The organism is Marinimicrobium hydrolyticum (genome assembly GCF_030848505.1).
Lineage (GTDB): Bacteria > Pseudomonadota > Gammaproteobacteria > Pseudomonadales > Cellvibrionaceae > JAVDDU01.
On the sequence record NZ_JAVDDU010000001.1, the window covers coordinates 517,470 to 575,140 of the forward strand.

The 57,671-nt window shown below is 55.8% G+C and carries 54 protein-coding genes and 4 tRNA genes (2 of these 58 cut by a window edge); 38 read left to right on the forward strand and 20 right to left on the reverse strand.

The features are described from left to right. From RBH33_RS02270 to RBH33_RS02280, 3 genes are all read left to right on the forward strand, one after another. Positions 1-170 carry the 3' portion of a lipopolysaccharide kinase InaA family protein gene (locus RBH33_RS02270; protein ID WP_306730499.1) on the forward strand. 2,011 nt of this gene lie to the left of the window's left edge, so only the last 170 of its 2,181 coding nucleotides appear in the window; its start codon lies off the left edge, out of view; it ends in the stop codon at positions 168-170. A 221-nt stretch (positions 171-391) separates the two neighbouring features. Beyond that, positions 392-1,966: a putative bifunctional diguanylate cyclase/phosphodiesterase gene (locus tag RBH33_RS02275; RefSeq protein ID WP_306730500.1), complete on the forward strand. Its 1,575-nt coding sequence runs from the start codon at positions 392-394 to the stop codon at positions 1,964-1,966. A gap of 7 nt (positions 1,967-1,973) precedes the next feature. Continuing rightward, a complete protein-coding gene (locus tag RBH33_RS02280; RefSeq protein WP_306730501.1) occupies positions 1,974-3,485 on the forward strand; it encodes an alpha/beta hydrolase in 1,512 nt (503 codons plus the stop codon). Positions 3,486-4,280: 795 nt separating this feature from the next. On the opposite strand, the gene RBH33_RS02285 is transcribed toward RBH33_RS02280, so the two are convergent. Further along, positions 4,281-4,356, reverse strand: a tRNA-Asn gene (locus RBH33_RS02285). A 222-nt stretch (positions 4,357-4,578) separates the two neighbouring features. On the opposite strand from RBH33_RS02285, the gene RBH33_RS02290 reads away from it, so the two are divergent. Beyond that, on the forward strand, positions 4,579-5,166 hold the full coding sequence (locus RBH33_RS02290) for a DNA-J related domain-containing protein (protein ID WP_306730502.1): 588 nt from the start codon (positions 4,579-4,581) through the stop codon (positions 5,164-5,166). Further along, on the forward strand, positions 5,166-5,921 hold the full coding sequence (locus RBH33_RS02295; RefSeq protein ID WP_306730503.1) for a spermidine synthase: 756 nt from the start codon (positions 5,166-5,168) through the stop codon (positions 5,919-5,921). The genes RBH33_RS02290 and RBH33_RS02295 overlap by 1 nt, the downstream gene beginning before the upstream one ends. Positions 5,922-5,926: 5 nt before the next feature. Here the strand turns inward: RBH33_RS02295 and RBH33_RS02300 are convergent, their stop codons facing one another. The 7 genes from RBH33_RS02300 to RBH33_RS02330 all read right to left on the reverse strand — a co-directional run bounded on the left by RBH33_RS02300 (position 5,927) and on the right by RBH33_RS02330 (position 9,410). Then, positions 5,927-6,973 (reverse strand): methyltransferase, encoded by a 1,047-nt coding sequence (locus RBH33_RS02300; protein ID WP_306730504.1) that lies wholly within the window; start codon positions 6,971-6,973, stop codon positions 5,927-5,929. Next, positions 6,973-7,662: a pseudouridine synthase gene (locus RBH33_RS02305; RefSeq protein ID WP_306730505.1), complete on the reverse strand. Its 690-nt coding sequence runs from the start codon at positions 7,660-7,662 to the stop codon at positions 6,973-6,975. Before RBH33_RS02305 ends, RBH33_RS02300 begins: the two co-directional genes overlap by 1 nt. Positions 7,663-7,689: 27 nt before the next feature. Then, positions 7,690-8,031, reverse strand: a complete 342-nt coding sequence (locus RBH33_RS02310) for a hypothetical protein (RefSeq protein ID WP_306730506.1) — start codon at positions 8,029-8,031, stop codon at positions 7,690-7,692. Between the two features lie 29 nt (positions 8,032-8,060). Next, positions 8,061-8,915 (reverse strand): bifunctional methylenetetrahydrofolate dehydrogenase/methenyltetrahydrofolate cyclohydrolase FolD, encoded by an 855-nt coding sequence (folD, locus tag RBH33_RS02315; protein ID WP_306730507.1) that lies wholly within the window; start codon positions 8,913-8,915, stop codon positions 8,061-8,063. Between the two features lie 130 nt (positions 8,916-9,045). Continuing rightward, a tRNA-His gene (locus RBH33_RS02320) sits at positions 9,046-9,121 on the reverse strand. A 105-nt stretch (positions 9,122-9,226) separates the two neighbouring features. After that, positions 9,227-9,303 (reverse strand) — tRNA-Arg (locus RBH33_RS02325). Between the two features lie 30 nt (positions 9,304-9,333). Next, positions 9,334-9,410 (reverse strand) — tRNA-Pro (locus tag RBH33_RS02330). 194 nt (positions 9,411-9,604) lie between these two features. Here RBH33_RS02330 and RBH33_RS02335 point away from each other — a divergent pair. From RBH33_RS02335 to RBH33_RS02360, 6 genes are all read left to right on the forward strand, one after another. Continuing rightward, positions 9,605-10,105, forward strand: a complete 501-nt coding sequence (locus tag RBH33_RS02335; protein ID WP_306730508.1) for a flavin reductase family protein — start codon at positions 9,605-9,607, stop codon at positions 10,103-10,105. A gap of 508 nt (positions 10,106-10,613) precedes the next feature. Further along, complete coding sequence (locus RBH33_RS02340) at positions 10,614-11,633, forward strand: NAD(P)H-dependent glycerol-3-phosphate dehydrogenase (RefSeq protein WP_306730509.1); 1,020 nt, start codon at positions 10,614-10,616, stop codon at positions 11,631-11,633. After that, positions 11,633-12,103 (forward strand): DUF4389 domain-containing protein, encoded by a 471-nt coding sequence (locus RBH33_RS02345; protein WP_306730510.1) that lies wholly within the window; start codon positions 11,633-11,635, stop codon positions 12,101-12,103. The genes RBH33_RS02340 and RBH33_RS02345 overlap by 1 nt, the downstream gene beginning before the upstream one ends. A 14-nt stretch (positions 12,104-12,117) precedes the next feature. Beyond that, positions 12,118-12,582 carry a phosphohistidine phosphatase SixA gene (gene sixA / locus RBH33_RS02350; protein ID WP_306730511.1) on the forward strand — a complete coding sequence of 155 codons (465 nt, stop codon included), beginning with the start codon at positions 12,118-12,120 and terminating at the stop codon, positions 12,580-12,582. An 87-nt stretch (positions 12,583-12,669) separates the two neighbouring features. Further along, positions 12,670-13,542: an alpha/beta fold hydrolase gene (locus RBH33_RS02355; protein ID WP_306730512.1), complete on the forward strand. Its 873-nt coding sequence runs from the start codon at positions 12,670-12,672 to the stop codon at positions 13,540-13,542. A gap of 17 nt (positions 13,543-13,559) precedes the next feature. After that, complete coding sequence (locus RBH33_RS02360; protein WP_306730513.1) at positions 13,560-14,477, forward strand: DUF4892 domain-containing protein; 918 nt, start codon at positions 13,560-13,562, stop codon at positions 14,475-14,477. Between the two features lie 49 nt (positions 14,478-14,526). Here the strand turns inward: RBH33_RS02360 and folE are convergent, their stop codons facing one another. Continuing rightward, positions 14,527-15,066 (reverse strand): GTP cyclohydrolase I FolE, encoded by a 540-nt coding sequence (gene folE, locus RBH33_RS02365; RefSeq protein ID WP_306730514.1) that lies wholly within the window; start codon positions 15,064-15,066, stop codon positions 14,527-14,529. A gap of 387 nt (positions 15,067-15,453) precedes the next feature. On the opposite strand from folE, the gene prmB reads away from it, so the two are divergent. From prmB to RBH33_RS02385, 4 genes are read left to right on the forward strand one after another with little or no spacing between them, the layout of a single operon-like run. Beyond that, the gene (prmB, locus tag RBH33_RS02370) at positions 15,454-16,377 is read left to right on the forward strand and encodes a 50S ribosomal protein L3 N(5)-glutamine methyltransferase (protein WP_306730515.1); all 924 of its coding nucleotides are present in this window, start codon (positions 15,454-15,456) and stop codon (positions 16,375-16,377) included. A 36-nt stretch (positions 16,378-16,413) separates the two neighbouring features. Beyond that, positions 16,414-17,517, forward strand: a complete 1,104-nt coding sequence (gene aroC, locus RBH33_RS02375) for a chorismate synthase (protein WP_306730516.1) — start codon at positions 16,414-16,416, stop codon at positions 17,515-17,517. A gap of 11 nt (positions 17,518-17,528) precedes the next feature. After that, a complete protein-coding gene (locus tag RBH33_RS02380) occupies positions 17,529-18,701 on the forward strand; it encodes an MFS transporter (protein ID WP_306730517.1) in 1,173 nt (390 codons plus the stop codon). Further along, positions 18,698-19,474 (forward strand): amidohydrolase, encoded by a 777-nt coding sequence (locus RBH33_RS02385; protein WP_306730518.1) that lies wholly within the window; start codon positions 18,698-18,700, stop codon positions 19,472-19,474. The genes RBH33_RS02380 and RBH33_RS02385 overlap by 4 nt, the downstream gene beginning before the upstream one ends. Positions 19,475-19,603: 129 nt before the next feature. Here RBH33_RS02385 and RBH33_RS02390 read toward each other — a convergent pair whose 3' ends face one another. Further along, on the reverse strand, positions 19,604-20,335 hold the full coding sequence (locus RBH33_RS02390) for a TIGR04219 family outer membrane beta-barrel protein (protein WP_306730519.1): 732 nt from the start codon (positions 20,333-20,335) through the stop codon (positions 19,604-19,606). A gap of 300 nt (positions 20,336-20,635) precedes the next feature. Here RBH33_RS02390 and RBH33_RS02395 point away from each other — a divergent pair, with 300 nt between their 5' ends. Next, a complete protein-coding gene (locus RBH33_RS02395) occupies positions 20,636-21,547 on the forward strand; it encodes a sugar phosphate isomerase/epimerase family protein (protein ID WP_306730520.1) in 912 nt (303 codons plus the stop codon). A gap of 165 nt (positions 21,548-21,712) precedes the next feature. Here RBH33_RS02395 and RBH33_RS02400 read toward each other — a convergent pair whose 3' ends face one another. Then, the gene (locus RBH33_RS02400; RefSeq protein ID WP_306730521.1) at positions 21,713-22,582 is read right to left on the reverse strand and encodes a LysR family transcriptional regulator; all 870 of its coding nucleotides are present in this window, start codon (positions 22,580-22,582) and stop codon (positions 21,713-21,715) included. A 205-nt stretch (positions 22,583-22,787) separates the two neighbouring features. Between RBH33_RS02400 and leuC the strand changes: the two genes are divergently transcribed. The 16 genes from leuC to RBH33_RS02480 all read left to right on the forward strand — a co-directional run bounded on the left by leuC (position 22,788) and on the right by RBH33_RS02480 (position 41,688). Further along, the gene (leuC, locus tag RBH33_RS02405) at positions 22,788-24,224 is read left to right on the forward strand and encodes a 3-isopropylmalate dehydratase large subunit (RefSeq protein WP_306730522.1); all 1,437 of its coding nucleotides are present in this window, start codon (positions 22,788-22,790) and stop codon (positions 24,222-24,224) included. After that, complete coding sequence (leuD, locus tag RBH33_RS02410; protein ID WP_306730523.1) at positions 24,221-24,886, forward strand: 3-isopropylmalate dehydratase small subunit; 666 nt, start codon at positions 24,221-24,223, stop codon at positions 24,884-24,886. The genes leuC and leuD overlap by 4 nt, the downstream gene beginning before the upstream one ends. A gap of 55 nt (positions 24,887-24,941) precedes the next feature. Beyond that, entirely contained in the window at positions 24,942-26,021 is a 1,080-nt protein-coding gene (leuB, locus tag RBH33_RS02415) for a 3-isopropylmalate dehydrogenase (protein WP_306730524.1), read from the forward strand. Between the two features lie 233 nt (positions 26,022-26,254). After that, entirely contained in the window at positions 26,255-27,364 is a 1,110-nt protein-coding gene (gene asd / locus RBH33_RS02420) for an aspartate-semialdehyde dehydrogenase (protein ID WP_373568211.1), read from the forward strand. A gap of 368 nt (positions 27,365-27,732) precedes the next feature. Continuing rightward, positions 27,733-30,804 (forward strand): FimV/HubP family polar landmark protein, encoded by a 3,072-nt coding sequence (locus RBH33_RS02425; RefSeq protein ID WP_306730525.1) that lies wholly within the window; start codon positions 27,733-27,735, stop codon positions 30,802-30,804. 86 nt (positions 30,805-30,890) lie between these two features. Next, entirely contained in the window at positions 30,891-31,769 is an 879-nt protein-coding gene (truA, locus tag RBH33_RS02430) for a tRNA pseudouridine(38-40) synthase TruA (RefSeq protein WP_306730526.1), read from the forward strand. A gap of 81 nt (positions 31,770-31,850) precedes the next feature. Further along, positions 31,851-32,492: a phosphoribosylanthranilate isomerase gene (locus RBH33_RS02435; protein ID WP_306730527.1), complete on the forward strand. Its 642-nt coding sequence runs from the start codon at positions 31,851-31,853 to the stop codon at positions 32,490-32,492. Beyond that, the gene (trpB, locus tag RBH33_RS02440; RefSeq protein WP_373568212.1) at positions 32,485-33,711 is read left to right on the forward strand and encodes a tryptophan synthase subunit beta; all 1,227 of its coding nucleotides are present in this window, start codon (positions 32,485-32,487) and stop codon (positions 33,709-33,711) included. Before RBH33_RS02435 ends, trpB begins: the two co-directional genes overlap by 8 nt. A gap of 49 nt (positions 33,712-33,760) precedes the next feature. Continuing rightward, the gene (trpA, locus tag RBH33_RS02445) at positions 33,761-34,567 is read left to right on the forward strand and encodes a tryptophan synthase subunit alpha (protein WP_306730529.1); all 807 of its coding nucleotides are present in this window, start codon (positions 33,761-33,763) and stop codon (positions 34,565-34,567) included. A gap of 58 nt (positions 34,568-34,625) precedes the next feature. Next, positions 34,626-35,489 (forward strand): acetyl-CoA carboxylase, carboxyltransferase subunit beta, encoded by an 864-nt coding sequence (gene accD, locus RBH33_RS02450; RefSeq protein WP_306730530.1) that lies wholly within the window; start codon positions 34,626-34,628, stop codon positions 35,487-35,489. A gap of 20 nt (positions 35,490-35,509) precedes the next feature. Next, a complete protein-coding gene (gene folC / locus RBH33_RS02455; protein WP_306730531.1) occupies positions 35,510-36,787 on the forward strand; it encodes a bifunctional tetrahydrofolate synthase/dihydrofolate synthase in 1,278 nt (425 codons plus the stop codon). Then, a complete protein-coding gene (locus RBH33_RS02460) occupies positions 36,784-37,374 on the forward strand; it encodes an SPOR domain-containing protein (RefSeq protein ID WP_306730532.1) in 591 nt (196 codons plus the stop codon). Before folC ends, RBH33_RS02460 begins: the two co-directional genes overlap by 4 nt. Before the next feature lie 86 nt (positions 37,375-37,460). Then, complete coding sequence (locus RBH33_RS02465) at positions 37,461-37,958, forward strand: CvpA family protein (protein ID WP_306730533.1); 498 nt, start codon at positions 37,461-37,463, stop codon at positions 37,956-37,958. A 26-nt stretch (positions 37,959-37,984) separates the two neighbouring features. Beyond that, complete coding sequence (gene purF / locus RBH33_RS02470; RefSeq protein WP_306730534.1) at positions 37,985-39,529, forward strand: amidophosphoribosyltransferase; 1,545 nt, start codon at positions 37,985-37,987, stop codon at positions 39,527-39,529. Positions 39,530-39,542: 13 nt separating this feature from the next. After that, positions 39,543-40,736, forward strand: a complete 1,194-nt coding sequence (locus tag RBH33_RS02475; RefSeq protein WP_306730535.1) for an O-succinylhomoserine sulfhydrylase — start codon at positions 39,543-39,545, stop codon at positions 40,734-40,736. Between the two features lie 31 nt (positions 40,737-40,767). Next, positions 40,768-41,688: an AAA family ATPase gene (locus RBH33_RS02480; protein WP_306730536.1), complete on the forward strand. Its 921-nt coding sequence runs from the start codon at positions 40,768-40,770 to the stop codon at positions 41,686-41,688. A 15-nt stretch (positions 41,689-41,703) separates the two neighbouring features. Here RBH33_RS02480 and RBH33_RS02485 read toward each other — a convergent pair whose 3' ends face one another. Both RBH33_RS02485 and RBH33_RS02490 read right to left on the reverse strand, forming a co-directional pair. Beyond that, positions 41,704-42,795 (reverse strand): AI-2E family transporter, encoded by a 1,092-nt coding sequence (locus tag RBH33_RS02485; protein ID WP_306730537.1) that lies wholly within the window; start codon positions 42,793-42,795, stop codon positions 41,704-41,706. Between the two features lie 2 nt (positions 42,796-42,797). Next, a complete protein-coding gene (locus tag RBH33_RS02490; RefSeq protein WP_306730538.1) occupies positions 42,798-46,175 on the reverse strand; it encodes a CPBP family intramembrane glutamic endopeptidase in 3,378 nt (1,125 codons plus the stop codon). Positions 46,176-46,512: 337 nt separating this feature from the next. Between RBH33_RS02490 and RBH33_RS02495 the strand changes: the two genes are divergently transcribed. The 3 genes from RBH33_RS02495 to RBH33_RS02505 all read left to right on the forward strand — a co-directional run bounded on the left by RBH33_RS02495 (position 46,513) and on the right by RBH33_RS02505 (position 50,534). Continuing rightward, positions 46,513-47,472: a hypothetical protein gene (locus RBH33_RS02495; protein WP_306730539.1), complete on the forward strand. Its 960-nt coding sequence runs from the start codon at positions 46,513-46,515 to the stop codon at positions 47,470-47,472. Positions 47,473-47,568: 96 nt separating this feature from the next. Further along, positions 47,569-48,549: a DUF58 domain-containing protein gene (locus tag RBH33_RS02500; RefSeq protein ID WP_306730540.1), complete on the forward strand. Its 981-nt coding sequence runs from the start codon at positions 47,569-47,571 to the stop codon at positions 48,547-48,549. Beyond that, on the forward strand, positions 48,546-50,534 hold the full coding sequence (locus RBH33_RS02505) for a transglutaminase TgpA family protein (RefSeq protein WP_306730541.1): 1,989 nt from the start codon (positions 48,546-48,548) through the stop codon (positions 50,532-50,534). Before RBH33_RS02500 ends, RBH33_RS02505 begins: the two co-directional genes overlap by 4 nt. Before the next feature lie 6 nt (positions 50,535-50,540). Here RBH33_RS02505 and RBH33_RS02510 read toward each other — a convergent pair whose 3' ends face one another. From RBH33_RS02510 to RBH33_RS02540, 7 genes are all read right to left on the reverse strand, one after another. Continuing rightward, complete coding sequence (locus RBH33_RS02510; RefSeq protein ID WP_306730542.1) at positions 50,541-51,335, reverse strand: TrmH family RNA methyltransferase; 795 nt, start codon at positions 51,333-51,335, stop codon at positions 50,541-50,543. 119 nt (positions 51,336-51,454) lie between these two features. Continuing rightward, complete coding sequence (locus RBH33_RS02515; protein WP_306730543.1) at positions 51,455-51,868, reverse strand: CBS domain-containing protein; 414 nt, start codon at positions 51,866-51,868, stop codon at positions 51,455-51,457. A 72-nt stretch (positions 51,869-51,940) separates the two neighbouring features. Then, positions 51,941-52,711, reverse strand: coding sequence for a pyridoxine 5'-phosphate synthase (locus RBH33_RS02520; RefSeq protein WP_306730544.1), 771 nt, complete (start codon positions 52,709-52,711; stop codon positions 51,941-51,943). Beyond that, positions 52,708-53,301 (reverse strand): peptidylprolyl isomerase, encoded by a 594-nt coding sequence (locus tag RBH33_RS02525; protein WP_306730545.1) that lies wholly within the window; start codon positions 53,299-53,301, stop codon positions 52,708-52,710. The genes RBH33_RS02520 and RBH33_RS02525 overlap by 4 nt, the downstream gene beginning before the upstream one ends. Before the next feature lie 2 nt (positions 53,302-53,303). Further along, positions 53,304-53,999, reverse strand: coding sequence for a TIGR04211 family SH3 domain-containing protein (locus tag RBH33_RS02530; RefSeq protein WP_306730546.1), 696 nt, complete (start codon positions 53,997-53,999; stop codon positions 53,304-53,306). 110 nt (positions 54,000-54,109) lie between these two features. Then, entirely contained in the window at positions 54,110-54,409 is a 300-nt protein-coding gene (locus tag RBH33_RS02535) for a YciI family protein (protein WP_306730547.1), read from the reverse strand. Positions 54,410-54,435: 26 nt separating this feature from the next. Beyond that, positions 54,436-55,194, reverse strand: coding sequence for a VC0807 family protein (locus RBH33_RS02540; protein WP_306730548.1), 759 nt, complete (start codon positions 55,192-55,194; stop codon positions 54,436-54,438). 82 nt (positions 55,195-55,276) lie between these two features. On the opposite strand from RBH33_RS02540, the gene RBH33_RS02545 reads away from it, so the two are divergent. The 3 genes from RBH33_RS02545 to RBH33_RS02555 all read left to right on the forward strand — a co-directional run. Beyond that, positions 55,277-56,110 (forward strand): PHP domain-containing protein, encoded by an 834-nt coding sequence (locus RBH33_RS02545; RefSeq protein WP_306730549.1) that lies wholly within the window; start codon positions 55,277-55,279, stop codon positions 56,108-56,110. Between the two features lie 86 nt (positions 56,111-56,196). Next, the gene (locus RBH33_RS02550) at positions 56,197-56,820 is read left to right on the forward strand and encodes an L-threonylcarbamoyladenylate synthase (protein ID WP_306730550.1); all 624 of its coding nucleotides are present in this window, start codon (positions 56,197-56,199) and stop codon (positions 56,818-56,820) included. A 135-nt stretch (positions 56,821-56,955) separates the two neighbouring features. Beyond that, positions 56,956-57,671, forward strand: the 5' portion of a protein-coding gene (locus RBH33_RS02555) for a segregation and condensation protein A (protein ID WP_306730716.1). It continues 118 nt past the right edge of the window; only the first 716 of its 834 coding nucleotides appear in the window; its start codon is at positions 56,956-56,958; the stop codon falls past the right edge of the window.

Below are 57,671 nucleotides of genomic sequence, written 5' to 3' on the forward strand. Positions count from 1 at the left end.
AGTTCGCCCGTGGGAATACTCGGATTCTGATGGCCTGGACTACGGAAGATCACTGCGAATACTGGCCTAGTTTTGAGCACGACCAAGTGTTGGACAGCATGGGGCAGGTCAGTGAGCGCAGGCAATTAAGCGGTTCACCGCTGTATCTGGTGCGCTCAGGGGAAGTTTGAAAAGACGGTGTCCGCAGGGCCGCTGGCTATAGGGGCTCAAAAGCCGCTCTACTAACGGCTTTAGGGAGCGCCGAGCTGGGCGCTCATAGGGTCCGATCCCGTCCGACGCGGATCTCCGTGCGGACACCTAAACACAGTATAGCAACACAACTTTTCCGATTGGGTCGCGGGGCTAGTTTTTTCGGGCGCAAGGAAAGGGTTTTTTATGGCCGATAGTACCTATGGCTGCTATTCTCAATGGACTAAGCCTGAACGGACTGCCCGCTATGACCCCTATCCGCATAGCAATCTTATATTTTGTGATCGGCGCCCTCTGGATTCTGGTGTCCGACACACTTCTTTACCGCCTAGTTGATGATCCGGTTCGCCTGACTTACTGGCAGAGTGTGAAGGGCTGGTTTTTCATTCTCGCCAGTACACTGCTGCTCTACGCGCTGGCCCAGCGTTTGCGCACGGTTCTCTCCCGGGAACTGGACGTCAAGCGCCAGCACTTGGCTGTGGTGCGCCGCAAAGCCTACACTGACCATCTGACCGGCTTGCCCAACCGCCGCTTTGGGCTGCGCGCGATCAGGCGCCTGATTCAGCGGGCCAAGCGCGAGCAAAAGCATTTTTGTGTGATGTGCCTGGACCTGGACAATTTCAAGCAAATTAACGACACCCTGGGCCACTCCGCTGGAGATCAATTGATCCAGGCTGTTGGTAAACGCCTTCATGCGTTCCTCACAGAGGACGAGCAGCTGGTTCGGCACGGCGGTAACGAGTTCCTGCTCTTGTGTGCCGATGTTGAACACGCCGAGGAAATTGATAAACGCGCCGGCGAATTCGTGGCTTTATTCCAAGAGCCATTTCTGATTGGTCCCATGCCCCTGCGGGTGACCGCTAGCATCGGTGTGGCTTGTTACCCTGAAGGTGGTGAAGGTCAAGGGACTCTTATGCGCAACGCTGACCTGGCTTTGCACCACAGTAAGTTGTACAAGAATTGCTTTAAAGTGTATGAATCCACTATGAGTCGGGCTATGCACTATCGCTTCGATTTGGAGCAGAAGATGCGCGAGGCGCTGGAGGAGAACCTATTCGAGGTGTTCTACCAACCGATTTATGATCCCCATAAATCGTGCTTCACTGGAGCCGAGGCGCTGCTGCGCTGGCCGGATGACGAAGGTTATATTTCCCCGGTAGAGTTTATTCCGGTCGCTGAGCAAAGTGGCCAAATCCGCGCTTTGGGTGCCATGGTCTTAGCCCGTGCCTGCCATGAAACGCAACAACTGAGCGAGCGCGCGGGCCGGCCTTTAAGCATCTCTGTGAATGTTTCCCCCAAACAGTTTGCCAATGATCATATCGTAAGGGATGTGCAGGCGGCGTTGAGCGCAAGTGCCCTTGATCCAGGCTGCCTCATACTGGAGATTACCGAGGGCGTTTTTCTGAGCAACGCCGCTGAAACCGGAGAGATTCTTAATCAACTTATGGAGCTGGGCGTTTCGCTTTCTATGGATGATTTTGGACAAGGTTATTCTTCGCTCAGCTATCTTCGTAAACATCCTTTCCGCTATTTGAAAATTGATAAAGTGTTTGTACAGGGCATGGATAGTTCCGGCCAAGACCGGGCGTTGGTGGAAGCCAGCGTGGCCATGGCTGAGGCATTGAATCTGCAAGTGGTTGGCGAGGGGGTCGAAACGGCCACTCAACAAGAAGCGCTAAAGGAGCTTGGTGTTCATTATCTGCAAGGTTTCCATCTCGCCCGACCTATGCCCATCACCGACTACGAATATTTTTTGTTGTCCGCGCAAGTGAGTTGACATCCCTTTGAAACCTTACGTTCTTGCCATTGCCGCTGTGTTTCTCTTGGCTTTGGGTACTTGGTGGCGGTATGAGCCGAGCCCCGCTTCCCAGGTCATTGAGCCATCTCAAGACAAACTTCAAGCCTACCAGTGGTCGCAGACGCCCTGCTGGTTTTACGTGTATTGGTCGCCAGGCATTGTGTGCGGCGTTCTCAAAACACCCATGGAGGAGGGCAGCTTTGAGTTGCCTGTGGTGATTGTACGCGCCGAGTCCAACGAACCTCAGCCGGAACCGTTGCTGTACCTGCAAGGGGGGCCGGGGGCCAGCGCGGGGCTTGATCGCGCCGGCATTGAATACTGGCTCGACTGGATCATCCACGCCGGTTTGCAACGGGATTTAGTGCTGATGGACCCTCGCGGCGTGGGCCGCAGCAAGCCAGTACTAAAATGCGAGGCGCATGATGATTACAGCCGCGAGATTTTGACTCGGAATGTGCCTTTGGAGAAGGAGTTGGAAGGTGGCCGTGTGCTGTTGGAGCAATGCTTCGCCGAGCTTAAACAAGAGCCGACCAATTTCTCTGCCGAACACTACGGCACTCAGTCCAGCGCACGGGACATTGTGGGACTGATGAACGCTTTGAATTATGAGCAATGGAATCTTCTGGGCGTCTCTTACGGTAGTCGTTTGGCACTGGCGGTGGCCCAATCGCCGGACGTGCAAGAAAACAACCGGCTGCGCAGTCTCATACTGGATTCTGTTTACCCTCCGGAAAGGGGCGGTCTGATGGCTTGGCCGCGCGAAGCCACGGAGGGTTTGGAGCGGTTCTTTGACTGGTGCGAAGCGCGCACGCATTGCCGCGGTGATTTCGACGATGTGGAAGGAAACTTTCAGCGCGCTCTGAAGCATTTAAAAGACAATCCGGTAACCGTCGAGACGGAGCTGTGGCGAGAAGGCTCGACGTTACATGTTGTGATGAACGATCACAGGTTTATTGCGGCTGTGTTTTCCGCCATCTATCAACATCATCTCTGGCCCGAGATTCCAAATGCGATTGAGGCGGCGTTGAAGGAGGAGGCGGAAGGCATGGCGATGCTGGTAGAGTCTTTTGTGAACAACGCTTTGAGCCCGCAATTGTCTCTACCGGTTTTCTTTGCGGTCGACTGTCGGGACAATCCCGTCGGCAGCGCCGAAGAATACAGTCGCGCACTGGATGAGTATCCGCAATATGCGCGTTATCTGCAGTACTTTTGGGAGTATCGAGGTTGCTTGCATTTTTCTCCCGCGCCTGAAACGAATACTGTACCAACGATCGAGTCTGCGCCGGACGTGCCGACATTGCTTTTGGCGGGCGCGCTTGACCCGATTACCCCGCTCCAATGGGCTCAGGAGCTTGCGGAGAAGTGGCCCGAAACGCAGTTGGTCGTATTCCCCTCGACGGGGCACGCAGTCGTTGGCAGCGACGATTGTGTACACACCCACTTTAAGGACTTTCTAGACCAACCGAGTGAGCGTTGGCGTCCAGAGTGTTTGGATTGAAAACAACGATTACATGGCTTTTTTTCCCACCGTTCCCCCCACCGAAGCTCTCTAGTCATTCCCGCGTAGCGTATTACTGACCGGAATAAATACTCGAACTAGCAGCTTCGTAAGAAAGTCTTAGGGCCACGCAGGGTGAGTGTTCAGCAAACGTCGTGACTAATCGGCAGGATAGCCGATTTGCACAGCCGAAGGCTGCCCGCAAGGTGCAGCACATGGATGTGCTGCATGAGCCCATCCGTGGGGACTGCCTCAAAACCGCAAGCGGCCCTGCCCCCAATCACAGATTGGGGTCGTTCGCCTGCGCGCAAAGCAGTGCTTTGCATACTACGCTTGCCTCACCCCTCTTTTGAGGCTTGCTGAACACTCACCCTGCGCGTCCCTGGTAGTCTCAGATACCGAGCTCTTTTCTCCAATCCCTACCCGCTGTCTTCTTTGCAGCAACGGCGGGAAGTCCAAGGTAAGAGGGGCTTAGTCGCGGCGATTCCACTGATATGAGCCCATTAGACGAATGTGGCACAGAGGCGGGTGCGGGGGAGTGAGTTTCGGAACCTTCGCGTCATGGATGACGCGCAGGAGCTACAGGGACGTATTTACTGCGGTTCCGAAACTCACTCCCCCGTAGCCACCGGTCCTGATGGGTGCACTGTTTTGGCAAGTCTCGCATTTAATAACGCTGTCGAGAGAGTCAAATCCAGATATCGAAGAGTGTAGAGAGGCATCACCGAATTCGCCGTATCTTCAAGAGACAGGCATAAAAAAAGCCACCTCAAAGAGATGGCTTTTTCTTTAATTTGGCTCCGCCTGCTGGGCTCGAACCAGCGACCCAATGATTAACAGTCATTTGCTCTACCAACTGAGCTAAGGCGGAATTGTCGCTTCCGTTGCGGAAGTGGTGCGTATCCTATAGTCCGGGTTTGTGTTGGTCAACCCCTTTTGTTAAAAAAAGCGTAGCGGGTCATGGCTGTTGCGATTCGTGCCGGGACCGGCCGCCACTCTGGTTAAGCGGCGCTAAACTCCCCGAGAATCTCGGCTATAATGGAGCCCATGTGGTTACCAGTCCTGACCTGCACCCTCCAATCTTGGAGGGCATATGCCTGAAGAAAATCCGCTCCTCCCCGCCATTGAAGAATTGCTGGGAGAGGGCTTTGCCCTGAGCGAATATCGCCTCATTCAACGGCTCAAGGAGCAGGGGTTGGTGGCGCCGGATTACAGCTTCTCACCGCTTTCGCTTTTCCAAGTGCACTTTTGCGTTTTCAACGCCCTCTACCAAATCCAAGCGCGCTTAATGGACCAGGGGCAGGCCCTGGTGATTTCCCCGCTGAGCATCTACGTTCGACCGCTGGATGAGGAGGGGCGGGGTGCTGCTCTAGCGGAACTGGAAGATCAGCCCCTGCGCACGTTTTATCTGGACTGGAACCATTACCACCAGGCGACGGAGGGCAGCGTTGAGGATTTGCTGCGGGACTTTTGGAGAAGATACGCCCGTTTGGGTGTCGCGGGTCAGGAGGAGCGTCAGCGGGCGCTGGCGGAGCTTGGTTTGGAGGACCCGGTCACCCCGGCAGAGATCAAGCAGCGCTACCGCCGGCTGGCCATGGAGCACCACCCGGATCGGGGCGGCAGTGCGGAGCGGCTGCGTATGATCAACGACGCTCTGGCGGTGTTGGAGTCTAAAGGCTGATGGCGCTGCTTTGGTTCCACCAGGATCAAGACGGTAACCGCTACGAGGTGCGCAGCGCCGGCAGTAGTTTGCGTTTGTACACTAACGGCGTTTTCCATAGCCAATACAACCCCCGACAGCCTATGGGCGGTGGTATTTGGGACCTTCTTTTACTCGCTGCTTTTTTACGCCCGCCCACGGGAAACGAGCGCGTACTGGTGTTGGGCGTGGGTGGTGGCGCTGTGATCAGGCAATGGAATGATTTTTTGAAACCGGCGCTGATTGTTGGGGTGGAGTTGAATCCGGTGCACTTGGATGTGGCGCGTGCGCATTTTCAGGTGGCTGCACCCAACGTTACTCTTCTGGAAGCGGACGCCCGCTTGTGGCTGGAGGCCTACGATGGTCCTGGCTTTGATGTGGTGATTGATGATCTTTTTGGCGATAAGGATGGCGAGCCCGCCCGTGCGGTGGCCGCTGATGCGCCTTGGTGTCACTCGCTGCGTCGCTTGTTAAATCCCGGCGGCAGGCTGGTGATGAATTTTGACAGCGCCGCCGGGCTAACCCGTTCAGCGCCCGTGGTGAATCCCCAAGTCCGCCGCCACTTTGCCACTGGCCTGGACCTGAGTATCCGCCACTACGCCAACCACATTGGGGTTTTTTGTCGGGAAAAACCGGATCTCAACGCGTTTGCTCAGCGGTTGCAAACCGTGCCGGCGCTGGATCGACGCCGCCAGGATTGTCGGCTGGATTTCAGGCTGGAGCGGTTGTTTGGTTGATCGCTTTAGAGGCGCTGCAGTTGAATAACTTTAAAGCGACCGTTATTGCCAAGAGTCTTAACCCTAAAGCGCTCAGCGGCCAAGTTCTCCAGGGGGATAAAGGCGTTGACGACAAATATGGCCACGCCCGAGGGGCTCAGTAGACGCTGTGTGGCCTTTAGGAATCGTTGGGTTAGCTCGCCGCTGACGGAGAAGCCCTGATGGAAAGGCGGGTTACACAGAACTACATCAAAACGCTCTTGTAGGTGATCCCCGCAATCCGCTGCGATAACCTCAGCGTCCAGATGGTTTTCCCGACAGTTAACTTCTGCCAGCGCCACCGCCGCCGCATTGTTGTCGGTTAGCACCCGGCGCGTCATGGGCAGATCGCGGGTCATCAGTGCCAAATACCCGTAGCCACAGCCCAGGTCGAGCAGTGAGCGAGGGGCCTCGGTCAAGGCCGACAAGGCGTCGGGCAGCTTGGAGACTAAGTACTCGCTGCCTTGGTCCACTTTATCCCAGCCAAACAACCCCGGTTTGCTGAACACCCGCAAGTCGTCTTGCTCAATAATTGGGCGCTCGCGGGTATAGTCATTGTCATCCAGCGGCTGACCCTGGTCGGTTTTCCGCTCAAGTATTGCGGCGTAGGCCGGGCCGATTTTTTTGAGGTTTTTTGAGCAGCCGAATAGCTGTGCGGCTTTATCCGCGTAGGTTTTGATGCCTTCGTTTTTTTGCCCGCACAGAAACAATTCACCGCCGGGCACAAGCACCCGCTTGGCCTCATTGATGATGTGATGGACCAGGGGCTTTTCTTTGGATATTCGGTAAAAAACCCGCGGCACCGATTGATCCGCGTGGGCTGAAAAATCGAAATCACTAAACTCGCACGCTAAATTTAGCGCTTGAGCCTGGGCAAACACGTCGTAACGATTGGTAATAACCCGGGGCTTTGCTGTCCAGTCCGCCGTGGCGGGCAGTAGGTCGAACCAGTGCTCATCGCTGCACCATAGGCTGCGTTCACAGCTACGGTTTTGCAATTGTTCAAGTAGCCACTGAGCGGCGGTATCAGCCATTACACACTCGCAATTTCATCGGCAGTCAAATGTCGCCACTGGCCGGGGGCCAGCGCTGGGTCCAGTTCAATGGCGCCTATGGATTGCCGGTGTAAGGTCACCACGCGATTGCCCAGTGCACCGAACAGACGCTTGACCTGATGGTAGCGTCCTTCCTGAATATCCAACAACGCGGTATGGCTGTCCAGAATCTGCAAATGGGCGGGCAGGCAGGGGTGCTTGTCACCGCGCAGGTGCATGCCAGCAGCCAATTGCTCGACAGCTCCCTCAGAAATGGGCTCAGCGGTGGTGACACGATAAACCTTGGAGCAACGGTGCCTGGGTGAGGTGATGCGGTGGTTCCATTGGCCGTCGTCGGTGAGCAACAGCAGACCGGTAGTGTCCTTGTCCAGCCGCCCAACGATTTGCAGGCCGCTTTTATGGTCTGAGTCGATCAGATCCAACACACAGGGTTGATTGGCGTCAGTGCGCGCACAGAGCACATCGGACGGTTTGTGCAGCATGAGGTAACGCTTTCCCGGGGCGGCCAAAAGCCGCCCTTGCAGAGTCACCTGATCCTGTTGGTCGATGTGTTCTCTCGGCAGTTTGGCAACGACGCCATTCACCAAAACCTCGCCACGCCGAATGGCGATGTGGATTTGGCTGCGAGACAGGTCGCTGCTGTGCCCGATGAATTTATCCAGTCGCATAGTACTCGTCGGGCAGGGCAGCCCGCGTTAGTGGTAATGGTGAGTTGTTGACTCGCTCGGTACGGTGTCCGTGTCGTTGGAGGGCTCGCACTCCCAGCCCCACTGTTCCTGATCGGAGGCGAAACGTTCAGCTTGGCTTTCGCAAAAGCCGGGCTCATTCTGCGCTCGCCACAACGTCTCTGACTCGCCGTCCTTGTGGTAGCGAACCTCGCAGGGCAGGGTGCGCTCGGGGTTGCGGTACACCACTTCGATGACGCGTTCACTGTCGCCAGACGTACAGACGAAGCGTGGCGCCTCGTTGGTGTCAGCGGTGACGGTGGTGGCTATAAACAATGAAAGGCTAGCGAGTACAAACATAGCTAAACGCATAGGGAGTTCCTTCTTATGGTTTTCTTCAGTTATTCAGAGGCCAAACTTTTTTCGCCGGATTCCACCGTTTGGTAAATCAGCGTGTTAATGGTCATGGGGCCGACACCGCCAGGCACAGGTGTGTAAGCCGCTACGCGCTCAGTGAGCGGACCCAGCTCGATATCACCAACGCGCTCACTGGGGTGGTAACCCGCATCCACGACTACGGCGCCGTCTTTGATCCACTCGGCTTTAATAAATTCGGGTTTGCCCACCGCGCCCACTACAATGTCCGCCTGTTTAATCAGTGCGGGCAAATCGCGCGTTCTGCTGTGGCAAATGGTGACCGTAGCGTTGGCGTTAAGCAGCATCATGGCCATGGGCTTGCCGAGAATGGGGCTGCGCCCAACCACCACCGCGTGCTGGCCAGCCAGAGGGATTTCATAAGCTTGCAACAAACGCATAATGCCCATGGGCGTGGCGCAACCATACGCGGGCTCGCCCATGCTCATGCGCCCAAAGCCCAGGCAAGTAACGCCATCCACATCTTTCTTGGCGCTAATGGCGTCAAAGCAAAGGCGTTCATCAATTTGTTCGGGGACCGGGTGTTGGAGCAGGATACCGTGAACGTTTGGATCCGTATTGAGCTCTTCAATTTTGGCCAGAAGTTGCTCGGTGGAGGTGGAGCTTGGCAGCTCTACACGCAGTGATTTCATGCCAATGCGCTCGCAGGCATTGCCTTTCATTTTTACATAAGTGGCGGACGCTGGGTCATCACCCACCAGAATGGTGGCCAGGATAGGCGGCTCGCCCTGGTTGCGCTGTTTGAGCGCCTCAACTCGTTGGGCCAGTTCCAGTTCGGTTTTCTGAGCAAGTGTTTTGCCATCAAGCAGAAGTGCGGGCATGGGGCCAAGTACCTTTTGGTCGCGGATAACGAAGCGCGGTATTGTCCCACAAGCCTTTGGATCGAGCCAAGGCATTTATGAAGGGCAAAGTTGCAAAGAAAGTAGCAAAAAGAGGATGGGTAGGGGAAATTGGGGTGGCTGACGGGGCTCGAACCCGCGACCACTGGAATCACAATCCAGGGCTCTACCAACTGAGCTACAGCCACCATTGCGGTGTGACAAACACTAAGGGCCTGAGTGGCCCCAAAATTCTCCTCGAGAGGAGAGTCCGGATCAGTACCGGGCTACCACTGGCATTGTGCGCCAAAAATTGGCGCGCCCGGCAGGACTCGAACCTGCGACCATCCGCTTAGAAGGCGGATGCTCTATCCAGCTGAGCTACGGGCGCGTGGCTGGACCCCTCGCAGGCCCGTGAAAATGGTCGGAGTGGAGGGATTCGAACCCCCGACATTCTGCTCCCAAAGCAGACGCGCTACCAGGCTGCGCTACACTCCGGCAAAAACATGATACGCCATATTTTGCGAGGTGCGCATGATACCCATGCCCATATCGCCCGTCAACGGCCAAAAGAGATATTGGTGCAAATAGGGTCGGCCCAGCGTGCCTCAGTGCGCGCTTTTGGGGTGCGGCTCTTGTTTCCTCTAGCGGGCGTCGTCAGAATAGCGGATTAATTTTTTAGCGGAGGCACTATGCAAGAACACGAGTTGGGCACAGCAATGAAAATGGGTATGCGCCGCCTGGCCTCGGGTGTTTCCGTTCTATCGGCTCGTACTGAACACGGAGACCGCTTTGCTATGACCGTCTCATCGGTCACCTCCGTTTCAGACACTCCGGCCTCACTTCTGGTCTGTGTTAACAAACAAGTGGCCCTGGAGGGGCACGTGTCGACCTTGGGCAGTCACTTCACGGTAAATATACTCGGCACGGACCAGCGGGATATTTCCAACGCCTGTGCCGGTATGGAAGGCTACCAGGATCGCTTTAGCCTGGGGGACTGGCGGGAGGGTTCGGATCAGGTTCCCTATCTGGCGGATGCCCAGGCGGTCTTCTTTTGCGCTTCGGACAAAGTGGTAAGCTACGGCACCCACCACATCGTCATAGGCCGAATCTTTGACGTACTCATTGGCCCTTTGGCGCTCGATCCTCTTGTCTATCTGGACGGTGGTTATGGCTCAGTGCACAAAGACTGAGCACAGTAACCCTGGAAAGCTGTCATCGAATTCAAAACTGACCGTTTGTGGAAGCAAGCGCCGCCAGAAATTGGTTCAAAATAAGATGACAGATACTGTCATCTTATTCTTGCAATATGAAACTTTTGAGGCTACGGGAGTTTTGCGGTTAAGAGACACTAACTCGTTTATGCACACCTCAGGTGCGTGCCGTGTCAATGGCTTGGCGTCGGTGTAAAAAAACGTAATTTAGTCTGCCAAACAAGCGTAACTTATTGATAAATATAGAGAAAATAAATAAGGTTAAATTTTGGACAATTTGTAGAGTGGGCAGGATTGATGCGGCTTTCGGCGGGTTTCCCAAAATGTATCCACTAACTTATCCACAGAAAATGTGGACAATCGTCATGTGAATCCCGTTGGGCAAAAAAGTGACAGTTTTCCTCGAGGTTATTACCTTGCCACCCGGTTCGGGCTACACTAATAACCATTAGGCAGGATCCTCACCGACATGATGGATGTATAAATTATGACTGAAGCTCTGACATGGGCAGTTCTCGGTGGCGGCAGCTTTGGTACCGCCATTGCCAATATCCTCGCCGCGAATGGTCTCCCCACTTATTTGTGGATGCGTGATTCCGAAAAAGCCGAGCGCTGTCAACGCGAACGCGAGAACGCCCAGTACCTCCCCGGTTACCCTTTCGTTGATGCGTTAACGGCAACGGGGGATCTCGAACTGGCGTTAAAGAATAGCCAGGTGGTGTTTCTATCGGTTCCCACCCATGGCTTTCGGGGCATGGCAAAGGAGATACGCCCCTGGTTACGCGCTGATGCCATGGTGATCAGTACCGCCAAGGGTATTGAACCCGAAGGCTTTACGCTCATGAGCCAGATTCTGGAGCAAGAGTTGCCGGATCACCGCTACGGAGTTTTGAGCGGCCCGAACTTTGCTAAAGAGATCGTGGCACGCCAACACACGGGCACCGTGATTGCCAGTGAGCACGCCGAAGTTGTGGAGGCGGTACAAAAAAGTCTGCGTTCGGAAACCTTTCGGGTTTACTCCAACAGTGACCGCTATGGGGTTGAGTTGGGTGGCGCGCTCAAGAATATCTATGCGATCATCTGCGGCATGGCCGCTGCCGTAGGCGCTGGCCATAACACTCAGGCGATGCTTCTAACCCGTAGCCTTGCGGAAATGGGGCGCTTTGCCAGCGCCATGGGGGCGAATCCCATGACCTTTTTGGGCTTGGCCGGAGTGGGGGATTTGATTCTGACTTGCACCTCCAATTTGAGCCGGAACTACCAAGTCGGTTACGCTCTGGGGCAGGGCAAGCCGCTGTCGGAGGTTGTGGCCGGTTTGGGGCAGGTGGCCGAAGGTGTAAATACCTTGAAACAGACCAAACAGAAAGCGGATGAGATGGGAATATACATGCCATTGATGTCCGGGTTATACGGCGTGCTGTTCGAAGGCAAAGCCATACCCGACGTGGTACGACAACTGATGTTGGGTGAACAAAGCCACGACGTGGAATACATGGGAGTACAATAATGAATAGCGAAGAATTAAAAAGTAATTTGACGTCCGGTACACATTGGTTGCGGCTCCTGTTTATGGTGCTGTTTGCCTTTATTTTGTACGTGGCCGTGATTGTCATGGCTGCGGTCGTGGTACTGCAGTTTTTGTTTTCTCTGATTACCGGTCGGGATAATCGCAACTTGCGCGAGTTTGGGCAATCGCTTGCGCAGTACATCTATCAGACACTACGTTTTCTAACGTATAACCGAGAGGACAAGCCGTTCCCGTTTGATGACTGGCCGGCAACGGAGGAAAGTACGGCTCCACCTCCTGCTTCTGCACGTAAGCCGCGCCCACGCGCCTCACGCGCCAAAGGAGCGGTAACCAAACGCGGCACCTCGGCCAAAGCGGCCGCCAAAACCAAGGCGCCGAAGCCGCCTACCGCTGAGGCGCCTCCAGAGGAGCCCACAAACAAGCCGCCTACCGACAAGCCAAACACCTGAGTGTGGGGGAGCTTATGAAGCTTTTTGTACTGCGTCATGGACGAGCCGAGCCCCATGCACTTACCGACGCCCAGCGTCGACTCACGCCGTCGGGCCGAGAGGACCTGGCGCGCTTGCTGTCCAGTTGTCGGGACAAGCTTGAATCGGTGGAGGAGTTGTGGGTGAGCCCCCTGGTGCGCGCACGCCAAAGCGCGGAAGTGGTTTGCGAAGTACTCGGGCGGCAGGTGCCGACTCAAGTGACGGAAACCCTCGTGCCCGAGGCGGATCTGGACGGGCTTTACCAGCAAATGTACAACAGCCATTGCGAAACTTTGATGTTGGTTAGCCATCAACCGTTGGTGGGTGAGCTGGTAAACGACTTGTGTGGAACCGAGCCCGGTTACCACCCATTGGGGACCTCCACATTGGCGTGTATCGAAATGGAGTTTGCCGCGTCCGGCATGGGCGAATTACTGTGGCTGCGTCACCCGCTTATGTAGGCCTCGGAGCTCATAACCGTAAGTCATTCTTGGAATTTAAACCTGTTACACTCCGGGGCTGGTACGAAGGCTAAGAGGTGAGGTTTGATGCCACGGGAGCTCAGGTTAGATGTCGATGGTTTGTCATTCGCGGCCCAGGATTGGGGTGCGGAGGGACAGATGCCCGTTATGGCCTTACACGGTTGGTTGGACAATAGCGCCAGCTTCAATGTTATCGCCCCTCAGCTAACCGGATTGCACCTGGTCGCCCTGGACCTGGCCGGTCACGGCCAAAGTGACCACCGCCCCGGTTCGGCGCCCTACAACATCTGGGAAGACGTGGCTGAAGTATTCGCCATTGCGGATCAGTTGGGGTGGGAGCGTTTTGCCCTTTTGGGCCACTCACGCGGCGCCATGATTGGCATGCTAGCCGCGGGTACCTTTCCCGAGCGAATCTCACATCTGGCCCTGGTCGAAGGGCTGTGGCCAAAACCACCTACTGCTGCTGATGCCCCCGGGCAGCTCGCTCGTTCTATCTCCGAGGGGCGCGCCCTGGCATGCAAACCCCTGCGCGTGTATAAAGATCTGGATCGCGCTGTACGTGCTCGTGAGCGCGGTATGTTCCCGCTCAGTTATCAAGCCGCCAGTGCCCTCACAGAACGAGGAGTCCGGCCGGTCGAAGGGGGGTATACCTGGAGTACCGATCAACGCCTCTTTGCTCCTTCGGCGGTCAAGTTGACCGAGGACCATATCAAAGCATTTATTCAGCGTATTGAGGCCCCCGTTAAACTGATACTGGCGGAGGAGGGGATTCCCGAAATGTTTCCGCATTACCGTGAAGCTTTAGATTTATTCTCACCCTTGAATATGGAATTACTGCCCGGCGGACATCATTTGCATATGGAAGAGCAGGCGGACAAAGTTGCCACTATCTTGCAGCCATTTTTTGACACTGCCACCGCCGTGGCCGTAGACGATTAACTAAAGAGAGGTTTCCCTTGGCGTTTGCACGTTACGCAGTCATTGTTTGGGCGGTTTTTTTGCTAACCAGTCATGCCCAGGCGCGTTCGGTAGAAGACCCCCTGGGATTAGAGGTTTTTCCCGGTGCGCGCACATTGCTTGATCAGCGTCAGGCTAATGCCGACTACACCTTGGCGCTGGGGTTATTTCGTCGCTCAGGAAATCAGTGGCAGATACAAAGGGAGCGGCGCTTGAAAGGCACGGTGATTCGCAGAACACTGGAATTGTCATCGGGTTACAGCGCGCCGGAGGGATTTGATTTTTATCGTGAGCAACTACAGCCTTTTTCACCCCGTCAGTTATTCTCTTGCACAGGTCGGGAATGTGGCAGTAGCAGCCGCTGGGCGAATCAGCATTTCAACGTAATTCAATTGCACGGCCTGGACCAGTATCAACATTATGCCGTGTATGAGTTAACTCGCGCCCAGCGCACGTATTATGTCACCTTGTATTCGGTGCAGCGTGGCAACCGCCGTGTGTATATGCAGGTGGACTTAGTGGTACCGACCGTAAGCGCGGAGGAGGAGATTGCCTCCGATCCGGCCAGTCTAGCGAACCAGCTGCGCTCCCAGGGTTATTTTGTGTTTCCCGGTTTGACCGTTACCGGAACCGTGGATGAGCGTGAAGTCCTGTTGTCAGAGGCTCACGTCGACGTGCTAGTGGAACTGTTAGAGCAGGAATCCGATTGGCGTTTAGCCTTAGTGGGGCATGACTACGGTGGTACGGATTTGGATGGTCAGCGGCGGGCGTCGTTACAATACGCCCAGGCGCTTCAAGCGGCGTTGCAAGAGGAGGGTGTTGAGAGCGGCCGCCTGGAAGCTTTTGGTCTGGGAGGGCTGGCGCCCGCGCGCCGGGGGGAGCGGAGCGCGCGGGTAGAGGTTGTGCTGCTACCTTAGCAGGCTATGGGAATGACACCCTAGTCGTGTGGAATGATGTACGGCGCTGTTAACGCAACAGAGACAAAAACTCGCCACGGGTCGCCTGGTTACTGCGGAAGCTACCCAGCATGGCGGAGGTTTTCATGGTGGAATTCTGTTTCTCTACACCGCGCATCATCATGCACATATGCTTAGCTTCGATAATAACGCCCACGCCTGACGCGCCGGTTATGTCCAGAATGGAATTGGCGATTTGCAGCGTTAACTGTTCCTGAATCTGTAGCCGGCGGGCGAACATATCGACAATCCGCGCAATCTTGGACAGTCCCAATACGTGACCGGTAGGAATGTAGGCCACGTGCGCCTTGCCAATAAATGGCAACATGTGGTGCTCGCACATGGAGTAAAGCTCAATGTCCTTAACGATGATCATTTCGTCAGAGTCGGAAGGAAATAGCGCGCCGTTGACCACATCATCGATGTTCTGATGATAGCCTCGGGTCAAGAATTGAAACGCCTTGGCCGCGCGCTCTGGGGTATCCGCTAGACCGGGGCGATTCAGGTCTTCGCCTACGCTTTTGATGATTTCGGCAAAGTGTTCTTTCATGTTAATTTCCTCGCCCCTGGGGGCATCGTTACGGTCGCGAGTCTCGGCGGGACCCTGAGCGGGCGCTAGACTAAGCGAAAGTGCAATCGGGGTAAAGTGTAGTGTATCCCGCCACTCATTTCATAACTTATAACGGCACCTCTTTCCGCCACTCTGCGTTGCTTTTCTTTGACGTAGGCCCACTATGCCTGCAGAAAAGCGCCTTGATTGGCGAAGAAATCCACTCGCCATAAGTTACAAAATAAGCGGCGGGGTACACTCGCGCTATTCATCAGCTTTGCGTAGCTTTACGGTTATCGCTTGAAAACGGCGTGGCGTGAGCTTACCTGCGCCCAAACAGGTTACAATGCCCCGCCGATCCACCGTTTTTTTTGAGGACCCGAACGCGTGAGCCTTTCTGAGCAGGATATCTGTAGCGAACTCCTTTCCGTACGCGATTACCTCCGCTGGGGAACCAGCCAATTCAATGCCGCTGAGCTGTATTTTGGCCACGGTACCGACAACGCCTGGGACGAAGCGGTGCAATTGGTGCTGCACGCCCTGCATTTGCCGGTACAGGAGGCCAACCCTCTGTGGCTGGACGCCCGCTTGACACTCAGTGAGCGGCGCGCCGTGGTCAATCTGTTGCAGCGGCGAATTCAAGAGCGTGTCCCCGCGGCTTATTTAACGGGTGAGGCTTGGTTTGCCGGCTTGCGATTTCGGGTGGATGAGCGGGTTTTGGTCCCGCGCTCGCCTATCGCCGAATTGATCGAGCAGCGTTTCGAACCCTGGTTGAGTCAGGAACCGGAGCGTATTTTGGATCTGTGTACTGGCAGCGGCTGCATCGGTATTGCGTGTGCCTACGCCTTCCCGGAAGCACGCGTGGACCTGAGCGATATTTCTCCCGACGCGCTGCAAGTCGCGGAACAAAATATTGTGGGCCATCAGTTGGAAGACCGGGTCGAAGCCCGGGAGTCCGACCTGTTTGCAGGGCTAGAAGGCCAGGTGTACGACCTCATTGTCAGCAATCCCCCCTACGTCGATCAGCAGGATCTGGCGGCTATGCCGGCGGAATACCATGCCGAGCCGGCGCTTGGATTGGCCTCCGGCGCCGACGGTCTGGATTTTACCCGCCGGCTGCTTCAGGAGGCCTCAGGCCATCTCAGTGAAGACGGCCTTTTGGTCGTGGAAGTGGGCAATTCACAGGCTGCGTTGGAAGATGCTTTTCCCGAGCTGCCCATGACCTGGGTGGAATTTGAGCGGGGTGGCCATGGGGTTTTTGTGCTCGCCGCGGCGGACCTGCGAGACAGCTTTCCCGCGAGTCACGTATAATCGCCCTCAAACACTCTTTAACTCTTGGATTCCGTTATGTCCGGTAATACCTTTGGCAAACTCTTTACCCTGACCACCTTTGGTGAAAGCCACGGCCCGGCCTTGGGCGCGGTGGTGGACGGCTGCCCGCCCGGATTGAGTCTGTCCGAGGAGGACTTGCAACAGGATCTGGATCGGCGTAAACCCGGTCAATCACGTTATACCACTCAGCGCCGGGAAGCGGATCAGGTGCGCATACTGTCCGGCGTGTTTGAAGGTAAAACCACCGGTACACCCATTGGTTTGTTGATTGAGAACACCGATCAACGCTCCAAAGATTATTCCAATATCAAGGATCAGTTTCGTCCGGCGCACGCGGATTACTCCTATATGCAGAAGTACGGCGTGCGGGATTATCGGGGCGGCGGACGCTCCTCGGCCCGCGAGACTGCCATGCGTGTGGCTGCCGGTGGCATTGCTAAAAAGTATTTGCGTGAACACTTTGGTATTGAAGTGCGCGGTTATTTATCCCAACTGGGTCCCATTGCCATCGAGCAAGTGGACTGGGAACAGATCGATCAAAACCCGTTTTTTTGTCCGGATGCTAGCAAAGTGGCCGCCATGGAAGAGTATATGCAAGCCCTGAACAAAGAGGGCAATTCCGTCGGTGCCAAAATTACCGTAGTGGCAACAGGCGTGAGTCCGGGATTGGGCGAACCGATTTTTGATCGACTCGACGCCGATATCGCTCATGGTCTGATGAGCATCAATGCCGTCAAAGGTGTCGAGATCGGCGCTGGCTTTGCGTCCGTGGCGCAAAAGGGCACTGACCACCGGGACGAGATAACCCCAGAGGGGTTTCTGTCCAACAATGCCGGAGGCATTCTCGGCGGCATCTCCTCCGGCCAGGACATCGTGGCCCACTTGGCCCTCAAGCCCACGTCCAGCTTGCGCATTCCCGGGCGCAGTGTGAACTCACACGGCGAACCCGTGGAGGTGGTTACCACCGGCCGCCATGATCCCTGCGTGGGTATCCGTGCGACGCCCATCGCTGAGGCCATGCTGGCTCTGGTGCTCATGGATCACGCCTTGCGGCAAAGGGCGCAGAACGGTGCGGTGGAACACAGCGTGCCGGTAATTCCCGCCCAGGCAGAGGGTTAGGGCGGCCGCTTATGGTGGCTCGGCGGGACTTGCCGTACTGGCGACTGTCGGGCTTCTATGCGTTTTACTTTGCGGTACTCGGGGCCCTGATTCCCTATTGGGGTCTGTACCTCAAGTCTCTGGGTTATTCCTCGCCACAAATCGGCCTGATCGCCGCCATCATCATGGGCACCAAGGTGGTGGCACCGCTGTTTTGGGGCTGGCTTGCGGAGCATTCAGGCCAGCGCTTGGGGGTAATCCGTCTAGGTAGTTTTCTCGCCTGTCTCACCTTTTTGGGTATCTTTTTTTATCGCTCGGAGTTTGCCTGGCTGGCTCTGGTCGTGGCCTGCTATACCTTCTTTTGGAACGCCGTTTTACCCCAATTCGAAGTTGTCACCTTAGATTATCTGGATCAACATTATGATCGCTATAGCCAAATTAGGCTGTGGGGATCGGTGGGCTTTATTCTGGCCGTGGTCGGTTTGGGCTGGGTGTTCGATGTGGTCGATATTTACCATCTGCCCGTTTTTATCCTCAGTTTTTTGATCATGATTTTGCTGGCCAGCCTCAGTTTGCCGGCCGGCGCCCAACAGAGTTCCGACGAAGTCACGCACAGTCTTCGGCATCTGCTGAGCCAGCCTGCGAGTTTAAGCTTTTTTGCAGTGTGCTTTTTACTGCAGCTAAGTCATGGACCCTACTACACGTTTTACAGTCTGTATTTAGTGGAGCAGTACGGTTATACCCGCTCCGCCACCGGTCTGCTTTGGGCGCTGGGCGTGGTGGCGGAAGTGGGCATTTTTTTGGTGATGCACAAGTTGGTGCGTCGCTGGGGTGTGCGCTATTTGCTCTTGGTTAGCCTGTTACTGACGGCTGTGCGCTGGGTCATGATTGGCTTTGGTGCTGGGAGCTTAGGTGTTCTTTTGCTAGCGCAATTGTTGCACGCGTTCAGTTTTGCGGTGGCGCACGCGATGGCAATTGAGTGGGTTCGGCGGCAGTTTCCAGGGCGGCAGCAGGGGCATGGACAAGCCTTGTACAGCGCCTTGAGTTTTGGCGCAGGCGGTGCCTTGGGCGCCATGTTAAGCGGGTTGGTGTGGGACTTTAGTCCGCAATGGACCTTTGCCGCCGCTGCCGTAGCGGCGTTACTGGCGTATGCTATTGGCTGGTGGGGAATTCGAGACGACAACCCGGGAGCGAGCAAACTATGAACAACTTACGCGTGGCCTTGATCCAAAGCGCAATTGTTGCCCGGGCACCGGAAGCGAACCTGCAGTGGTACGAGGAGCAGATGGCGGGCGCCCAAGGTTGCGATCTGTTGGTACTGCCAGAAGTGTTCACCACCGGTTTTAGCGCCAGTGCCCGGGATTATGCCGAGAGTGTGGACGGCCGTGCCTATCAGTGGATGGCGGACCAGGCACAAAAACTCGGTGCTGTGGTTACCGGCAGTTTGGTGGTGCTGGAAGCCGGTCGATATGTGAACCGGCTGGTGTGGATGCCGCCGGACGGTCGTTATCGGCACTACGATAAGCGGCACCTATTCCGCATGGCCGGGGAGCATCAACGTTTCGCCATGGGGCGGGAGCGGGTGCTCGTGGAGCTGCGTGGCTGGCGAATTCTGCCCCTGGTGTGCTATGACCTGCGCTTCCCGGTGTGGAGTCGCAATCGTAACGATTACGACCTGGCGCTTTACGTGGCGAACTGGCCCGCGGCCCGCGCTTTGCACTGGCAGCGATTATTGCAGGCGCGCGCCATTGAGAATCTCAGTTATGTGGTGGGCGTAAACAGAATTGGCCAGGATGATTCCGGGCAAGCGTACCAGGGAGATACCGGAGTCTACGGACCGGGCGGCGAAGTGTTGCTGGAGGCGGGAGATGAACCGGGTTGCTTTTGTGTCGAGCTGGATGCCAGCCGCTTAAGTGAATACCGGGCGTCGTTTCCCGCTCACTTGGACGCGGATCACTTTGATCTGAAGATGGACTGAGGGCCGGTCCCTGCGAGCTCCCGGCGCTTCGGGATACCTCACGACCCTGTAAGTCGGACCCTACGCGCTCCCGGCGCTTCGGGACACTCCTCACTTCCCTGTGAGTCGTTAATGGCCTTGGGGCGGACCTTAGAATTTAAGCGTAACGGCCGCGTAGGGTCCTTTAAGATCCATGTCTGCGTGAGCACCACCATTGTCCATTTCAACACTCAGCTGACGGTAACCCAGCTCAATGCCGGCATCGATGGCTGAGCGGAAGGTGTAGCCTACATTGGCGCTGACATCGGTGACGCTGTGATCGTTAAAGCTCAAAACATTGCCCTGAGCGCCCACGGACCAGCCGGAGAACGGGAGGCGAAAACGCGCCTGACCGTACACCATGGGAATGGCCTGATCAATGTCCACGGTTTCGGTGAAAGCTTCGCCTTCGGCGCGGATGTAACCGTCGAAGAGACGCAGAGTGAGACCCAGATTCAGAGTTACCCAGTTATCCATGATTTGGTAGTAAAGGGTAAGGTCGGTATGGGTCAAATCCAGATCCGTTGCTACCTCTTCATTGGCAAAGTATGTCTGGTTGTCCAGCGTGAACGTCTGGTCAATTCGGGATGTCTGACTGCTGCTGATGCGAGTATGTTGTACGCGGGCGTTGGGCAGCACGGGCAGAAAGTGCTCGAACGCCAGATAAACGTACATGTTGTCACTTTCTTCCAGCCCCAACTGCTCAGCGCTGATGCTGGGATTACCCACCTGACCACTGTACTCCCCCTGCCAGTAACCGGCGCCAGCATGCAGAGCCAAAAGATCGGCGGAGGCGAAGGGAGAGGCAAGTGCCAGGCCTGTGGCGAGAATAAGCTTTTTCATAGGGTATTTCCTGCAAAGTTGTCATGGGCTGCCGCCAGCGGTGTGTTCTTACTGGCAGAGCAAAAACCGCCCTGTGGTTGATAGTTACGTGCACCTATCTTAGCAGAGGTGGCGGGAAAAAGTGTGATTGGGCTAACTTTGTGATACTCGAATTGTGCCTAAAGCGCGTCTGTGTAGCCGTATGACGTAACTTTGCAGTCGACGCGTTTTCACGTATAAAGGGAGCCTCGCCAGAGGTGGAAGAAGAAAAAACGGCAAGCTTTATACAATTCCAATAAACCCCAAAGAGAGGTCCAATACATGAACACAATCAATCGAAGATCCTTTTTACGGCTGTCCGGTGGTTTGGCATCGGGCACTATGATTGCTGCCAGCATGGGCTCGGCAGCGTTGCTGAGCGCCTGTGGTCGCGAAGAATCCGCCGTTCCAGCCGCCGCTGGTCCGGGCAACAACGGGAATAAGTTTGGCTTGCAGCTGTACACCTTGCGTGATGTGATTCAAGAAGACCCTCGTGCCGTACTGGCTCAAGTGGCGTCCTACGATTATAAGCAGATAGAAAGCTACGAAGGCCCCATGGGGATTTACTGGGGCATGGGCAATACCGGTTTCAAAGAGTATATGGACGAGCTGGGCATGACCATGATCTCCAGCCACGTCAACAATTTTAACGATTTTGATAGCTTCAGCCGCAAGGTGGATGAGGCCGCTGAGATTGGCGTTAAATACCTAATTTGTCCTTACGCCCAACGCAACAGCCTGGACGAGTACCGGACGCTGGCTGAAGAATTCAACCGTGCCGGGGAGATCGCCAAAAACGCGGGTCTGCGCTTTGCCTACCACAACCATGGTTACACGTTTGAGGAGATGGAAGGCCAATATCCCCAAGACCTGCTGATGGAAAACACCGACGCCGACTTGGTGGATTTCGAACTGGATATTTACTGGGTTGCCGCTGTGAATGCCGACCCCGCGCAGTGGTTGCGCAAGTATCCGGGTCGCTTCGCGCTCTCGCACGTTAAAGATATCCGCACAAATGGTCAGCCTCAGTCCACCACTCTGGGTCAGGGTGCCATTGACTGGCCGACCTTGCTGCCGCTGGCGAGAGAGCAGGGCATGGAGTACTTCATCGTGGAGCAGGAAGATTACGAGGGCACAACGCCTTTGCAGGCCGTGGCTGACGGTGCCGAATACATGCGCAGCATCGAGTTCTAACTCGAGTTTCGGAGCTCAGAGGCAATTGTATGGCACGGAGCTGAGCGGGCTGCGCCCTTTGCGGGACCGTCGGAGGCATGGATGCCGACGTCGAGCGTGCAGGGACGCATTCACAGCGTGTCCCGCAAAGGGCGCAGCCCGCTCGGCTTACGGAAATCTTAAGCTCTAAAAGCCCTTAACCAACTGCAAGAACACCCGCGCGGCGTTACTCAGGTTGCGCTGCCGGTGATAGATCATTCCCAAATCGCGGCTCAGCGGCGGGTGCTGAACATTCAATACTCGTAGCTGGCCGTCTCCCAATAGACTCTGCGGTAATACCCCCCAACCGAGCCCAATGGACAGCATCATTTTTATGGTGTCTAGATGGTTGGTTACCATGTTGATTTCCAGTGTTTGGCTCTGCTTGTCGAACAATTCGCGCACCAAGCGCGTGGTATAGGTTTGAGCATCGGGCATGATGGCTTGCCAGGGGCTTAGGTCAGCCAGTTCCAGGGTTTCCCGTTCGGCTAAAGGATGGTTGTGAGCGGCGGTAAAGAGTAATTCATCCACCCAGACTTTTTCACCCGCGATGCGCGTGTCAGGTTCCGGCGCCAAAGTGACGGCTCCAAGTTCATAGCGCCCCTGCAGAACTTCCTCATAGGCTTGCTCCGAGTCCAAAAAGTGCAGATCCAATTTGACTTCCGGGTAGCGCTCAGTGAAATGCCTCAGGGCGGGCGGCAAACGGTGTAAACCGATGTGATGGCTGGTGGCCATGCTCAAGGTGCCCCGAACTTCACCTTGCAGATCCGCCACCGCGCGTTCCGCGTCGGCCACTTCCCGCAAGATGCGCTTGGCGTTGGGCAGCAGGGACTGTCCCGCCTGGGTCAGGGATATCTGGCGGCCGACTCGGTCAAACAGTGGGCTTCCCAGCTGTAGCTCCAAGGTGGCGATACGTTTGCTGATCGCTGGTTGAGTCAGGTGCAAGCGCTGGCCGGCTGCCGAGAAGGAGCCAGTTTCGGCCACGGCCACAAAGGCGTGTAAGTGCTGAGTATCCATAGTAGATCCAGAGGGTGATGGCGTGTGTGGGTCGGCTAGTCCGCGGCGCGACCCAGATGCGGTCAGTTTATGAATTCCACAATGGAATGCAATAGATAAAAATTATGAATTTGTGTTATTGGTGAGGCCGCCGTAAAATACGCTTCTTGATCAGTAACCCTTGACCCATTTACTTCGGATCCATTGACCTCGGACTCATTGACTTATGAGCGCTAGAACTCTTTACGACAAACTCTGGGACAGCCATGTGGTGCAGCAGCGCGACGATGGCTCGGCGTTGATCTATATCGATCGCCACATTATCCATGAAGTGACATCGCCCCAGGCTTTTGAAGGTTTGCGTCTGGCGGGGCGCAAGCCTTGGCGTGTGGACTCCATATTGGCCACACCGGATCACAATGTTCCCACAACTCAAAAGGAGCGCGCTTCCGGGGTTGCCGGTATCGAAGATCCCGTGTCCCTGATCCAGGTGCAAACGCTGGATGACAACTGCGATGCCTACGGCATTGTGGAATTCAAAATCAACGACGCTCGGCAGGGGATCGTGCACATCATTGGGCCCGAAACGGGCGCGTGTTTGCCGGGCATGACCGTGGTGTGTGGCGATTCCCATACTGCCACCAACGGTGCCTTGGGCGCTTTGGCCCACGGCATAGGCACCAGCGAAGTCGAGCACGTGCTGGCCACCCAATGCCTGGTGTCCAAAAAAATGAAAAACATGTTGGTGGAGGTTAATGGCACCTTGGGCGTTGGTGTTACGCCTAAAGACGTGATCTTGGCGATCATCGGCAAAATCGGAACCGCTGGTGCCAACGGCCACGCCTTGGAGTTTGGTGGCGATGTGTTCCGCAATATGTCCATGGAAGGTCGAATGACTGTGTGCAATATGGCCATTGAAGCGGGTGCCCGGGCGGGGATGGTAGCGGTGGACGACACCACGATTGATTACGTCCGTGGCCGGATGTTCGCGCCGAAGGGCGAAGACTGGGAAAAAGCCGTGGCCAGTTGGCAAGACTTGCACAGCGATCCCGGTGCCGTATTCGACAAAGTCGTTACCCTTCGTGCGGAAGATATAGAGCCGCAAGTCAGTTGGGGTACCTCTCCCGAAATGGTTGGCCCGGTGGGGGCTAAGGTGCCTGATCCGGCCGCCGAGTCAGACCCGGCCAAGCGTGAAAGCATGGTGCGTGCGCTGGAGTATATGGGGCTTAAAGCGGGTCAGCCCATTGAGTCCATTAAACTCGATCGGGTCTTTATTGGCTCCTGCACCAATGCGCGCATTGAAGACATGCGTGCGGCGGCGCAAGTGGTCAAAGGCCGCCGCAAAGCGGATTCGGTGAAGGAGGCTATGGTGGTGCCGGGTTCCGGCGCGGTAAAAGCCCAAGCCGAAGCCGAAGGGTTGGACAAAATTTTCCTGGATGCCGGTTTAGAGTGGCGCGAGCCTGGCTGCTCCATGTGCCTGGCCATGAACGCGGACAAGCTCGGTGCCGGTGAGCACTGTGCATCCACCTCCAACCGTAACTTTGAGGGCCGGCAGGGCTATGGCGGCCGAACTCATTTGGTCAGCCCCGCTATGGCGGCTGCGGCGGCTATCGCCGGTCACTTCGTCGATGTGCGCGACTTTGTAGAAGGAGGTCAGGCATGAAAAGTTTTACCCAAGTCACGGGTTTAGTCGCGCCCATGGATCGCGCCAACGTCGATACCGACATGATCATCCCCAAACAGTTTTTGAAATCCATTAAGCGCACGGGTTTTGGTAAAAACTTGTTTGATGAGTTGCGTTACTTGGACGAAGGTCAGCCCGATCAGGACTGCAGTCATCGGCCATTGAATCCCAACTTTCCGCTCAATCAGCGCCGCTATCAGGGCAGCACCGTACTGCTTGCGCGGGCCAACTTTGGTTGCGGCTCCAGTCGCGAGCATGCGCCCTGGGCGCTGGAAGACTTCGGTTTTCGCTGTGTGATCGCGCCCAGCTTTGCCGATATTTTCTACAACAACTGTTTTAAAAATGGGCTTTTGCCCGTGGTGTTGCCCGAGCCGGTAGTGGAGAAACTGTTTCAGCAGTTGTATGCCAATGACGGTTATCAATTGACCGTCGATTTGGAGGCGCAAGCGGTAACCACGCCAGACGGCGAAGTGTTTACTTTTGAGGTGGATGACTTCCGCAAACACTGTTTGCTCAAAGGCTTGGATGATATCGGCTTGACCTTAGAGCAGGCCGATGCCATTAAAGCCTACGAGGCGAAACGTCGTCAGGAAGCGCCCTGGCTGTTTGATGCGGTGAAGGCCGAAACGGCGAAACGCTAACAGTGAATGATTAAAACGCAGGTTGTTCAGCAGTAACCAACATAGGACAAACACAGTGAGTAAAAACATTCTGATTCTGCCGGGCGACGGTATTGGCCCGGAGATCGTTGCCGAAGCACGCAAGGTGCTCGAAGCCACCGACAAAAAAATGGGCTTGGGTTTGAGCTTTGATGAAGATCTTATGGGCGGTTGTTCCATCGACGCCCACGGTGTGCCTTTGGCCGACGGCGCTTTGGAAAAAGCGCGTGCCGCTGATGCTATCCTGCTGGGCGCCGTCGGTGGCCCTCAGTGGGATACGCTGGACCGGTCCATTCGCCCCGAGCAGGGCTTGCTGCAAATTCGCTCCAAGCTGGAGCTGTTCGCCAACCTTCGTCCAGCCTTGTTGTACCCGCAATTGGTGGATGCTTCCAGTCTTAAGCCGGAGGTGGTTTCCGGGTTGGATATCCTCATTGTGCGCGAGCTGACCGGCGGTATTTATTTCGGTAAGCCACGTGGTATTAGAACCTTGGACAACGGCGAGCGCGAAGGCTACAACACCTACGTGTACAAAGAGAGCGAGATTGAGCGTATTGGGCGAATCGCGTTTGAGATGGCACGAAAGCGCCAGGGGCGTGTCTGTTCAGTGGACAAAGCCAACGTACTTGAAGTCACCATGTTGTGGCGGGAAGTGATGGATCGGTTGGCTCCGGAGTATCCGGACGTGGAGTTGTCCCACATGTACGTGGACAACGCCGCCATGCAGTTGGTGCGCGCGCCTAAACAGTTTGACGTGCTGGTAACCGGAAACATGTTCGGCGACATTTTGTCGGACGCCGCCGCGATGCTCACCGGATCCATCGGTATGTTGCCTTCAGCCTCACTGAATAAAGACGGCCGGGGCATGTATGAACCCTGTCACGGTTCAGCACCGGATATCGCCGGACAGGGCTTGGCCAATCCACTCGCCACCATACTGTCCGCCGCTATGATGTTGCGTTATTCTCTTGGAATGGCAGAGGCGGCGGATGCGATAGAGGCCGCTGTGGGCGATGTGCTGGATCAAGGCCTGCGCACCGCGGACATTGTGACGGACGGCAGCAAGAAGGTATCCACCAAAGAAATGGGCGACGCTGTGGTTAACAGTCTGTCCCGGTAAAATTTTGTCTATAACCTTAAGTAAGCACGGAATTGAGAGGGAAAGGATACCCGGTGTTTTGAGACACGCTGTAAATACGTCCCTGTACGCTCCTCGTCGGCTCCCTGCCTCCGAGGGTCTCAAAACACCGGGCATCCTTTCCCTGGTGGTAACAATTTAGTCAACCCAGTTGGACTGAAGCCGGTTAATCCCGGCTGGTACATTCACACACCCAGGACTAAGAGAGAGACATTATGAAAGTAGGTTTTATTGGATGGCGCGGTATGGTCGGCTCCGTATTGATGGAGCGCATGCAGGAAGAAAACGACTTTGCCGGTATCGAGCCGGTATTCTTCTCCACCTCAAACGCCGGTGGCCAAGCTCCCGCTGTAGCGGCCGGTGTACCGCCGCTGCAAGACGCCTTCGACCTGGAGGCACTCAAGCCTCTGGACGCTATCGTGACCTGCCAGGGTGGCGACTACACCAATGAGGTTTTCGGCAAGCTGCGCGAGAGCGGCTGGCAAGGCTACTGGATTGATGCCGCGTCCACCCTGCGCATGAAAGACGATGCGGTACTTGTACTGGACCCGGTGAACCTGGATGTCATTCAGGATGGTATTGCCAAAGGCATCAAGAACTACGTGGGCGGCAACTGCACCGTCAGTTTGATGCTGATGGGCCTGGGCGGTTTGTTCAACGCCGGTGTGGTGGAGTGGGTATCCGCCATGACTTACCAAGCGGCCAGCGGTTCCGGTGCGCAGAATATGCGCGAGCTGCTTACCCAAATGGGTGAGCTCAACAGTGCCGTCAAAGACAAACTGGCCGATCCGCGCTCAGCGATCTTGGAAATTGACCGGCAAGTAGCGGCCACCATGCGCAGCAGCGATTTTTCCACCGAGCATTTCGAGCATCCTCTGGCGGGCAGCTTGTTGCCTTTCATCGACAAGCAGTTGGATAACTGTCAGAGCAAAGAAGAGTGGAAAGGGCAGGTTGAGACCAACAAGATTCTCGGTCGTAGCGATAACCCGATTCCGGTTGATGGGGTGTGTGTACGAGTGGGCTCCATGCGCTGCCACAGTCAGGGCCTGACCATCAAGCTCAATAAGGACGTGCCGTTGTCAGATGTGGAGTCCCTGATTGCCGAATCCAACCAGTGGGCGAAAGTGATACCCAACGAGCGCGAGGCTACTTTGCGGGATCTCACGCCCACTGCCGTGACCGGTAAGCTGGAAATCCCGGTCGGCCGTTTGCGCAAGATGAACATGGGTCCCCAATACCTGTCGGCCTTTACGGTGGGTGATCAGTTGCTGTGGGGTGCCGCTGAGCCTCTACGCCGCATGCTGAAAATCCTAAAGGAAGCGTAAAATGGCGCGAAAAAGCGCATTATGAGTCGAAAACGTCACGACAAGAACTTGTCGTGACGTTTTTTTTGATACTAGACTGTACAAACGACGCCCGACACACCCCAAAATTGTGATTTGCTGCCAAAACTGTATAAAAATGTGCCATAAAGCAAGCTTGGGCGAGGGCTTAGTGTTGATAAAAAGCTACTTATAATGAATACTTACAGCGAATAGTGAATATTCATTCTAGGTTTAAACCGCCTGTAACCATAATTATTCGGGTTCGTCACAATTATATTCGGGTTCATAGTGCCGTAAAAATCGACGGGATGGTCGGTGAAGTCAGTTTGGGCACAAGGGAACCAGGGAGATAATAAAGGAAACATCCTATGCATGTTCTTCGTAAGCTGAGTTTTGCTGTTGGACTCACGGCCGTAATGGCAACGCAGCACGCCATGGCGTTAGGCCTGGGGTCCGCCGAAGTGAAATCGGCTTTGAATCAGCCCCTGCAGGCCGATATTCGCTTGAGCAGTGTCGAGGGCATGAGCCGGGATGATCTTATTATCAGATTGGCCCCTTCATCAGCATTCGAAAACGCCGGTATCACCCGACTGGAGTTTTACAACCAGCTGCGCTTTGAGCTCATCCTGGACCACGAATCCGGACCCATCGTTCGAGTCACCAGCCGCGAGCCGGTGCGCGAACCTTACCTCAACTTTCTAGTGGAAGCGCGTTGGGCCAGTGGCCGCTTGATGCGTGAATACACAATGCTGCTCGATTTGCCGGTGTTCGACGAAGATCGCGCCCAGCAGCCTGTGCAGGCAGCGGCGCGAGAGCGTGAAACGGTCCGCCCCAGCGAGCCTAGTGCAGCGCGTGAGCGTCCGGCCCCAACTCGTCAAGCAGAGACTCCTTCCACCCCAACGCGCAGCACCGCCACTGGTGGTGGTGATGTCTATGGCCCGGTGGGCAGTAATGACACCCTCTGGGACATAGCCCTAAAGTCGCGGCCTGGTCGCGATGTCTCCGTACAACAAACCATGCTGGCCATCCAGCGCGCCAATCCGGACGCTTTCATTAACGGCAACATCAACCTTTTACGCCGAGGCCAGGTTCTGCGGTTACCTAACCGCGAGGAAATCCAGTCGCTCGCGCAAGCCCAGGCAGTCAGCCAGGTGGCTCAGCAGAATCGTGATTGGAACGAGAGCCGCGGTGCCCAACTGGATGCCGGTCGGCGCGTGGCGTCCCAGCCTCGCCAAGCTAGTGAAGCCGCGGGTCAAGTGACTCTGGCGAGTCCCGCCAGTGCTACCGGTGGCGGCGCCGGGCAGAGCGGCGGGGCGAGCGAATCCCGCGGTCAAGAGCTGGAAAACGAATTGGCCGCAACCCTGGAAGAGCTGGATAAAAGTCGCAGAGAAAACCGTGAGCTGGCCTCCCGTGTGCGCGATTTGGAATCACAAATCGAAACTATGGAGAGCCTGATTCAAGCCAGCAACGAACAATTGCGGGCATTGCAGTTGGCGTCGGAGCAAGCCCGTCAGGCTGCTGGCGATGCGGATACAAGAGATTTTGTCCCTGACCTGATGCCGGAGGACGAGCAAACTGACTCCGATATCGAGCAGGTTGCCGGGCAAACAGAACAAACCGAAGTGGAGCAAGAGGTTGCACCCGCTGAGGAAGCTGATGAGGAGCAGACTGAGGTGGCTGCAGCGCCAGCCGCGCGTGATCCCAGCCGAGTCGTGCGCTCAACCCCTCCCCAGCCAACGTTGCTGGACCGTTTGATGGAAAACCTGCTGGCCCTTATCGGTGGCTTGCTGGTGTTGATCCTCGGTGCGGCTTACTTTGTTATGCGCCGTAAACAAGCGGCAGAAGGTGCGGATAACTTTGAGGAAGAGTTTGGCGAGGATGATTTCCTGCCTCCGGAGGCCGATGCGGCGGAGTTTCAGGAAGAGGCAGAAGAAGGGATTGAGTTGGCTGATGATGCCGGCGAAGATTTCGACAATTTCGACACCCTGTCCGACGAAGAAACCAGTGGCACAGAAGCGGAAACCGGCGATGTTGTGGGCGAGGCCGATATTTACATCGCTTACGGCAAACTGGATCAGGCCGAGGAGATGCTACTGAAAGGTCTGGCTAAAGAACCAAATTCGGCACCTATTCTGCTCAAGCTGTTGGAAGTGTATAGCGAGACTCAAGATGCTGAAGCATTTGATCGGCATTATGGAGCTCTGTTAGGCACTGATGACCGGGCAGCGATTCAGCGCGCGGGAGAGTTGCGTGAAAGTATTCCTGGCGCTGGCGACTTCGACATCAGTGCTCACACGGTTGCCGCTCAAGCTGCACCGGCGGAAGCGCCTGTCGAAAAGGCGGCGGCCGAGGATGCTGATGAACTTGATTTAGGATCATTGGATCTTGAGCCCGAAGAGGAAACAGCGGCAGAAAGTGGTGACGATGAGCTGACTTTTGGTGAAGACCTCAGCTTCGACCTGGAAGACGATGAGCCTACCGCGCCAGAGACGGCGGAAGCGGATGTTGATTCCGCATCTAGTCGATATGACCTCTCCTTCGAGGAGACGGCCGACGGTGAGCAGGACGAGGATTTTGCGTTTGACTTGGAGCTGGATGACGAAACGGATAATGCCCAAACTGACACTGGCGCAGATAAAAACCAGCCAGCTCTAGACAGCGGCGACCTGGAATTTGACCTGTCCCTGGAGGACGATACTCCCAGCCTTGAATTGGCGGACGAGGAGTCCAGTCTCGAGTTGGACGATGATGCGCCCAAACTGGAGCTGGAAGAGGCGCCTAGCCTGGAGTTGGACGAAGACGTTTCAGATCTGACCTTAGAAGCGCCCGAAGAGCCTGCCCTAGAAGACGCTCAGGCGAGTACAGAGGCTGACGCGGAAGAAGACGATTTCAGTTTTGATTTCGAGCCTTCTTCGGAGGCCGATGATCTCGGTAAATTGGACGAAGAACTGTCGGGCTTGGATGACGAGCCGTCAGACGCTGCTAAAACCCCCGCCTTAGATTTGCATGACGAGGACGACTTCGATCCCAACCTGGATGTGGGCAGCTTCGACCTGGAAGCTCTAGATAAAGAAATGGGCGAGTTGGATGACGTGGCGCCATCGGCTGACCCGGCGCCCCTGAAGCCAGCACCTGCAGACACAGCGAGTTTGGATGAGGACGGGATGTTCGAAGAAGCCCTATCTGGTTTGGATGATGGGGATACGTTGACCGAAGTGGCACCGGCGAAAACCGCCACCCCCGTTTCGGATGAAGATATGGATGCCGAACTGGATTTCTTGGCAGACGCCGACGAGGCGGCAACCAAGCTGGATCTGGCACGAGCCTACATCGACATGGGCGATACCGAAGGCGCGAAGGACATACTGTCTGAAGTTCGCCAAGAAGGTAACGATGAACAGAAGCGTGAAGCTGAAGAGCTGTTGACCCGCATGGATTAACAGCCAGTTTGGCATCAAGCCTTGCGTCAAGCCTCCGGCTTGCGCAAGGCTTTGTTGTTTCTGGGCCTTATACATTGAGATAACCAATGACCGACCAATCCAAACCTTACCGCCGCAACGCGGAAGTATTCCCTGACACCGAATGGCCCGAGGGTATGGAGCGTGTGGCACTGGCGGTGGAATACCTGGGTACCCACTATCACGGCTTTCAGACTCAGGCCAGCGGCGTGACCACAGTTCAGCAGACGCTCGAGCGCGCTTTGTCCGCCGTGGCCGCAGAGCCCATCACGCTGGTCTGCGCTGGACGTACTGATGCGGGCGTGCATGCCACTACCCAAATTGTGCATTTCGATACCCTCGCCAAGCGACCGGAAAAAGCCTGGGTTCGGGGCACCCGTGCTCAACTTCCACTGGATATCAGTATCCGCTGGGCGCGGCCAGTGGTCCCGTCCTTTCATGCCCGATTCAGCGCTACCGCGAGGACCTATCGTTACCTGATTTCTGACCGCTCCACCTATTCCGGCCTGGTGCACCAACAAGTCACTTGGTCCCGCAAACGCTTGGATGAAGAAGCCATGCGCGCGGCCGCAGAGAGTTTGGTTGGTGAACACGATTTCACCTCGTTTCGGGCCAGTCAGTGTCAGGCCCGCAGCCCGGTTCGGCGCATCGAGCACCTGCATATCGTTCGGCGCGGGGACTTGCTGGTAATTGAAGTTAAAGCCAATGCGTTCTTGCATCACATGGTTCGGAACATCGTCGGCGTACTCATGGCTATTGGTAGTGGAGAGGCACAGCCGGGCTGGATGGCGGAGATATTGGCGGCACGTGACCGCAGTGCGGGCGGAGTCACGGCGCGCCCGTTTGGTCTTTACCTGGTCGCTGTGGATTATCCGGTGGAATTCGGTTTACCGGTCAGTCCTCCGGGCCCTTTGTTTGTGCCGGAGCCGGTCGGGGGGTTGGCCTGAGGCCATGGTGGGGACAGCGGAGCGGAGCATTCCCACGGGATTTCTGTTAATATTTGCCCCACTCATTCAGTGGTAGCCATTGTGACGCAAACACGGGTAAAAATCTGCGGCATCACTCACCCGGACGACGCCAAACAAGCGGTTGCCGACGGGGCCGATGCCCTGGGCGTGGTATTTTACGCAGACAGCCCTCGGGCAGTGAGCGTATCCCAGGCGCGGGCCGTGGCAGAAGCCGCTGGGCCCTTTGTGACCCTGGTGGGGCTCTTTGTTAATGCCGAAGCCGAGCAGGTAGCGGATATTTTGGCTCAGGTCCCCATTCAACTGCTGCAGTTTCACGGTAGCGAGGAAGCCAAGTATTGCGAATCATTCAATCGCCCCTACATCAAGGCGATTCGAATGCGTCCGGAGCTGGATGTGGAGGCTTCCATGGCTCAACACCCTCGCGCCCTGGGATTTCTGCTTGATGCCTACCGCCCCGGCGTCCCTGGCGGTACCGGTGAAACCTTTGACTGGCGACGGGTGCCACGTGAGACTCGACAGCCCATAATTCTGGCCGGCGGATTGACGCCCAACAACGTCGCCCAAGCCATTGAGGCGACCTTAGCCTACGGGGTCGATGTCAGTGGTGGCGTGGAAGCCGCGCCCGGGCGCAAAGACAGACACAAAGTGAAAATGTTTATCCACAATGCCAAGCACACAACAGGTGATAGAGACGGTGACTAAGACTAAGCAGTACTCGGCAACGGACTACAGCGCTTTCCCCAATAGCGATGGCCACTTCGGCCCCTATGGCGGACGCTTTGTTTCCGAGACCCTGATCTATGCGTTGGACGATTTGCAGCGTATATACAACCAGCTGAAAGATGACTCTGATTTTCAGGCCGAATTCGACAAAGATCTCGCCTATTATGTGGGCCGTCCTTCACCTTTGTATCACGCCGAGCGCTGGAGCCGGGAGTTAGGCGGCGCGCAGATTTATCTCAAGCGGGAAGATCTCAATCACACCGGTGCCCACAAGGTGAATAACACCATTGGCCAAGCATTGCTGGCCAAATTTACCGGCAAGCAGCGGGTCATTGCGGAAACTGGCGCTGGTCAGCACGGCGTCGCTACGGCCACCGTTGCGGCGCGCTTGGGTTTGAAATGCTGCGTGTATATGGGCGCTGAAGACGTCCAGCGGCAGTCACTCAACGTCTACCGGATGAAGTTGCTCGGGGCGGAAGTGATTCCAGTTACTTCCGGGTCGCGCACCTTGAAGGATGCCATGAACGAGGCCATGCGCGATTGGGCCACCAATGTCGATGACACGTTCTATATTATCGGCACCGTCGCCGGCCCCCATCCGTATCCGCAGCTGGTGCGGGATTTCCAAGCCGTTATCGGACGCGAGGCCCGAGCCCAGTGCCTGGAACAAACCGGCCGGCTGCCCGATGCTCTCGTTGCCTGTGTAGGTGGCGGCTCCAATGCCATCGGCCTGTTTCACCCCTTTCTCGGGGACGACGGCGTGGAAATGTACGGCGTAGAAGCGGGTGGTGATGGCGTTGAAACCGGTCGCCACGCCGCGCCTCTCAATGCTGGTATTCCCGGCGTGTTGCACGGTAACCGCACCTACCTGATGGAAGACGAGAACGGTCAGATTATTGAAACCCACTCGGTATCGGCGGGCCTGGATTATCCCGGCGTTGGGCCAGAGCACGCCTGGTTGAAAGATCTGGGACGGGTGAACTACGTGGCCATTAACGATGAAGAAGCCCTGACTGCCTTTCGCAAAACCACCTTGACCGAAGGCATTATGCCCGCTTTGGAATCGTCGCATGCCCTGGCATACGCGGAAAAGCTGGCCCCGACCATGAGCCCGGATCAAACCATCGTAGTGAATCTGTCCGGGCGCGGGGACAAAGACATTCTCACCGTCGCCAAAATTGACGGTATCAACGTATAACCAACGCTTGGTGCGTGGCGAACTAAAAAGTACAGCGGGAAAACAAATAATGAGTCGTATTGGAACACGCTTGCAAGACATGAAAGCCCATGGGCGCAAAGCTCTGGTGGCCTACATCGTCAATGGCGACCCCTACCCAGAGGCCACACTGCCGGCGATGCACGCCATGGTGGCACAGGGTGTGGATATTATTGAGCTGGGCGTGCCGTTCTCAGACCCCATGGCCGAAGGGCCGGTGATCCAAAAAGGGCATGAGCGTGCACTCGTTCATGGCACCAGCTTGAAGGGCACTTTTGAATTGGTGCGGGAGTTTCGGAAAACCAATTCCGAAACTCCTGTAGTTTTGATGGGGTATCTCAATCCCATTGAACGCATGGGCTATAAGACAGTGGCTGAAACGGCCGCTGCAGCAGGCGTGGATGGCTTGTTGACGGTCGATTTACCGCCCGAGGAAGCAGCACCACTTAAGAGTGAACTGACCGCCGTAGGATTGGATAACATTTTACTGCTGGCACCTACCACCACCGTCGAACGGGCCCGGCGCGTAACCGCTTTGGCAACGGGTTTTCTCTACTATGTTTCGTTAAAGGGTGTCACCGGCGCTGGTCACCTGGACGTGGACGCGGTAAAAAGCAAGCTGGCCGAATTTGGGCAGTTAACGGAGTTGCCAATGTGTGTGGGCTTTGGTATTAAAGACCCCGCCACGGCGAGGGCCGTTGCTGACTTGGCGGACGGTGTCGTGATTGGTAGCGTTCTGGTCTCCAAAATGGGTGACCTGGCGGACGCCAGCGCGGATGATATCGCCGCCGCGGTGGGGGATATTGTGGGCAGTATTCGTCTGGCACTGGATGCCTAATGGGCGATCGATCTTTGGAAAATTATCAACAGGCAGATCAAAAACAGAGAGTATTCCGATGAGTTGGTTGGAAAGAATAGTTCCCAGTGCCGTCCGTTCCGATGGTGCACGATCCAAGAGCAAAGTCCCCGAGGGACTCTGGAAAAAGTGCGTGAAGTGTTCCGCGGTTTTGTACCGACCGGAGCTGGAACGCAACCTGGACGTCTGTCCCAAGTGCGACCACCACATGCGCATCGGTGCCCGTACCCGCCTTAATATTTTCCTCGATGAGGCCAATCGTGAAGAGCTGGCCGCCGATGTCGAGCCTATTGATCGGCTCAAATTCAAAGACGTCAAAAAATACAAAGAGCGCTTGAACACCGCTCAAAAAACCACTGGCGAGAAAGACGCTTTGGTGGCCATGAAGGGTGAGCTCAAAGGTATGCCGGTAGTCGCGGTCGCGTTTGAGTTTGCGTTTCACGGTGGCTCCATGGGTTACGCCGTGGGCGAGCGTTTTACCCGCGCGGCCACAGTGGCCTTGGAGCAGAACATTCCTTTGGTTTGCTTTTCCGCTACGGGTGGGGCGCGTATGCAGGAAGCGTTGATTTCGCTGATGCAGATGGCCAAAACCAGCGCCGTGATCGAGCGTCTGAAAATGCAGGGCACCCCGTACATTTCCATTATGACCGATCCGGTGTACGGCGGAGTATCCGCCAGCTTGGCTCTTCTGGGCGATATCAATGCCGCTGAACCCAATGCGCGCGCCGGTTTTGCCGGACCGAACATTATCGAACAAACCATTCGACAAAAACTGCCCAAAGGCTTCCAGCGCAGCGAGTTTTTGCTTGAGCACGGGGCCATCGACATGATTGTCCACCGCCGGGATATGCGCGATAAAATGGCCGGTTTACTCTCGAAGTTCACTCACCGCCCTGCGGTGTAAGGGTGCGGTTCTTCTAGCCTATGCGCTATGACACATTGGATGCCTGGTTGGGGTGGCTGGAAAAGCGCCACCCCCGGGAAATTGACTTGGGCCTGGACCGAATCCGGGAAGTGGCTGGGCGGCTCAATTTGCTCGAGCCCCAGGCGCGCCTACTGACGGTAGCGGGCACCAACGGCAAGGGCTCCTGTGTCGCGGCCAGCGCCTACCTGCTGGGTCGGGCGGGGTGCAAAGTCGGCGTCTATACCTCTCCTCACTTCCAACATTATTGCGAGCGTATTGCCATCGATGGCAAGCCTGTGCATGAAGATGAGGTGTGCCGCTCCTTCGCAACCATTGACGCCGCCAGTGAAGGTGTCAGCCTGACCTATTTCGAATTTGGTACCCTGGCTGCGTTGGATATCTTCCGCCAGCGAGGGGTAGATATTATGGTGCTGGAAGTAGGCCTCGGTGGTCGTCTGGACGCGGTGAACATACTGGATGCCGATGTCGCTGTAGTGACCGGAATTGACCTCGATCACCAGGATTGGTTGGGGACGAGCCGCGATAGCATCGGCCGAGAAAAGGCCGGGGTTTTCCGCCCAGGCCAGCCCGCCATCTGTGCTGATCCCACCCCTCCACAAGGCCTGCTGGAAAGTGCTGAAAAAACGGGTGCTCAATTGCAGCTTGTGAACCGGGATTTTGGCTTTTTCGCCGATCCGCACACCTGGCGCTGGTGGGGCAAAGGGCTGCACGAGGAATCGCTATCGTTTGACCAGCTGCCACTGCCCGCGCTGCCTCTGCCGAGCTTGGCGGCAGCAGTACAGGCGGTGAGTTTATTGGGCGTTAAGTTGGAACGCCCGTGGCTTGAAGGCCTGTCCCGTTTGAGCTTGCCCGGCCGCTTTCAACGCTTACATCACGCCGGCCGTGAATTTATCTTGGATGTTGCTCACAATCCCGCCGCCACAAGTTATTTGGCCCGCGGTCTCGCAGCCATGCCGGCTCTCGGGCGGACTCACGCCGTGGTTGGAATGATGGCGGACAAGGATCATCGAGGCAGCCTGGCGGCCCTGACAGGCCAAGTTGATACTTGGTGGCTGGCGGAATTGAGCCATGTGGGGCGGGCGGCGAGCACGGATCAGTTGATGGGCGTGCTGCGAGCTTACCATGCCGAAGTGGCGGGCTGTGGTACAGTAGTTGACTGTATTGAGCAGTGTTTGACGCAGACCGAAGAGGGCGACCGCATCGTGATTCTGGGCTCTTTCTATACCGTGGCCGCGGCTCTGGATTGGCTGGCCGGCCAGTCGGGGGAGGCACCGTGAAAGACGGCCTAAAGCAGAGGTTGGTGGGCGCTTTTGTGCTGGCCGCTGTGGCGGTGATTTTTTTGCCGAGCCTGCTACGCGAACAGCAACCCGAGCCGGTGGACACCCGCACCCAAATCCCCGACCGTCCCGCCATTGAATCAATGAGCTTCTCTGTACCTGAACAGCCCCAGGATATTGAGCCCGCTCCAGCTCCCGAGACCATGTTTGTTCCTGAGGAATCCTCTCAGCCCGTGGCCGAGTCGCTGGACGATCTGAGTGAGTCCCCGTCTGCCCGCGAAACTACTGAGTCAGAAGTTGAGCGAGCGGTCTCCTCAACATCGTCCGCCGCAGGCGAGGCCCCAGAGCGAGCGGCCTGGGTCATCCAGGTGGCCAGTCTTCGTTCTGCGGACAGTGCCAATCAGTTGCGGGATCGATTGCAGAATCAGGGCTACAAGGCCTATGTGCGCACGGTGAGCGTCAATGGTAGTGACGTGAGCCGTGTTTACATTGGGCCGAAACTGGATCGAACTGCTGCGGAAGGCATTAAAGCGGATATTGACCGTGAGTTGCATGTGGATGCGCTGATCTTGCGCTTTCAACCCTAAGTAAGTTTATGGTGCCCTTCGGGGTGTCTGACGGCGATTGGCTCTGTTAGAATGCGTCGCCTAGCTCAACGGAGAAGATCCAGGTAATGAATTGGGCAGATTGGGCCATTCTGGGCATATTGCTGGTCTCTAGTTTGATCAGTATCAAGCGGGGTTTCGTCAAAGAGGCCTTGTCGCTGGCTACTTGGGTAGTAGCCTTCATTATTGCCATGCTGTTCAGCGAACGGCTGGCCCCTCTGCTGGTCAATTTGATTGAAACTCCCTCTATTCGAGAAATGGTCGCCTTTGCCATTCTGTTCGCAGCCACACTCATCGTGGGAGCCATGGTGAACCATTTGATCAGTGAAGTGGTCCGTATGACCGGGCTGGCCGGAACGGATCGTTTCTTTGGCATGATCTTCGGTTTGGCGCGTGGCCTGGTGGTAGTGATGGCCATACTGATTTTACTGCCATCCATTGTTCCCTTGGATCAGGATCAGTGGTGGCACCAGTCCGCACTCATTCCCCATTTTTTAGCGTTCGAAAGTTGGGCTCGAGCCCTGGCGGCCGAGACCACGCAGTTTTTTTTACAGTGGTTCGATTAGCAGCAGTCTTACAAAGGTAGGTATTTATGTGCGGCATTGTCGGTATTGTCGGTAAGAGCGATGTGAATTTACAGCTATATGATGCTCTGACCATACTGCAACATCGCGGCCAGGATGCCGCCGGCATTATGACCTGTGATGGCAGCAAGCTGGCTCAACAAAAAGCCAACGGTTTGGTGCGGGATGTGTTCCGAACCCGGCATATGCAACGCCTGGTAGGCAACATTGGCATTGGCCATGTACGCTACCCCACGGCGGGCAGTTCCGGCCCCGCTCTGGCTCAGCCCTTCTATGTAAACTCTCCCTACGGCATTGCCCTGGCGCACAACGGCAACCTGACTAATGCCGACAAACTGAATGAAGATCTGTTTAAGACCGACCTTCGACACGTCAATACCGATTCTGACTCCGAAGTGCTGCTCAATGTCTTCGCTCACGAATTGCAATTGCAGGGCAAGTTGCAGCCCACCGCCGATGACATTTTTACCGCCATTGCCGGTGTGCACAAACGGGTGAGCGGCGGCTATGCCGTGGTTTCTCTTATTGCCCGCTACGGCATGATTGCCTTTCGCGATCCCAACGGCATTCGCCCGTTGGTCTACGGTAAGCGCGAAACCGCTGAGGGCGCCGAGTATATGGTGGCTTCGGAAAGCGTCGCACTGGATGTGTTGGGCTTTGAACTGATCGGGGACGTAGCGCCAGGGGAGGCCATTTATATTACGGCCGAAGGGGAGCTGCATCGTCGTCAATGCGCGGAGCATACCCGTTTAACCCCCTGCATTTTTGAGCACGTCTATTTTGCCCGGCCTGACTCCATTATGGATGGTATTTCCGTCTATAAGGCCCGTTTGCGTCAAGGGGAGAAACTGGCAGAAAAAATCCTGCGTGAATTTCCTACCAATGACATCGATGTGGTCATCCCGATTCCCGACAGTAGCCGCGTTGCCGGCCAGGCGCTGGCGTACAATCTGGGTGTGAAATTCCGGGAAGGCTTAATCAAAAACCGATATATCGGTCGTACCTTTATCATGCCAGGCCAGCAGCAGCGCAAAAAGTCCGTGCGCCAAAAACTCAATACCATTGAGTTGGAGTTTAAAGGCAAGAATGTCTTGTTGGTGGACGACTCAATTGTGCGCGGTACCACTTGTCAGCAAATCATTCAGATGGCGCGTGACGCAGGCGCGGCCAAAGTGTACTTTGCCTCGGCGGCTCCTCCGGTGATTTATCCCAATGTCTACGGTATTGACATGCCCACGGTGAAAGAGCTGATTGCCCACGGGCGGACTCAAGAAGAAATCTGTAAGGAGATTGGCGCCGATTGGTTAATTTACCAAGATCTTGAAGACTTGATTGCGGCGTCGGCCGAGGGTACTACCCGAGTAACGGAATTTGACTGCGCGGTGTTCAATGGCGAATATGTCACCGGGGATGTTGATCGAGAGTATCTGGACAAGCTGGAGTTGGCGCGTCAGGAAGGACAGCCAAAACGGACAAGTGCCAAGAACGCCCCGAAACCCGAACACGAGCCGACGTTGATCGGCTTACACAACGACACTGCGGAACATCACTAAGGCAGAGACCGTCATGACAACACCGGAGCAGCCATTGGCAGGCGCGGGCCTGGACACGGTGGCCGTACGCGCTGGAACGCGAAAAACCGAAGAGGGCGAACACAGCGAAGCCCTTTTTCTCACCTCCAGCTATGTTTTTGGCAGCGCCCAGGAAGCGGCCGACCGCTTTTCCGGCGAGCAGCCGGGCAACGTCTATTCCCGCTACACCAATCCCACCGTACGTGCGTTTGAAGAACGCATAGCCGCATTGGAAGGCGCGGAGGCCGCTGTCGCTACAGCATCCGGTATGGCGGCGATTTTGAGCACCTGTATGGCGCTATTGGAAGTGGGCGACCATGTACTGTGTTCGCGCAGTGTCTTTGGTACCACAACGGTTCTCTTTACCAAGTACCTACAAAAGTTTGGCGTTGGAGTTACCTTTGTTGAACCCACTGATTACTCGGGCTGGGAAGAGGCTTTCCAGCCCAACAGCAAATTGGTGTTTGTGGAAACTCCCTCCAACCCGCTGTGCGAAGTGGTGGATATTCAGCGCCTGGCTACGTTGAGTCACGCGCGGGATTGCTTACTGATCGTAGACAACTGTTTCTGTACACCTGCGTTGCAGCGTCCTTTGGAGCTGGGGGCGGATCTGATTATCCATTCTGCCACCAAATACATAGACGGTCAGGGGCGCTGCCTCGGCGGTGTGGTCGCTGGCCCCAAAGCGCTGACCGATGAAGTACTGGCTTTTATCCGCAGTGCCGGGCCGAGTCTGAGCCCATTTAACGCCTGGGTATTTCTCAAAGGGTTGGAGACACTCCGATTGCGTATGGAAGCGCATTCGCGCAACGCCTTAGCCTTGGCGCAGTGGCTGGGCAACCAACCGGCAGTGGAGACAGTGTTTTACGCTGGCCTCGAAACGCACCCGGGGCATGAGCTGGCGGCACGTCAGCAGTCGGCCTTTGGTGGCGTACTCTCATTTCGTGTCAAAGGCGGCAAAGCCGAAGCTTGGAAGGTTATCGACAGCGCAAGAATATTGTCTCTGACCGCCAACCTGGGGGACGCCAAAAGTACCATCGTTCATCCGGCTACCACCACGCATGGTCGCCTTACTCCTGAGCAGCGACTGGAGGCGGGGATTACAGACAACCTCATCCGGGTGGCGGTTGGCTTGGAAGACATAAAAGACATACAACAGGATCTTCAGCGCGGCTTGAGCCAGCTGTAGAGGCTCTCGAACACTCATAGGGGCAGTAGTTTTGCGGGACTCTATTCAGTCCATCGTGGACGAAGTCAGCCGGGTACTGCTCGGCAAAGAGGATAAAATCAAACTGTCTCTGGCCTGCCTGCTCAGTGACGGCCACTTGCTGATTGAAGATTTGCCCGGTATGGGTAAAACCACTTTGGCGCACGCCCTGGCTCGAGTGCTCGGGCTAAGCTATCAGCGCGTGCAATTTACCAGCGATATGTTGCCGGCGGATATTATCGGCGTACCCGTTTACGACCAGAACAAAAGCCAGTTCGAGTTTCATCCCGGTCCCGTGTTCACACAACTGCTGTTGGCCGACGAAATCAATCGGACCACGCCCAAAACCCAAAGCGCGCTGCTGGAGGCTATGGAAGAAGGGCAGGTGACTATTGAAGGGCAAACGCGCCCGTTGCCCGAGCCCTTTTTTGTTATTGCCACCCAAAACCCTCTTTCACAGATGGGAACCTTCCCTTTGCCGGAATCCCAGCTGGATCGTTTTTTGATGCGCATAAGCCTTGGGTACCCCGATGCCGAGGCGGAGAGACGACTGTTTCAGGGTGGAGACCCGCGCAAGTTACTGCAGGATTTGCGTATTTGCTTGCGGCCCGAACAATTGCGTGAGGTCAAGGCAGAGGCCCAAAGCGTGAAAACCTCCGACAGTTTGTTGAGTTATCTACAGCGGCTGGTCCACTACACTCGTAACGCCCCCGACTTCAGTTGTGGCCTTTCCCCACGGGGCGCCTTGGCATTACTTCGCGCCGCGAAAACCTGGGCCTATATGCACGCTCGCACCTATGTGATTGCCGAGGACATTCAGATGCTGTTGCCCTCGGTCGTGGCACATCGCGTGGTTTCTTCGACCGGTGCGTCAGAAGCCAGTGAGCCCGCCTTGATTACCAAGCTGCTTAATGATGTGGATGTTATGGCGTAGTCGGCGGGTAGCCCACTAGTCGTTAGCTTTCCCATTGTCGGGAGAGGTTTTTACCGTCGGGACCTCCTGGTGCTTGAATTCCCGAATAAATATTCCCCACACTACAGTAAACAGAGCAGCGATCACCGGTCCCATAACAAAGCCATTGATACCAAACAGTACTAGCCCACCCAAGGTGGATAGGAGTACGAGATAATCGGGCAGCTTGGTGTCTCGCCCTACCAAAATGGGACGTAAAAAGTTGTCCACCAAGCCAATTACAATAGACCCGAATGCGATCAGCACAATGGCTGACACAAAGTCTCCGGTGGCCAGCATATAGATCGCTACCGGGACCCATATCAATCCAGGGCCAATAACAGGGATGAGTGAAACAATCGCCATCACAACACCCCACAGTAGCGGCCCCGGAATACCCAGCACCCAAAATATTATGCCCCCCAAAGCACCCTCCACAATGGCAATGATGATGTTGCCCTTAATGGTGGCACGGGTCACTTCGGCAAACTTGGTGAACAGTAATTCTTCCCGCTCTTTATTCAAGGGTAGGGCCCGCATCAACAGGCCCACGAGTTTGTGTCCATCTCGTATGAGAAAAAAGGCCACGTATAACATGACGCCCATGGCCAGCACGAAGCCGAAAATATTCTGCCCGATGTTTAATGTACTTTGGGCCACGATTTGGCCCCCAGCCATTGCGGCCTCCGTAGCGCCTTCCCGGAGATCGTCCATGGATATGTCCTGCCGCTCCATCCACGTCCGCAAGACCGGCACCGCTTCCTGAATTTGCTCCAAGTACTCTTGCAGATCGATCTCGCCCTCATCAATCCGCTCGTACAAACTCATGCCCTGAGAAATAATGGAAGCTATCAAAAAAATCGCAGGCATTATGACGATGATAACGCACGTAAGGAGGGTGAGTAGGGCGTTTACATTTGGCCACCTGGGGAATTTTTTTAACAGCCATTGGAAAACCGGTCGAAAAATGATGGCAATGGCGACCGCCCAAAACACAGGCGCGAAGAACGGCATGATCAACCAGATGAAGGCCACAGAGGCGATCACCAGAATGCCGAGAAAAACTTGTGTTTCCAACTTTGCGTCCATGATTAAGTTTTCCTGCCGTTGTGGAAATGGGTGAGTGGTTGTGTATTGCGGTACCAGTGGGTCAGCAGCCAATAGGCCACTAGAGCGATGCTGGCGACGGCCAGCAGGGCGTGCAACCAGGCGTATGGGTAAATGGCATTTGCGATCCCGATGCGGTTGATGGCGATGGACAAAGTCACCAGCGCAATGGCGACACCGGTTTGGCGCTGGCGTATCAAAAGAACTAGCGCTAGAACTGTTAGAGCTCGAATCGAGGTGCTATAGAAAGCCACTAGCGGTTCGGCGCTTGCCAGGGTCATGGATCCGAGCCAAAGAAGCGCAAGCCCCCCAACCATCAACCAGCGAACGCCGCTAACGAGAAAGCGGGCGAGTCCCAGTGCTACCAATAGCTGCAGCAACGCGGGCGTGAACTCGGAAAAACCGCCAAAAATCGAGGTAAGCCAAGGGACGTAGCTGGAGTAATCAGCCACATAAGGTGAGGGTGCTGCGGTGGAGGGCAGCAACAAATGCTGCAATGCCTGTAGTCCACCGAATACTAGAGCCAGTGACGCGCCCAGACTGTAGTCTCGTCGAGGTCCATCCTCTGGTAAGGGGCGCTCGGCGTATAATGCCTGCGCGGCCAAAAACACAAACACAGCCACAAGTGCCGCTTCCAGTACCCACCCCGATACCATAATGGAAACTTGGGTACTCCAGCTTCCTGCGGTATTCAGTTCACCAAGGCCAATGTCCGCCCAGAGGACAGACACCATGAGCGCACCGGATACGGTGATCAGCATCCATGGCCAAGCCGATTGAATGCGCATCGGTTTACGTCCACCACGGAGCAGAAAAAACTGGCCTATGGCGATGACGAACAGCGCCAATGCTGTCGTAATTGCCGCGACTCGAAACGGTTGACGCTGCGAACGCTGCTCGGCTTGTGCGCGTAACCAATGGTTGGGGACATCAATGGTGCGAATACGCCGGGCAACATTCTCACCTGCTAGCTGAATCTGAATGATGGCTTCACCGTCATTTTCGAAGTAGGCGTTTCTATCCGAAAAAGTGATCGACCAATCCGTGCGAGCCGGTCGCGTATTTTGGTTCAAAGACGAAGTGTCCAGATCTACGGGGTCTCCCCAGCTGAGCTTCTGTAGCGCAGCTTCCGCTGTTGCCAGGGCGGTTTCCCGGTCGAGGTCGGCCCCAGGTGCAGCCTCGGGTAACCGGTGCTCAACTTGCTGCAAAGTGCCATCCGGGTTGATCCAAACTCGCCAGCGTTCGGTACGCTCTTCCACCGGACCGCCAAAATTTCGCCAAGTGACAGCCCACGTTGACACATCCAAGTAGGTGCCGAGCAATTCTCGAAACGCCTCCGGGCCACTGTTGTGCCAAACGAATTCGCGCGCGCCTGTACGGCCGGGACTGGTGCGCACAGTCGCACGCCAGTCACCAGAGAGTTTTATGTCTCGGCTCTCGAGGGTGTCACGCGCCAATGCTTTTGCTTCCGCACGATTAATCTGATATTCCGGCCACTCAATGGCGCTCGGCCAGAGCAATTGCAGGACAATTAACACCAGCGAAACAGCCGCGAGGGGAAACAGCCAGCGCGGCTGTAAAATAAAACTTTTTGCCACTCTGGCAGAAGGTTGATAGTCGGTAACCGGCGTGTCGAGCTGACTGGGTGGACGTATCGGGCCGGGCTGGCCATTGCGCCATTGCGGATTGAGTGAAGCAACGTTTCCGGCCCTGTAACGAGCCCAGGCTAAGAAAACCAGCGGCGCTAAAAATGCCAGTGCCACCAGAATTCGATCCAGCCAAAGGCCGGATGCGTCCGCTGCGAAGAGTAGGGTTGCCATCAAAATCAGGTTGTATTGAAAATGCGCCAAGATGCACACCATTAAACCGAAGCGTAAGTAGACTACACCGAGTGCGAGCGCCGGCAAAAACAGCTCTACTAGCCGATAGTACCCGGGTAGCTGGGGATAATTGGCGTGTACACCGGCGAATATAATCGCTTGCAGAATGAGTACTGCTATTACTAACGGCTTTTGAATGCCGAAACGGGCGCCGATAATTCCTGCTAGGCCCAGCGGTATGGCACGGAACAGGCTCTCTTCCCAAAAACCTGCTTGCAATGCGGTAAAAATAATTTGCAGGGCAGGGCGCCAATTGGCCAGAGTATTGGGATCCTGCTGCGGCAGGGCGGGGCTCCACCAGCCCAAGAACTGATTCGCCAGGAGCGCAAAAACCCCTGCATACAGCAGTAACCAGCAGGCAAAACTGTAGGCGCCTACAACACGCGCGCGAATCTCTGGGCTGGCCGCCACCGATGGCTGAAAGAAATCGTACAGCCTGGGATGGCTTGGAAAGGCTAGGCGAGACATGCCTTCAGCTACGGCGTAAATGATGGAAAACACAAGCGTAGCGAAGACGATTACGCCGAACGCGGAAACAACTTGCATCAACAGAAAATTAGCCGCTGAGTCTGTCGTTTGATAGTTCATCCAGGCCAGGGGTAGCTGGCTTAACGCCGAGGCACCTAGCCCGATGCCAATAAATGCCGACGGGAGCAGGGCGGGGCACCAGTGCAAGGCCCCCCGGCGGTGCAACCAAATGCCTCCCAGCAGTAACCCACCCAGACCAAACAGGCCGGCCATGGATAGCAGGGAGATTTGACTGATTTGATGATTCAGGGAACGCATTTCAGAGAACCGCTGACCGAAATCGGCAGGGATGTGCGTGCGGTGGGCAATGGTCACCAGTTGATCACCCGCGACGCGGACGTTCAAGCGTATACGCGCATCGTGAATCAGTAGCTGCTGATGCTCGAAGGTAAAGTGATGATCGAGACGTCCGGATGGTTGACGAAAAGTGCTGGCCTCTAGAAAAGCGTAGTCGTGAAAGCGCTGCCCCAAAAATGCTTCCGCTTCGGATTCGGCCAGACGCAGGGCATCCGCTTGCTCAAGTGCCGCACCCGGTTCGGTGTCGGGTACGGTGTAAGAAAACGACAGTGGCTCGCCCGAAGGCGTATAGGCAACTCTAAGTTCGCGCTCCTGGTTTTCGGCGAATTGTCGTACCAGCCAAAACTGTGCGGCGGCATCGGGTGTGTCTAGAAGTTCACGGTAACGTTGGAATCCTCCGCCCTCGAGCTCAACATAGGCTTGCAGCTGTTGATTGTGGGAGAATTCAATGGCGGTTCGATCTGCATCTAATTCAGGAAAGCGAGCTTCGCGAAAGTCCAGTGCAGCATCAAGCGCATCTTCCCGGGAGAAAGTGATATCTAAATCAAAAGTACTGTAGGCCGAGATTAATAGTCTAAGGCCAGCGATGGCTACCAATACGGACACAATAATAAAAAGTGCCCAAAAAACTCTGGTTTTATTACTCACCGAACTCATTTTCCCAGTCCTTATGGCGCCGGCATCTTAGCACCGGGATTTGGCTGCACTCACCGACACTGCCACAGCATTTTGTCAATGTAAACCAGACTTTATGGAAGGAAAAGAGGTGCCGTGGATGGTGTTAATGGATTGCGTCGACCGCGTGTTTTTCTCTTGACGCCTAATGGTGACTTACTGTCACCAAACTCGCGCGGGCACCACGTGTAGGAGGAAACGCACAACACGTTTTGGTTAACAAGAATGTTTTCGTCTGCTAATGTGAATTGACTAAGGATAGAGGGGTCGAGCGCGAACCATCGATTGATTCCTTGCGCACCGGACACAGGACGAAGTTATGCGTATCCCCAGGCTGGTCGTTTTGGCAGTTCTTTTTATGTCGGCCCTGGCAATGGCGACCGAGTCAATTGCCGATCCGAATATTTCATTACGCGCCGGTCAGGATGGACGCTGGGAGCTAGAGTATCGGTTTCAAGAGCCCATTAAGGGGTTGCGTTTTGCTGATCCGGCGGGGTTTATGCGAGAGGAATCCTGGGCGATTGAAACGCCGGGATATTATTTTGGTCGTGATGGTGACTATCAGGTCGTTGTGGCCTCCGCAAAAGCATCGCCTGCGCACAGTCTTCGAGTGTCAGTACCGGTAGATACGCGCAGCGACATAGGGAACCGCGAACTGTTTAATGTCTTTACCGATACCAGCATTGCGCTTTTTACCCGCCACTTTTATGTCTCCCCGTTCGACCCGGAGGCCATCGATTATGAACGCGAAACCGTGGTTTCTCATCTGGAGATTATTCCAAAAGACAACCAGCATGTGATCATCCGCGGTCGCAAATCCAATGGGCCCATGCGTTGGCAGGATCCCAGTACACAGGGGACCTATGCCTACACCGGCACTTTGGAGGTGGAGCGGTTACACAACGTGGCCATGATTATGGATCCCGGTATGCCGGCATGGCTGAAAAGCATCGCTCGCTTGAGCATTCCTGCCCTGATCGATATTTATTCGGAGCGGTTGGGTCGGCCACTGCAAACGACACCAATGGTACTGTTCAGTTACGAACCCGGCAGCGACATAGGCTATCACTATAACGGCACGGTGGTGGGAGAGTTGCTGCAGTTGAGGGTAAAGGGCGCGGCTTGGGAGCAGGAAAGCGCCCATATGCGCATTGAGCTAACCCAGTTTATTGCCAATGAGGTGATGAAACTGTGGAGCGGCCAGCTGGCAGGGGCAGACGAAGAGCCACCGGCACCCACTGTGGAGTTTAGCGCATCACTGAGGGATGAAATGCGCTAGTATTCAACTTGGGCAGAAGGCAGACGCGTCTCACCTTCGTTCGGGTTACCATCCATCCCTGCCGCTCAATTCAGGCGCCTCACAAACCTATAATCTATGCAGGCCATCAAACAACCGATTCAAAATGGCTTCCGGCGCTGGATTGAGCGTCGCTCTCCCCGAGCCGATGAAGTACTGCTGCGGCACAAAACTATTTACGTGTTACCTACCCGCCAAGGCGTGGGCTTTATGGTCATGCTATTGCTGCTGTGGGTGTTGGGCACCAATTACCAAAACAATTTGATTCTTGGGCTGGTGTTTTTGCTCATTGGGCTGGTCTTCGTCTCCGTAGTGCATGCCTTCCGCAATCTTTCCGGCCTGCGCTTAAAAGGGTTGCGCGGCACACCGGCGTTTGTGGGGGACCTGGCCGAGTTCGAACTGCTGATCAGCCGTGCGCCAAGCGCCCGCCACGAGAGCATAAGCCTGGGTTGGGAAGAGGGGCTTTTCTGTGAATTGGATCTAATCGATCACTCCGAGGCGCGAGTGACCTTGTCGCACCGGGCGCGGCGCCGGGGCTGGCTGCGGCCAGAGCGACTTTTGATTGAAAGCCACTTCCCGCTTGGGCTGATTCGGGCTTGGTCCTGGGCCTATCTGGACGTTCAAACCTTGGTGTATCCCAAGCCCTGCAGTTCCAAGGAAATCCCGCTGGCCCATATGACCACTGACAGTGGTGAGCGGCTATCGCGCGAGAATCAGGAGGAGTTTCAGGGGTTTCGCGCTTATCAGGAAGGTGCGCCCCTGACGCACGTGGCATGGAAGCTGTACGCGCGGGGGGCGGGTATGCACCTCAAAGAGTACATGGGCTTTCAGAGCGAACAGGTTTGGCTCGATTGGCATCGGTTGGCCGGGCTGGACCAGGAGAGCCGCCTTAGCCAGCTTTGCTATTGGGTGTTGGAATTCGGCAAAACCACGGCTGAATACGGCTTGCGCTTACCAAGCGTGGTGGTGCCTCTGGGGCGTGGAGCTGACCATCAGCGACGGGTCCTGAAAGAGTTGGCGCTGTACGGTATCGACTCAGACGAGAGGAGTGGATGGTGAGCGAATCCGTCCAAATACCGCGCAACAGTTTGGCTTGGCTGCTAGTGGCGCAGATCGCCATCTTCCTGCCGCACACAGGACACGCCCCTTTATGGCTATGGGCGGTGTGGTTGGTGGTGGCGCTCTGGCGTTGGCAAGTCTTCCGTGGCGCCTGGAGCTTCCCCAGTGGTTGGGTCAAATTGACGCTGATCGTGATCTGTGGCGCCGGCTTGGCATTTAGCTACGGGGGGCAGTTTGGCATGGGCACCATGGTCAGCTTGCTGCTGGCGGCGTTTATGCTCAAACTTCTGGAGCTGCGCAGGCGACGGGATATCCTGGTACTTTGCTATCTCGGGTACTTTGTGGCCGGCACCCAGTTTTTGTTTTACTCCAATTTGGTGGCCGCCTTTTATGGTCTGTTTTCAGTGGTGGTCCTCACGGCGGCGTTGCTGGCGTCCCATCAGTCGCTGCGTCAGTACCGGTTTTGGCGGACCTTTCGGCTAACCGGGGTTTTGCTTTTGCAGGCCACGCCCTTGATGGTGATTCTATTTTTAGTGGTGCCACGAGTCGGTGCGCTTTGGTCCGTACCGGCGGAAGCCGGGGGCGCCTCCACTGGCATGAGCGACTCCATGTCTCCCGGCGAGATCAGCAATCTGGCCCAGTCCAACGCTTTGGCTTTTCGTGTGACCTTTGAGAGTGAGGTGCCGCAACCGGCCGAGCGCTATTGGCGAGGATTGGTGTTTTCGGATTTTGATGGTCGTACTTGGCGGCAATCACACCGACAACAACTGCCGCACCTGGTGAACTGGGACGACGAGCCACCCGCCGTATGGCGAGACCAGATTGAACGACTTGGCCGACCAGTGCGTTATGAGGTGATGCTGGAGCCTAATCACGAGCGCTGGTTGTACACTCTGCCAGCCCCTTCCGAGTGGAGCGATGGCATCGGTATTGGGCCGGAATTCCGTTTGCAGAAACGTCAACGGGTCAGTCAGCGTATTCAATACCAGGTAACGTCGTATTTGGATTACCGCTACCAGCGGGTAGGCTTAGCGGACTGGGAGCGGCGTCAGGAAGTGCAATTTCCGTCCGCCAGTAACCCCCGTACCCAGGAACGCATACGGGAGTGGCAGGAGGAGTTGGTTTCCGATGAGGCCTTGATTGAACGCCTACTGGAACATTACCGGGCAAGTTTTCACTATACGCTGCAACCTCAGACCTTGGGTCGGCATTCGGTGGATGAATTCCTGTGGGACACACAGGCGGGCTTTTGTGAGCACTTTGCCAGCAGCTTTGTGTTTGCCTTGCGGGTTGCGGGTATCCCTGCCCGAGTGGTGGTGGGCTATCAGGGCGGTGAGCGCAGTACTCTGGAAGACTACTGGATTGTCCGTCAGCGGGACGCCCATGCTTGGGCTGAAGTGTGGTTGGAAGATCAGGGTTGGGTGCGCTTTGACCCGACCACGGCGGTGGCGCCGGAGCGGATCGAGCTGGGCTTGAATGAAGCCTTGGCCCAGGATGAGGCTTTCCAGGCTTCTCGCACCTTTGGTGCTGACAGGGGTTTACTCCTCCAGTTGTCGTTGCGTTGGGACTTGCTGAATTATCAATGGAACCGATGGGTGCTGGGTTACGATAATCGACTGCAAGATCGGTGGATGGAGAACTGGCTCGGAGGTAGGGATCCCTGGCGCGTCGCCGTGGCCATTTTGCTGACCGGTGGCGTGTTGGTAACGTTTATGGTTCTGGTGATCCTTTGGCAACAGCGGCCCCACTATCGCTATCCGGCGGACCGTTACTACGCACGGTTTTGCGCGCGCTTGGCGCGCGCCGGTTTATCTCGCTCACGAGGGGAGGATCCCCGGGCGTACGCTCACAGAGTCATTGCCGCCCGCCCGGACTTGGCGGAGCCTGTCGAGCGGATTACTCGCTATTATGAGTGGATAATCTACGGCGATGATCACAGCGCACTGGAGCAGCTGCGAGGGGCTGTGAAGGGTCTGAAAGTATGAGCAGGCTTACACTTGCCCGCGGAAGGCAATCAGGGCGGCGGTGACCGCCACGTTGAGCGATTCAACACCGTTGTTCATGGGGATTTTGAGGGTCTGATTGCAATGCTGCGCTACTTGCGCGGATACGCCCTCGGTTTCGTTTCCCAGCACGTAGATACAGGGACCCTTGGGGCTGAAATCTTTCAGACTCACGGAAGCGTGGGAGGATAGGGCACAAATGGCGAGCGCTCCCGAGTTGGAAAAGTCTGCCAAAGCAGAACTAAGGTCCTCACAGCGCAATATTGGCGCACGAAATACCGTGCCTGCGCTGGCTTTAATCACCAGTGGATCAATCGGTGCGCAACCTTTGCTGGGTAGCAGTATGCCATCAATACGACCCGCGCTGGCGGAGCGAATGATCATACCCAGGTTCTGAGGGTTGGTGATGCGGTCCAAAGCTAGCAAGGTGTAATGTGGTGCTTGCCCGGGTTGCGACTGTAAAAATTGCTGGTGGCTGGTGTAGCGGGCGCAAATAAGATCCGCTGCCACGCCTTGATCCTGCTTGCTGTTTTTGGAGATCCGCGCCAAGGCTTTGCGGTCGTGGTAGACAATTTCAGCGCCTTTTGCCGTGGCGGCTGCAATAATGCGCTCTATTAAGTCTCCCGACCGGTTACTGTCCGCCAAATGCAAACGATAAATTTTGGTTTGTGGATCCTCCAATGCTTCCAACACTGGTTTGCGGCCGTACACCGTCAATAGGGAGTTAAAGAAGTCTTTTTTGGCGCGGTAAGCGGCGCTGTCGGAGGTGCCTTTGTGGACCATAATGTCGCTTCATGCTGGGAAAAGTCCAGCATTGTAACTGCTGTCGCCCCATTGTGAACATGGGCGATGCATCTCCGCAGCATCGCCACGGTCATGCCGAGCCTGTTATGGCCATTCAGCTAAACATTCAAATAGCAATCTTCGTCGTTCTCAATCAGCCCGCGCAACACATCCCTACGATTAATCATACCCACCAGCTTGTCATTGCTGACAACCGGATAGTTTTTCGGCTTGTGGGCCAACATGATTTCAGCCAATTCTACAATGCTGGTGTCCGGGGCGACGGTGAGTACATCCGTTTGCATAATGGTCGATACGGCGGGAGGCTCTTCACAAAAGAAGGCGCCGTGGAGCATTTCTTTTATGCAGTCCTGTTCGGACACGAAACCCACCACTTTTTTGTGCTCGTCCACCACAGGCAGTCCGGTATAACCTCCTTTCAGCAGTGCCGCTACCACTTGATTGGTGTTGGTGCTGACGGAGATAGCCGGGATTTGGCGTTGCATGTAACTCTTAACCAAGATCGAATGCATACTGTTCCTCCCTAGTGTCTGTGACGAGCAGGGCGCCGGGGTGAAGGCCCCGCCCTCGTGTAAAGTATAGACCTACCTAATGGGTGTTTGGCAAATTTGCCGATAGGCGGCAACGGCAGGGGTAAGCCCCATAGCCAGGGCATCTACAGTTAAGGCATGTCCTATGGAAACCTCAGCCGCGCCCACTACACGCAGAAACTGAGCGAGGTTATCCAGGTTGAGGTCATGGCCGGCATTAACGCCTAAGCCCAGCTCACGCGCCCGCTCTGCCGCGGTTCTGTAGCGCTCCAGCAGTTGAGCCAGATCCGAGTGCGCATGCCGATGGGCGAGGGCATAGGGCCCGGTGTAGAGTTCAATGCGGTCCGCTCCCAGGTCGCTGGCACGCTCGATCTGATCCACGTCCGGGTCCATAAACAAGCTCACCCTGACGCCCAGGTCTTTGATTTGGCGAATAATTGGCGTCAAGCGCTGCCCTGCTTGCGTCAAATCAAAGCCGTGATCGGAGGTCAGTTGGTCGTTGCTATCCGGTACCAATGTGCATTGATGGGGGGGGTGTTCCGCTACCAGCGCCATAAAGCCTGGGTAGGTGCCCAGGCTGGGCGCAAACGGATTGCCCTCAATGTTGAATTCGGCCTCGGGCCAATGGGAGAGCAACGTGGTTAAGTCAGGGATGTCGGCGGCGCGAATGTGTCGCTGGTCAGGTCGAGGGTGAACAGTCAGTCCGTCCGCGCCAGCCTCCAGACACGTTCGCCCGTGCGCGATCAGGTCAGGGTAGTTGCCTTCCCGAGAGTTGCGAATCAGGGCGATTTTGTTGAGGTTGACGCTAAGTTTGGTTGGAATCATTGGTTGTCGTCTTGAGCCGTTTCCATACGTTGGGCTTTTAAAATGCGCACGGGAGTATTGGGCGCGTCCGGGTGAGCCCGGAAATTACCGCGCGGTTCCTCCACGATGGCGATGACAGTTTCCTGGCCGTCCACCACGCGTCCAAACACCGTATAGCCGGGCCGATCTTCGGTGGCATTGAGGCTTCGATTGTCATTGAGGTTGATAAAGAACTGAGACGTGGCGCTGTCAGGGTCGCTGGTGCGCGCCATGGACAGGGTCATGGGCGAGTTTCTCAGGCCGTTGTCGGATTCGTTAACGATGGGGTCGCGGGTCTCTTTGGGCGTAAAGTCGTAGGTCAGGCCGCCGCCCTGGACCACAAACCCTGGAATGACACGATGAAAGATGGTGCCGTTGTAGAAGTGGCTATCCACATAGGCGAGGAAATTTTCCACGGTAACCGGCGCTCGCTCGGGAAACAGCTCGATGATCATCTCGCCAACATCGGTGGTCACGAGCACACGTGGATTCTCCGCATGTGCCGGCAGCGCTGCGCCTATCAATAAAATGCACAGGTAGGCGCTTCCCAGCGCCTTGGCCAGTTTGGTCATATTCAGCCCCATTCAGATTTGCGGCGGCGTTTGCCAATGGCCTGCAAAATCAGCGACAAGATCACACCGGTAAATAGAATGCCGCCGCCAAACATCCACTCATAGTAGCGTCGATCATTGCGCAACTGCTCGTTCTCGGCCTGAATGACATCGGCTCGGGTTTGGAGCATTTGGTAGGCCTCATTGAGATCCTGATGCTGCTGGTGCAAATTCAAGGCGTCGGAGGAAACGTTGCGAAGTTCTTCAAATTCCGCTTGTAGCCCTTGGTGTTCGGAACGTAGGGCAGCAAGTGTCTGTTCCAGGGTGCTGTTCTCACCCCTTAACTCGGTGATGGTTCTCTCCAGCGCCCGCATTTCATTCGTCAAACGCTGTGCGCGGGTCTGGGCTGCTTCCAACTGCTGTGCGGCTGTGGGCTGATTGAGCAAGTATTGATTTTGAACCCAGCCCTCTTCACCTCGTGGTGGGCGGATCAGCGTCCAGGCGTTGCCATCGGCATCTTCTTCCTCGCGGATTACCTCGACTTGCGTACCGCTACGCAGGCCCCGGTGGACGATGCGAAACTGGTTGCCCATGCCGGAGCGCAATGGCACATGGAGGACGTCGGAAATGTAACGGGCTTCCCCTTCCTGAGCGTGCGCAGGAGTCATTAAGGGTAGCCAGAGAACACATGCCAGCAGGGTCATTGTTGTTGTTTTCACGGCAGTACCTGAAGGGCTGAAAAGTTCGGAAAATTTACACATATCGTTATAAGGCTTCTGTTATCACTCTAAACCAGATTAAGCGGCTGTCAACTGAGGGCCGCTGGCGTTTACGGGAGTACTCGCTTGAAAGGCTTGACCAGAACGCGCTCGTACACTCCGGCGTTCACATAGGGATCGGCATCAGCCCAGGATTGTGCGTCGCTCAGTGAAGCAAATTCTGCTACCACCAGGCTGCCGGTAAAACCCGCCGCTCCTGGATCGTTGCTGTCCACGGCGGGGTGAGGGCCGGCCAGCAGCAAGCGGCCGGCGTCTTTAAGCTCGTGTAGCCGAGCCAGATGGTCTGCGCGCGCACCTTTGCGCTTGTCCCCGCTGTTGGGAACGTCTTCACTGATAATGGCGTAGAACATGTCTTTGTCTCGAATCGGGGCAGGGATCAATCCGGGCTGCCATCGTTGATCACTTCTTCCAAGCTGAGTTCCGTGAGTTGGCGAATTCGCCGAAACAAAAAGAACAGAGCGCTGGCCATAACGATCATCGCTGGCAATACAATCACCGGAAAACTGAGGGCGGTCATTTTACCCAACTCTTCGTTGAATTCCACGGTTCCCGGAGGGCTCACCATAATGAACTTGGCGAGCATGTAGTTGAGCGCCGAGGATACGAAAAACGAAAACGCCACTAAGTATGATGCGTGTTGCAAAACTTTTTCAAAAGCCATTTCATTGCCACGTTCGCGCAGGGCAGCGGCGATTTTGTCTACCTTCAGCAGCTTATCGTTGTACAGAAAGACTTTCACCACGGGATAGCGTGTCTTCACTGAGATCAGTGTCAATAGGCCGATGATTCCAGGAATGGCCGCTTCTTTAATGGCAATGTATTTGGGGTCCAGCTCCATGAGGCTGATCCCGCCGGTGAGCATAACACTGACAAATCCGAGCGCCGAAAAAATGTTCAGCTTGCGGCGAATGATGAAATCGCGCGCCCCATAAATCAGCGGAAAGGCCAAGGCAACGATAATGCCCATCTTAATGCCCAGATGCTCTTCGCCGCTGAATTTGCTCAGGATAATCGTAGGCACCACTATATTGAGCAGGAGGTTGGCGAGTAGGCTTTCGCGCTTGGGATTGGGGCCGATGGTCGCCGTGGTATTTTCCTCCGGATTGGCTTCTTTAGGGGTTGCGCTTTCGGTCATTAGGGCCTCGGGTATTGGGATTCAATGTTATCACGCTTCAGGCATGCCATAATGTAGAGCATGACCAACTACGGAGCGTCTCTTGGTATTTGATTTACACAGCCACAGTAACTATTCGGACGGTATTTTAAGCCCTGAGGCGCTGATGTCGAGGGCCAAAGAGAGGGGTGTGACAGTACTTGCACTTACCGATCACGACACCATAGCCGGGATTGGGCCCGCGCGGCAAGCAGCCGCTGCTGAAGATATGACCCTAATCGCCGGGATAGAGTTCTCCAGTCAGTGGGGTAAGTCGGGTATTCATGTGCTCGGATTGGGTGTAAATCCCGAGTCGCCCGAGTTGCTTGCTGCTGTTGCCCAACAGCAAGATGCAAGAGAAGCGCGGGCCAAAGCCATAGCCGTACGGCTAGCGCAGTTGGGTATCCCAGGAGCTCTGGAAGGTGCTCAGGCGCTCGCCGGAGGGCAGGTGGGAAGACCGCATTTTGCGCAATATTTGGTTGCTGGCGGCTACGTCCGTAACGAAGCGGCGGCATTTAAAAAGTATTTGGGGGCGGGCAAACCGGCGGATGTGAAGTTTCAGTGGCCGGAGATGGCGCAGGTGATCGGCTGGATACACGGCAGTGGAGGTGTCGCTGTTTTAGCCCACCCGTACAAGTACCCAATGACTCGCACCAAACGCTGCGCTTTGGTAGCGGATTTCGCTCAGGCTGGTGGCGACGGTCTAGAAGTCATCAGCGGTCAACAAGCCTCCGGCGTGGCCGAGGATCTGGCAAAGCTCGCCGACACCCACCAATTGGCCGCCTCCTGTGGCAGCGACTTCCACCGGCCGGATGCGCCCTGGCAGGAGCTGGGCAATTTCGGCACTCTTCCAGCCCGGTGCCGCCCTATTTGGTCAATGTTGGGCTACGCCGCCTAGCGGGTGTGCATGCCGGGCGTAGTTACCTTGCTTGGCTTCTGTATAATTGTGATAAAAACCGACCAAGACGCGAGTCGAGGAGCTGTATGGCGCAATACTTTCAAATTCATCCGGAAAACCCTCAACAACGTCTTATCCAACAGGCGGTGGACATCATTCGTCGGGGAGGCATCGTCGCCTATCCCACGGATTCCGCTTACGCGCTTGGCTGTCACATCGGGGATAAGATGGCGCTGGACCGCATCCGTTTGATGCGTCAGCTGGATAAACACCATAATTTTACCCTGATGTGCCGGGACCTGTCGGAGCTAGCCACTTACGCCAAGGTGGACAACCAGGTTTTTCGGTTGTTAAAAAACCATACTCCTGGCCCCTTTACCTTTATTCTGCCCGGAACTTCGGAGGTGCCTCGGCGCCTGATGCATCCCAAGCGTAAAACGATTGGCCTGAGGGTGCCGGACAATCGGATCGCCTTGGCTCTGATGGAAGCGTTGGGCGAGCCACTGATGACCAGCAGCTTGCTGTTGCCGGGTCAAAGCTTGCCGCTCAGCGACCCGGAAGATATCCGTCATACCCTGGAGCACCAAGTAGAACTGGTGATTGATGGTGGCAATTGCGGCCTGGAGCCCACCACGGTGGTGGATCTGACCGGGTCCGTGCCGGAGGTGATTCGCCAGGGCAAGGGCGATGCCTCGCCATTCTTGGGCTAATGAATAGCCCGAGGCCCGAAAAAACGTGACGTGCGGGCGTATTCCCGCCGTCCGTTAGTCGCTATAATGCCCCGTTTTAGCCATACCAATAACAGGTCCCACTGAGTGACTAATCAAGCCGAAAGCACCGTTGAACTGGAGGAGGGTACGGCCCTTGCGGAGGCCCCTCACGAGCAAGGGCACCCGAGCCAGGAAGAAATGCCCTTCGCCATGGTTCATGGTAAGGCTTATACGCAGTTGCCTAAGGACTTGTACATTCCGCCGGAAGCGCTGGAAGTGTTTCTCGAAGCCTTCGAGGGACCCTTGGATTTGCTGCTGTACCTGATTCGACGCCAAAACATCGATATTCTCGATATCAATGTCTCCGAAATCACCTCTCAATACATGGCCTACGTGGAATTGATGGATGTGGCCCATTTCGAGCTGGCGGCCGAGTACCTGGTTATGGCGGCCATGCTGGCCGAGATTAAATCGCGCATGCTGCTCCCCCGTGCGCCCCATGAGGAAGAAGACGAGGAGGATCCGCGCGCAGCGTTGATCCGCCGTCTACAGGAGTATGAGCGCTTCAAACAGGCGGCCGAGGACATCGATGAGCTGCCGCGGGTGGGTCGCGACGTTTTTCAGGCGAAGGCCCAAGCGCCAGATCGCAAGCTGACTCGCCCCGAGCCGGAAGTGGAACTGCAAGAGGTACTGTTGGCGCTGGGTGAAGTGCTGCGCCGAGCCGATATGTTTGAGAGCCATCATGTGGAGAAAGAAAAGCTATCGACTCGGGAGCGTATGGCCCAAGTGCTCGACCAGTTGGCAGAAAAGAACTTTGTGCCCTTTGTAAGCTTGTTTCGGGTACAGGAAGG

Bases quoted from the DNA above. Each gene is read 5' to 3' on its own strand.
- RBH33_RS02305 (WP_306730505.1), bottom strand. From the start codon at position 7,662: ATGCGACTGGATAAATTCATCGGGCACAGCAGCGACCTGTCTCGCAGC.
- aroC (WP_306730516.1), top strand. From the start codon at position 16,414: ATGTCCGGTAATACCTTTGGCAAACTCTTTACCCTGACCACCTTTGGT.
- leuC (WP_306730522.1), top strand. From the start codon at position 22,788: ATGAGCGCTAGAACTCTTTACGACAAACTCTGGGACAGCCATGTGGTG.
- RBH33_RS02295 (WP_306730503.1), top strand. From the start codon at position 5,166: ATGGCGCTGCTTTGGTTCCACCAGGATCAAGACGGTAACCGCTACGAG.
- folC (WP_306730531.1), top strand. From the start codon at position 35,510: ATGCGCTATGACACATTGGATGCCTGGTTGGGGTGGCTGGAAAAGCGC.
- RBH33_RS02485 (WP_306730537.1), bottom strand. From the start codon at position 42,795: ATGGACGCAAAGTTGGAAACACAAGTTTTTCTCGGCATTCTGGTGATC.
- RBH33_RS02380 (WP_306730517.1), top strand. From the start codon at position 17,529: ATGGTGGCTCGGCGGGACTTGCCGTACTGGCGACTGTCGGGCTTCTAT.
- RBH33_RS02275 (WP_306730500.1), top strand. From the start codon at position 392: ATGGCTGCTATTCTCAATGGACTAAGCCTGAACGGACTGCCCGCTATG.
- RBH33_RS02465 (WP_306730533.1), top strand. From the start codon at position 37,461: ATGAATTGGGCAGATTGGGCCATTCTGGGCATATTGCTGGTCTCTAGT.
- RBH33_RS02355 (WP_306730512.1), top strand. From the start codon at position 12,670: ATGCCACGGGAGCTCAGGTTAGATGTCGATGGTTTGTCATTCGCGGCC.
- RBH33_RS02400 (WP_306730521.1), bottom strand. From the start codon at position 22,582: ATGGATACTCAGCACTTACACGCCTTTGTGGCCGTGGCCGAAACTGGC.
- RBH33_RS02310 (WP_306730506.1), bottom strand. From the start codon at position 8,031: ATGCGTTTAGCTATGTTTGTACTCGCTAGCCTTTCATTGTTTATAGCC.
- leuD (WP_306730523.1), top strand. From the start codon at position 24,221: ATGAAAAGTTTTACCCAAGTCACGGGTTTAGTCGCGCCCATGGATCGC.
- RBH33_RS02335 (WP_306730508.1), top strand. From the start codon at position 9,605: ATGCAAGAACACGAGTTGGGCACAGCAATGAAAATGGGTATGCGCCGC.
- truA (WP_306730526.1), top strand. From the start codon at position 30,891: ATGACCGACCAATCCAAACCTTACCGCCGCAACGCGGAAGTATTCCCT.
- RBH33_RS02525 (WP_306730545.1), bottom strand. From the start codon at position 53,301: ATGACCAAACTGGCCAAGGCGCTGGGAAGCGCCTACCTGTGCATTTTA.
- RBH33_RS02515 (WP_306730543.1), bottom strand. From the start codon at position 51,868: ATGCATTCGATCTTGGTTAAGAGTTACATGCAACGCCAAATCCCGGCT.
- trpA (WP_306730529.1), top strand. From the start codon at position 33,761: ATGAGTCGTATTGGAACACGCTTGCAAGACATGAAAGCCCATGGGCGC.
- sixA (WP_306730511.1), top strand. From the start codon at position 12,118: ATGAAGCTTTTTGTACTGCGTCATGGACGAGCCGAGCCCCATGCACTT.
- RBH33_RS02540 (WP_306730548.1), bottom strand. From the start codon at position 55,194: ATGACCGAAAGCGCAACCCCTAAAGAAGCCAATCCGGAGGAAAATACC.
- RBH33_RS02290 (WP_306730502.1), top strand. From the start codon at position 4,579: ATGCCTGAAGAAAATCCGCTCCTCCCCGCCATTGAAGAATTGCTGGGA.
- RBH33_RS02395 (WP_306730520.1), top strand. From the start codon at position 20,636: ATGAACACAATCAATCGAAGATCCTTTTTACGGCTGTCCGGTGGTTTG.
- RBH33_RS02535 (WP_306730547.1), bottom strand. From the start codon at position 54,409: ATGTTCTACGCCATTATCAGTGAAGACGTTCCCAACAGCGGGGACAAG.
- asd (WP_373568211.1), top strand. From the start codon at position 26,255: ATGAAAGTAGGTTTTATTGGATGGCGCGGTATGGTCGGCTCCGTATTG.
- folE (WP_306730514.1), bottom strand. From the start codon at position 15,066: ATGAAAGAACACTTTGCCGAAATCATCAAAAGCGTAGGCGAAGACCTG.
- RBH33_RS02425 (WP_306730525.1), top strand. From the start codon at position 27,733: ATGCATGTTCTTCGTAAGCTGAGTTTTGCTGTTGGACTCACGGCCGTA.
- RBH33_RS02340 (WP_306730509.1), top strand. From the start codon at position 10,614: ATGACTGAAGCTCTGACATGGGCAGTTCTCGGTGGCGGCAGCTTTGGT.
- RBH33_RS02385 (WP_306730518.1), top strand. From the start codon at position 18,698: ATGAACAACTTACGCGTGGCCTTGATCCAAAGCGCAATTGTTGCCCGG.
- folD (WP_306730507.1), bottom strand. From the start codon at position 8,915: ATGCCCGCACTTCTGCTTGATGGCAAAACACTTGCTCAGAAAACCGAA.
- accD (WP_306730530.1), top strand. From the start codon at position 34,626: ATGAGTTGGTTGGAAAGAATAGTTCCCAGTGCCGTCCGTTCCGATGGT.
- purF (WP_306730534.1), top strand. From the start codon at position 37,985: ATGTGCGGCATTGTCGGTATTGTCGGTAAGAGCGATGTGAATTTACAG.
- RBH33_RS02500 (WP_306730540.1), top strand. From the start codon at position 47,569: ATGCAGGCCATCAAACAACCGATTCAAAATGGCTTCCGGCGCTGGATT.
- RBH33_RS02490 (WP_306730538.1), bottom strand. From the start codon at position 46,175: ATGAGTTCGGTGAGTAATAAAACCAGAGTTTTTTGGGCACTTTTTATT.
- RBH33_RS02345 (WP_306730510.1), top strand. From the start codon at position 11,633: ATGAATAGCGAAGAATTAAAAAGTAATTTGACGTCCGGTACACATTGG.
- RBH33_RS02510 (WP_306730542.1), bottom strand. From the start codon at position 51,335: ATGGTCCACAAAGGCACCTCCGACAGCGCCGCTTACCGCGCCAAAAAA.
- RBH33_RS02520 (WP_306730544.1), bottom strand. From the start codon at position 52,711: ATGATTCCAACCAAACTTAGCGTCAACCTCAACAAAATCGCCCTGATT.
- RBH33_RS02550 (WP_306730550.1), top strand. From the start codon at position 56,197: ATGGCGCAATACTTTCAAATTCATCCGGAAAACCCTCAACAACGTCTT.
- RBH33_RS02300 (WP_306730504.1), bottom strand. From the start codon at position 6,973: ATGGCTGATACCGCCGCTCAGTGGCTACTTGAACAATTGCAAAACCGT.
- RBH33_RS02475 (WP_306730535.1), top strand. From the start codon at position 39,543: ATGACAACACCGGAGCAGCCATTGGCAGGCGCGGGCCTGGACACGGTG.
- RBH33_RS02495 (WP_306730539.1), top strand. From the start codon at position 46,513: ATGCGTATCCCCAGGCTGGTCGTTTTGGCAGTTCTTTTTATGTCGGCC.
- RBH33_RS02390 (WP_306730519.1), bottom strand. From the start codon at position 20,335: ATGAAAAAGCTTATTCTCGCCACAGGCCTGGCACTTGCCTCTCCCTTC.